At 69.3% G+C, this 54,709-nt stretch carries 64 protein-coding genes and 1 pseudogene (1 of these 65 cut by a window edge); 23 read left to right on the forward strand and 42 right to left on the reverse strand.

What is annotated here, in order from left to right; genetic code table 11:
- A partial coding sequence (locus AB0F91_RS39560; RefSeq protein WP_360606330.1) for a ferritin-like domain-containing protein occupies positions 1–556 on the forward strand: 556 nt, incomplete at its 5' end.
- On the opposite strand, the gene AB0F91_RS39565 is transcribed toward AB0F91_RS39560, so the two are convergent.
- A complete protein-coding gene (locus AB0F91_RS39565) occupies positions 553–993 on the reverse strand; it encodes a helix-turn-helix transcriptional regulator (RefSeq protein WP_360606332.1) in 441 nt (146 codons plus the stop codon). The genes AB0F91_RS39560 and AB0F91_RS39565 overlap by 4 nt on opposite strands.
- A gap of 265 nt (positions 994–1,258) precedes the next feature.
- Between AB0F91_RS39565 and AB0F91_RS39570 the strand changes: the two genes are divergently transcribed.
- A complete protein-coding gene (locus AB0F91_RS39570; RefSeq protein ID WP_360606334.1) occupies positions 1,259–1,951 on the forward strand; it encodes a hypothetical protein in 693 nt (230 codons plus the stop codon).
- The gene (locus tag AB0F91_RS39575; RefSeq protein WP_360606336.1) at positions 1,948–2,133 is read left to right on the forward strand and encodes a hypothetical protein; all 186 of its coding nucleotides are present in this window, start codon (positions 1,948–1,950) and stop codon (positions 2,131–2,133) included. The genes AB0F91_RS39570 and AB0F91_RS39575 overlap by 4 nt, the downstream gene beginning before the upstream one ends.
- Positions 2,134–2,384: 251 nt before the next feature.
- Here the strand turns inward: AB0F91_RS39575 and AB0F91_RS39580 are convergent, their stop codons facing one another.
- The 6 genes and pseudogenes from AB0F91_RS39580 to AB0F91_RS39605 form a co-directional block, all read right to left on the reverse strand.
- Entirely contained in the window at positions 2,385–3,047 is a 663-nt protein-coding gene (locus tag AB0F91_RS39580) for a hypothetical protein (protein ID WP_360606338.1), read from the reverse strand.
- Positions 3,048–3,281: 234 nt separating this feature from the next.
- On the reverse strand, positions 3,282–5,012 hold the full coding sequence (locus AB0F91_RS39585) for a relaxase/mobilization nuclease domain-containing protein (RefSeq protein ID WP_360606340.1): 1,731 nt from the start codon (positions 5,010–5,012) through the stop codon (positions 3,282–3,284).
- Positions 5,009–5,329: a hypothetical protein gene (locus AB0F91_RS39590; protein WP_360606342.1), complete on the reverse strand. Its 321-nt coding sequence runs from the start codon at positions 5,327–5,329 to the stop codon at positions 5,009–5,011. The genes AB0F91_RS39585 and AB0F91_RS39590 overlap by 4 nt, the downstream gene beginning before the upstream one ends.
- Positions 5,330–6,515: 1,186 nt before the next feature.
- A complete protein-coding gene (locus AB0F91_RS39595; protein WP_360606495.1) occupies positions 6,516–7,235 on the reverse strand; it encodes a cold shock domain-containing protein in 720 nt (239 codons plus the stop codon).
- A gap of 30 nt (positions 7,236–7,265) precedes the next feature.
- Positions 7,266–7,463: pseudogene (locus AB0F91_RS39600) on the reverse strand (cold shock domain-containing protein); the annotation flags it as partial.
- A gap of 395 nt (positions 7,464–7,858) precedes the next feature.
- Positions 7,859–8,287, reverse strand: a complete 429-nt coding sequence (locus tag AB0F91_RS39605; protein WP_360606344.1) for a hypothetical protein — start codon at positions 8,285–8,287, stop codon at positions 7,859–7,861.
- On the opposite strand from AB0F91_RS39605, the gene AB0F91_RS39610 reads away from it, so the two are divergent.
- On the forward strand, positions 8,286–8,537 hold the full coding sequence (locus AB0F91_RS39610) for a hypothetical protein (protein WP_360606346.1): 252 nt from the start codon (positions 8,286–8,288) through the stop codon (positions 8,535–8,537). The genes AB0F91_RS39605 and AB0F91_RS39610 overlap by 2 nt on opposite strands.
- A 335-nt stretch (positions 8,538–8,872) precedes the next feature.
- On the forward strand, positions 8,873–9,265 hold the full coding sequence (locus AB0F91_RS39615; RefSeq protein WP_360606348.1) for a hypothetical protein: 393 nt from the start codon (positions 8,873–8,875) through the stop codon (positions 9,263–9,265).
- 175 nt (positions 9,266–9,440) lie between these two features.
- Here the strand turns inward: AB0F91_RS39615 and AB0F91_RS39620 are convergent, their stop codons facing one another.
- The 4 genes from AB0F91_RS39620 to AB0F91_RS39635 all read right to left on the reverse strand — a co-directional run bounded on the left by AB0F91_RS39620 (position 9,441) and on the right by AB0F91_RS39635 (position 16,182).
- A complete protein-coding gene (locus tag AB0F91_RS39620) occupies positions 9,441–9,878 on the reverse strand; it encodes a hypothetical protein (RefSeq protein WP_360606350.1) in 438 nt (145 codons plus the stop codon).
- Positions 9,879–9,925: 47 nt separating this feature from the next.
- A complete protein-coding gene (locus AB0F91_RS39625) occupies positions 9,926–10,852 on the reverse strand; it encodes a hypothetical protein (RefSeq protein WP_360606352.1) in 927 nt (308 codons plus the stop codon).
- A gap of 1,258 nt (positions 10,853–12,110) precedes the next feature.
- Positions 12,111–12,635, reverse strand: a complete 525-nt coding sequence (locus AB0F91_RS39630) for a hypothetical protein (RefSeq protein WP_360606354.1) — start codon at positions 12,633–12,635, stop codon at positions 12,111–12,113.
- Between the two features lie 226 nt (positions 12,636–12,861).
- The gene (locus AB0F91_RS39635) at positions 12,862–16,182 is read right to left on the reverse strand and encodes an error-prone DNA polymerase (RefSeq protein ID WP_360606497.1); all 3,321 of its coding nucleotides are present in this window, start codon (positions 16,180–16,182) and stop codon (positions 12,862–12,864) included.
- A gap of 578 nt (positions 16,183–16,760) precedes the next feature.
- On the opposite strand from AB0F91_RS39635, the gene AB0F91_RS39640 reads away from it, so the two are divergent.
- Genes AB0F91_RS39640 through AB0F91_RS39655 form a run of 4 tightly spaced genes read left to right on the forward strand, consistent with a single transcriptional unit; the run spans position 16,761 to position 19,662 of the window.
- Positions 16,761–17,051, forward strand: a complete 291-nt coding sequence (locus AB0F91_RS39640) for a hypothetical protein (RefSeq protein ID WP_360606356.1) — start codon at positions 16,761–16,763, stop codon at positions 17,049–17,051.
- Positions 17,038–17,673 carry a sigma-70 family RNA polymerase sigma factor gene (locus AB0F91_RS39645; protein WP_360606358.1) on the forward strand — a complete coding sequence of 212 codons (636 nt, stop codon included), beginning with the start codon at positions 17,038–17,040 and terminating at the stop codon, positions 17,671–17,673. The genes AB0F91_RS39640 and AB0F91_RS39645 overlap by 14 nt, the downstream gene beginning before the upstream one ends.
- The gene (locus AB0F91_RS39650) at positions 17,670–18,473 is read left to right on the forward strand and encodes a hypothetical protein (protein ID WP_360606360.1); all 804 of its coding nucleotides are present in this window, start codon (positions 17,670–17,672) and stop codon (positions 18,471–18,473) included. The genes AB0F91_RS39645 and AB0F91_RS39650 overlap by 4 nt, the downstream gene beginning before the upstream one ends.
- Positions 18,474–18,522: 49 nt before the next feature.
- On the forward strand, positions 18,523–19,662 hold the full coding sequence (locus tag AB0F91_RS39655) for a hypothetical protein (RefSeq protein WP_360606362.1): 1,140 nt from the start codon (positions 18,523–18,525) through the stop codon (positions 19,660–19,662).
- On the opposite strand, the gene AB0F91_RS39660 is transcribed toward AB0F91_RS39655, so the two are convergent.
- Positions 19,583–20,569, reverse strand: a complete 987-nt coding sequence (locus AB0F91_RS39660; RefSeq protein WP_360606364.1) for a hypothetical protein — start codon at positions 20,567–20,569, stop codon at positions 19,583–19,585. The genes AB0F91_RS39655 and AB0F91_RS39660 overlap by 80 nt on opposite strands.
- Before the next feature lie 155 nt (positions 20,570–20,724).
- Between AB0F91_RS39660 and AB0F91_RS39665 the strand changes: the two genes are divergently transcribed.
- The 4 genes from AB0F91_RS39665 to AB0F91_RS39680 all read left to right on the forward strand — a co-directional run bounded on the left by AB0F91_RS39665 (position 20,725) and on the right by AB0F91_RS39680 (position 23,725).
- Entirely contained in the window at positions 20,725–20,949 is a 225-nt protein-coding gene (locus tag AB0F91_RS39665; protein ID WP_360606366.1) for a hypothetical protein, read from the forward strand.
- A gap of 91 nt (positions 20,950–21,040) precedes the next feature.
- On the forward strand, positions 21,041–21,421 hold the full coding sequence (locus AB0F91_RS39670) for a hypothetical protein (protein ID WP_360606368.1): 381 nt from the start codon (positions 21,041–21,043) through the stop codon (positions 21,419–21,421).
- Positions 21,418–23,064 (forward strand): hypothetical protein, encoded by a 1,647-nt coding sequence (locus tag AB0F91_RS39675; RefSeq protein WP_360606370.1) that lies wholly within the window; start codon positions 21,418–21,420, stop codon positions 23,062–23,064. Before AB0F91_RS39670 ends, AB0F91_RS39675 begins: the two co-directional genes overlap by 4 nt.
- 88 nt (positions 23,065–23,152) lie before the next feature.
- Positions 23,153–23,725, forward strand: coding sequence for a hypothetical protein (locus tag AB0F91_RS39680; protein WP_360606372.1), 573 nt, complete (start codon positions 23,153–23,155; stop codon positions 23,723–23,725).
- Positions 23,726–23,831: 106 nt separating this feature from the next.
- Here the strand turns inward: AB0F91_RS39680 and AB0F91_RS39685 are convergent, their stop codons facing one another.
- The 5 genes from AB0F91_RS39685 to AB0F91_RS39705 all read right to left on the reverse strand — a co-directional run bounded on the left by AB0F91_RS39685 (position 23,832) and on the right by AB0F91_RS39705 (position 28,782).
- Positions 23,832–25,145, reverse strand: a complete 1,314-nt coding sequence (locus AB0F91_RS39685; RefSeq protein WP_360606374.1) for a hypothetical protein — start codon at positions 25,143–25,145, stop codon at positions 23,832–23,834.
- A gap of 92 nt (positions 25,146–25,237) precedes the next feature.
- Positions 25,238–25,852 (reverse strand): hypothetical protein, encoded by a 615-nt coding sequence (locus tag AB0F91_RS39690; RefSeq protein WP_360606376.1) that lies wholly within the window; start codon positions 25,850–25,852, stop codon positions 25,238–25,240.
- A complete protein-coding gene (locus tag AB0F91_RS39695) occupies positions 25,845–26,534 on the reverse strand; it encodes a hypothetical protein (protein WP_360606378.1) in 690 nt (229 codons plus the stop codon). The genes AB0F91_RS39690 and AB0F91_RS39695 overlap by 8 nt, the downstream gene beginning before the upstream one ends.
- A gap of 305 nt (positions 26,535–26,839) precedes the next feature.
- Positions 26,840–27,742, reverse strand: a complete 903-nt coding sequence (locus AB0F91_RS39700; RefSeq protein WP_360606380.1) for a DUF5677 domain-containing protein — start codon at positions 27,740–27,742, stop codon at positions 26,840–26,842.
- 128 nt (positions 27,743–27,870) lie between these two features.
- On the reverse strand, positions 27,871–28,782 hold the full coding sequence (locus tag AB0F91_RS39705) for a hypothetical protein (RefSeq protein WP_360606382.1): 912 nt from the start codon (positions 28,780–28,782) through the stop codon (positions 27,871–27,873).
- A 187-nt stretch (positions 28,783–28,969) separates the two neighbouring features.
- On the opposite strand from AB0F91_RS39705, the gene AB0F91_RS39710 reads away from it, so the two are divergent.
- Positions 28,970–29,911 carry a recombinase family protein gene (locus AB0F91_RS39710; protein ID WP_360606384.1) on the forward strand — a complete coding sequence of 314 codons (942 nt, stop codon included), beginning with the start codon at positions 28,970–28,972 and terminating at the stop codon, positions 29,909–29,911.
- Positions 29,912–30,062: 151 nt separating this feature from the next.
- On the opposite strand, the gene AB0F91_RS39715 is transcribed toward AB0F91_RS39710, so the two are convergent.
- From AB0F91_RS39715 to AB0F91_RS39730, 4 genes are all read right to left on the reverse strand, one after another.
- Positions 30,063–32,891, reverse strand: coding sequence for a tetratricopeptide repeat protein (locus tag AB0F91_RS39715; protein ID WP_360606386.1), 2,829 nt, complete (start codon positions 32,889–32,891; stop codon positions 30,063–30,065).
- A gap of 112 nt (positions 32,892–33,003) precedes the next feature.
- The gene (locus tag AB0F91_RS39720; protein ID WP_360606388.1) at positions 33,004–33,210 is read right to left on the reverse strand and encodes a hypothetical protein; all 207 of its coding nucleotides are present in this window, start codon (positions 33,208–33,210) and stop codon (positions 33,004–33,006) included.
- 58 nt (positions 33,211–33,268) lie between these two features.
- Positions 33,269–33,544, reverse strand: coding sequence for a hypothetical protein (locus tag AB0F91_RS39725; protein ID WP_360606390.1), 276 nt, complete (start codon positions 33,542–33,544; stop codon positions 33,269–33,271).
- A gap of 271 nt (positions 33,545–33,815) precedes the next feature.
- Entirely contained in the window at positions 33,816–34,736 is a 921-nt protein-coding gene (locus AB0F91_RS39730; protein WP_360606391.1) for a hypothetical protein, read from the reverse strand.
- Between the two features lie 177 nt (positions 34,737–34,913).
- Here AB0F91_RS39730 and AB0F91_RS39735 point away from each other — a divergent pair, with 177 nt between their 5' ends.
- From AB0F91_RS39735 to AB0F91_RS39765, 7 genes are all read left to right on the forward strand, one after another.
- Positions 34,914–35,165, forward strand: coding sequence for a hypothetical protein (locus AB0F91_RS39735; protein WP_360606393.1), 252 nt, complete (start codon positions 34,914–34,916; stop codon positions 35,163–35,165).
- A 525-nt stretch (positions 35,166–35,690) separates the two neighbouring features.
- Positions 35,691–36,395, forward strand: coding sequence for a BTAD domain-containing putative transcriptional regulator (locus AB0F91_RS39740; protein WP_360606395.1), 705 nt, complete (start codon positions 35,691–35,693; stop codon positions 36,393–36,395).
- A 45-nt stretch (positions 36,396–36,440) separates the two neighbouring features.
- Positions 36,441–36,644 (forward strand): hypothetical protein, encoded by a 204-nt coding sequence (locus AB0F91_RS39745; RefSeq protein ID WP_360606397.1) that lies wholly within the window; start codon positions 36,441–36,443, stop codon positions 36,642–36,644.
- 45 nt (positions 36,645–36,689) lie between these two features.
- Positions 36,690–37,361: a hypothetical protein gene (locus AB0F91_RS39750; RefSeq protein WP_360606399.1), complete on the forward strand. Its 672-nt coding sequence runs from the start codon at positions 36,690–36,692 to the stop codon at positions 37,359–37,361.
- The gene (locus AB0F91_RS39755; RefSeq protein ID WP_360606401.1) at positions 37,358–37,726 is read left to right on the forward strand and encodes a hypothetical protein; all 369 of its coding nucleotides are present in this window, start codon (positions 37,358–37,360) and stop codon (positions 37,724–37,726) included. The genes AB0F91_RS39750 and AB0F91_RS39755 overlap by 4 nt, the downstream gene beginning before the upstream one ends.
- Entirely contained in the window at positions 37,723–38,541 is an 819-nt protein-coding gene (locus AB0F91_RS39760) for a hypothetical protein (protein WP_360606403.1), read from the forward strand. The genes AB0F91_RS39755 and AB0F91_RS39760 overlap by 4 nt, the downstream gene beginning before the upstream one ends.
- A gap of 3 nt (positions 38,542–38,544) precedes the next feature.
- On the forward strand, positions 38,545–42,057 hold the full coding sequence (locus tag AB0F91_RS39765) for a S8 family serine peptidase (protein WP_360606405.1): 3,513 nt from the start codon (positions 38,545–38,547) through the stop codon (positions 42,055–42,057).
- Here AB0F91_RS39765 and AB0F91_RS39770 read toward each other — a convergent pair.
- Both AB0F91_RS39770 and AB0F91_RS39775 read right to left on the reverse strand, forming a co-directional pair.
- On the reverse strand, positions 42,047–42,253 hold the full coding sequence (locus AB0F91_RS39770; RefSeq protein WP_360606407.1) for a pentapeptide repeat-containing protein: 207 nt from the start codon (positions 42,251–42,253) through the stop codon (positions 42,047–42,049). The genes AB0F91_RS39765 and AB0F91_RS39770 overlap by 11 nt on opposite strands.
- Positions 42,198–42,404 carry a hypothetical protein gene (locus tag AB0F91_RS39775; protein WP_360606503.1) on the reverse strand — a complete coding sequence of 69 codons (207 nt, stop codon included), beginning with the start codon at positions 42,402–42,404 and terminating at the stop codon, positions 42,198–42,200. Before AB0F91_RS39775 ends, AB0F91_RS39770 begins: the two co-directional genes overlap by 56 nt.
- A 281-nt stretch (positions 42,405–42,685) precedes the next feature.
- On the opposite strand from AB0F91_RS39775, the gene AB0F91_RS39780 reads away from it, so the two are divergent.
- A complete protein-coding gene (locus tag AB0F91_RS39780) occupies positions 42,686–43,132 on the forward strand; it encodes a hypothetical protein (RefSeq protein ID WP_360606409.1) in 447 nt (148 codons plus the stop codon).
- Positions 43,133–43,755: 623 nt separating this feature from the next.
- Here the strand turns inward: AB0F91_RS39780 and AB0F91_RS39785 are convergent.
- The 19 genes from AB0F91_RS39785 to AB0F91_RS39875 form a co-directional block, all read right to left on the reverse strand.
- Positions 43,756–43,950: a hypothetical protein gene (locus tag AB0F91_RS39785; RefSeq protein ID WP_360606411.1), complete on the reverse strand. Its 195-nt coding sequence runs from the start codon at positions 43,948–43,950 to the stop codon at positions 43,756–43,758.
- 44 nt (positions 43,951–43,994) lie between these two features.
- Complete coding sequence (locus tag AB0F91_RS39790; RefSeq protein ID WP_360606413.1) at positions 43,995–44,447, reverse strand: NUDIX domain-containing protein; 453 nt, start codon at positions 44,445–44,447, stop codon at positions 43,995–43,997.
- Positions 44,448–44,700: 253 nt separating this feature from the next.
- Positions 44,701–44,823, reverse strand: coding sequence for a hypothetical protein (locus tag AB0F91_RS39795; RefSeq protein WP_360606415.1), 123 nt, complete (start codon positions 44,821–44,823; stop codon positions 44,701–44,703).
- A gap of 64 nt (positions 44,824–44,887) precedes the next feature.
- On the reverse strand, positions 44,888–45,514 hold the full coding sequence (locus AB0F91_RS39800) for an HNH endonuclease family protein (protein WP_360606499.1): 627 nt from the start codon (positions 45,512–45,514) through the stop codon (positions 44,888–44,890).
- A 135-nt stretch (positions 45,515–45,649) separates the two neighbouring features.
- Positions 45,650–45,832: a hypothetical protein gene (locus AB0F91_RS39805; protein ID WP_360606417.1), complete on the reverse strand. Its 183-nt coding sequence runs from the start codon at positions 45,830–45,832 to the stop codon at positions 45,650–45,652.
- A gap of 5 nt (positions 45,833–45,837) precedes the next feature.
- Positions 45,838–46,758, reverse strand: coding sequence for an RRQRL motif-containing zinc-binding protein (locus AB0F91_RS39810; protein ID WP_360606419.1), 921 nt, complete (start codon positions 46,756–46,758; stop codon positions 45,838–45,840).
- Positions 46,745–47,041, reverse strand: coding sequence for a hypothetical protein (locus AB0F91_RS39815; RefSeq protein ID WP_360606421.1), 297 nt, complete (start codon positions 47,039–47,041; stop codon positions 46,745–46,747). Before AB0F91_RS39815 ends, AB0F91_RS39810 begins: the two co-directional genes overlap by 14 nt.
- Before the next feature lie 251 nt (positions 47,042–47,292).
- Positions 47,293–48,855 carry a hypothetical protein gene (locus AB0F91_RS39820; RefSeq protein ID WP_360606423.1) on the reverse strand — a complete coding sequence of 521 codons (1,563 nt, stop codon included), beginning with the start codon at positions 48,853–48,855 and terminating at the stop codon, positions 47,293–47,295.
- Positions 48,856–49,167: 312 nt separating this feature from the next.
- Positions 49,168–49,437 (reverse strand): hypothetical protein, encoded by a 270-nt coding sequence (locus tag AB0F91_RS39825; RefSeq protein WP_360606425.1) that lies wholly within the window; start codon positions 49,435–49,437, stop codon positions 49,168–49,170.
- Between the two features lie 98 nt (positions 49,438–49,535).
- Positions 49,536–49,769, reverse strand: a complete 234-nt coding sequence (locus AB0F91_RS39830) for a hypothetical protein (protein WP_360606427.1) — start codon at positions 49,767–49,769, stop codon at positions 49,536–49,538.
- Positions 49,770–49,864: 95 nt separating this feature from the next.
- Positions 49,865–50,119: a hypothetical protein gene (locus AB0F91_RS39835; RefSeq protein ID WP_360606429.1), complete on the reverse strand. Its 255-nt coding sequence runs from the start codon at positions 50,117–50,119 to the stop codon at positions 49,865–49,867.
- Positions 50,110–50,502: a hypothetical protein gene (locus AB0F91_RS39840; protein ID WP_360606431.1), complete on the reverse strand. Its 393-nt coding sequence runs from the start codon at positions 50,500–50,502 to the stop codon at positions 50,110–50,112. Before AB0F91_RS39840 ends, AB0F91_RS39835 begins: the two co-directional genes overlap by 10 nt.
- Before the next feature lie 116 nt (positions 50,503–50,618).
- Positions 50,619–51,020, reverse strand: a complete 402-nt coding sequence (locus AB0F91_RS39845) for a hypothetical protein (protein ID WP_360606433.1) — start codon at positions 51,018–51,020, stop codon at positions 50,619–50,621.
- A complete protein-coding gene (locus AB0F91_RS39850) occupies positions 51,017–51,472 on the reverse strand; it encodes an ASCH domain-containing protein (protein ID WP_360606435.1) in 456 nt (151 codons plus the stop codon). The genes AB0F91_RS39845 and AB0F91_RS39850 overlap by 4 nt, the downstream gene beginning before the upstream one ends.
- Before the next feature lie 91 nt (positions 51,473–51,563).
- Positions 51,564–51,794: a hypothetical protein gene (locus tag AB0F91_RS39855; protein ID WP_360606437.1), complete on the reverse strand. Its 231-nt coding sequence runs from the start codon at positions 51,792–51,794 to the stop codon at positions 51,564–51,566.
- Between the two features lie 103 nt (positions 51,795–51,897).
- Positions 51,898–52,197: a WhiB family transcriptional regulator gene (locus AB0F91_RS39860; RefSeq protein ID WP_360606501.1), complete on the reverse strand. Its 300-nt coding sequence runs from the start codon at positions 52,195–52,197 to the stop codon at positions 51,898–51,900.
- 191 nt (positions 52,198–52,388) lie between these two features.
- Positions 52,389–53,117 carry a hypothetical protein gene (locus tag AB0F91_RS39865; protein ID WP_360606439.1) on the reverse strand — a complete coding sequence of 243 codons (729 nt, stop codon included), beginning with the start codon at positions 53,115–53,117 and terminating at the stop codon, positions 52,389–52,391.
- 24 nt (positions 53,118–53,141) lie between these two features.
- Complete coding sequence (locus tag AB0F91_RS39870) at positions 53,142–53,702, reverse strand: hypothetical protein (RefSeq protein WP_360606441.1); 561 nt, start codon at positions 53,700–53,702, stop codon at positions 53,142–53,144.
- A 29-nt stretch (positions 53,703–53,731) separates the two neighbouring features.
- Entirely contained in the window at positions 53,732–54,364 is a 633-nt protein-coding gene (locus AB0F91_RS39875; protein WP_360606443.1) for a hypothetical protein, read from the reverse strand.
- Between the two features lie 135 nt (positions 54,365–54,499).
- Between AB0F91_RS39875 and AB0F91_RS39880 the strand changes: the two genes are divergently transcribed.
- Positions 54,500–54,709, forward strand: the 5' portion of a protein-coding gene (locus tag AB0F91_RS39880) for a hypothetical protein (protein ID WP_360606445.1). The gene runs 108 nt beyond the window's last position; only the first 210 of its 318 coding nucleotides appear in the window; it begins with the start codon at positions 54,500–54,502; the stop codon falls past the right edge of the window.

A 54,709-nucleotide genomic window follows, 5' to 3' on the forward strand; every position in this document is an offset into this window, starting at 1 on the left:
ACTCGGCGACGCGGCCGTCGCGCGCCCGCAGATCTCCCTTGACCACAGCTTTACCGCAGCCGCGACTGCGGCCGGATTGATCAAGCCCGGCGAGAGCTTCGACGCCTATGCCGGCGACCGCAACTTCCTCTTCGCCGCCTTCCTCTTCGAAGACGTAGGAGTCACAGCCTTCAAAGGCGCGGCACCGTTCATCTCCAACAAGACTTACCTGGATGCAGCAGCAGGCCTGCTGGCGACCGAGGCCTACCACGCCGGGATCGTGCGGGCCACGCTCTTCGCTGAAGGGCTCGCGGATGACTCGGTGTTCGATGTCCTGCACAAGATCTCCGCGGTTCGCAACGCGGTCAGCGGCCCCGCCGATGACGATCAGGATCTCGGCAACAAGGACGAGGCCAACCTGGTTCCCACCGATGAGTACGGTCGCGCATTCGGCAGGAGTGCCGCGGAGATCCTCAACATCGTTTACCTTGACCCGCAAGGGGCCTCCTCCGGCGGCTTCTACCCGGATGGACTCAATGGAGACATCGTTCAAGGCGCGGCACCGACCGCCGGCTAGTTTCCGCCTCCGCCATTCACCGCAAGTGCAGGCCCATCGCCGTCCTCGGACGGCAGCATCGACTCGATGAGGTCGAGCAGCGCCCCGCGCTGCCGCTCGTTCAGCCGTGCGAAGTACTCGAGCAGGCGGGCCTGCGACACGGTCGGCCGCTCGGACCCCTTCGGGGCATGCCGCGCCGGATCGATGCCAGCCATCTTCAGCGCTTCGGCAGGATCCAGGCCGACAACCTGCGCCGCCGAGATCACAATCGAGGCGCGAGGGTTGATGGCCGCCTCAAGTCCTCCCCCGAGCTTGCGCACGCCGCTCTCGAGCTGCCCCCAGGTCGTGACGGAGAAGCCGGCCGCCGCCGACGCCTGACGCTGGCTCAGGCCAGCGGCCGTCCGCGCAGCCTCCAGCCGCTTGCCGAGCGGCCAGGGGCGCTTGCTCTCGTCTGCCACAGGAGCATGTTGGGGTATTCCCCTCTGGCGCGCTATCACCTCTTCCGCGACGAAACATTTGCCCGTGTTGAGGCGACTGTCCGATCGGCGCCTGTTCGACCACCGGAGCCGAGGACACGGCTGTGAACGGTCGTGGCGCGAGATTGGGCAAGGAACGTGACGATTCAAGGAGTTCGGTGTGGCCTCTGACGCGCTCGAAGGACCGGTCCCGGAGTCGAGCGGACGGGGCCAGGCGGTTCTCGACCTGCTGGACAAGGCCATCGGCGTGCAGGCACCGCTGGTTCGCAAGAACATCGCCCGGGCGCGCCAGCGCAACCCGGATGCGACACCGGCGGAGGTCGTCCGCACCTTAGCGCGGATGTACGTCAGCGCCTTGGCGGGAACGGGGGCTGCGGTCGGGGCCACCGCGGCCGCGCCCGGTGTCGGCACCGGGGTTGCGCTGGCGCTGTCGGCGGGCGAGTTGTTGTCCTCGTTCGAGTTGAGCACCCTGTTCGTGCTCTCGCTCGCCGAGGTCCACGGGGTCCATCTGCACGAGATCGAACGCCGCCGCACGCTGGTCATGGGGATCCTGCTCGGCGAGTCCGGCTCCAGAGCCATCGACAAGGTCGCCGGGCGCACTGGTCAGCACTGGGCTCGTCAGCTCGTCGGCAAAGTGCCCGTGGCCACGCTGCACCGCATCAACAGAGTCTTGGGCAAGAACTTCGTCACGAAGTACGGCACCAAGCAGGGGATCATCGTGCTCGGTCGGGTGGTCCCGTTTGGCGTCGGCGCGGTGATCGGTGGCGTTGCCAACGGCACCGTTTCCGCTTTTGCCGTCCGGGCCGCCCGACGTGCGTTCGGCCCGGCACCGCAGGCGTGGCCCGAGGCATCGCAGGCGTTCAGCCCGGCACCGCAGGCGTGGCCCGAGACACCGTGGTCCGCAGAGACGGTGCGAGCGATCGAGGAGGCCCAGCCGTGAAGCACTACCAAGTCACCGTGACCCGCAAGGGCAGATGGTGGATGGTGCACATCCCCGAGATCGACGGGCTCACCCAGACACGCCACATCCGCAAAGCACGTCGCGTGGCCCGCGAATCCATCGCCGTCGCCCTCGACCTCAACCCCGACGACATCACCGTCGACGTCCACTTCGAGCCGTAAGCGCACGCCGGCCCGCCGTCGAGTGGTTGGGGGGTGGGGACACGGATTCAATCAAGTCCCCGGCCCCGTTGCGGGGGACCATCACACACCCACCCCCCATGGCCGCGAGTCCCTCACGATCTCCGTCCGGCTGCCAGCGCCGCATCGTAGCCAGAGCCACCGACAACTTCGGCAGCCGGCGCGGCGGGTAACGGGGCGGGGGAACGTGGCGATCTTCCTCGCGGAACGAGGAGATCATGCGCAAAGTCCTTCTAGGCGGTCTTGTCCTGCTGTTGTCCGCCTGCTCCACCGGTGTGCCGCCGGACATGTCCAAGTACGTGCCGACAGAAGACGCCATGAAGCCAGTTGGGCTTGCCTGGGGGAGCGGCGAGCCGGTGCCGTACATGATGAGTGCGAACGCGCCGATGCAGCTGGACTGGGCCTGCGGCTGGTCTACCCGGATCAGCACGCGGTGCACGTTCGACGGCTGGGGGCGGCCGGCCAGCGCGAGCACGCCGGGCGAGGTCCGGACCTCTGCGGCCGCGAGGCTGAGCAGCGTCATCGACTCCGGCGTGAACGGTGTCGTCCTCGCTGAACCACCATTCGGTGTGTCGGCCGAGTGCGACGAGCGAGGGGTCTAGCGCGAATCGGATGTCGAGATGGACCTGGACGTACTGCTCTTCGCGAAGGGCAAGCTGACGCGTCGGGTCCAGGTGAAAGGCCGGCTCACCGGTGAAGTGGTAGACACCGAACTGGTAAAGCAGGCCGTCGGCATCTGGCTCGTTAGGGATGTCGAAACGAAGGGCCGCGAAGTCCAGGAACGCTGCCCAGGCCTGCTGCGCGCTCAGGTCGCTGACGGACCATCGCCGTGCGTTGATCTTGGCGAGCAACGCCTCGGCGGCGCTGTCGATGGGCAGAGGGTGCTCGGCTGTCACAGGAGCATTGTGGCGTCTAGTCACCCAGGTGGGGCGGAAATTCGTGACGACAAGGCCGACCGACCGCGCAGTCGCAGCGGCATACCTCTCGCGGTCTGGTCGCGGGGTTTCGGCCTCGGTCAGGACTCCCCAGCTACGCACGATGGGTCTTCTACCGGCGTCGCACTGTGCGCCGCCGGGTCTGTTGCCGGTCAGTACGACCACCCCACCCGAGCGTCCAGGTGTCCATCATGATCACGACCGTCGCACACAGCCGCGTCGATCATCGTGTGTTTCGTGCGGGTGGTGGACAACTCGCCGCGCTGGCCGCCTCTGCCCTGGCTCGTGATCGATCGCCATACGGTGTCGCCCGTTGCTTACCCGTTCGACTGCAGCGGGCGGGAGGCCCTGGTCGTAGGGTCGCCGCCCCTGCGTTCCGCCCGCCGTCGGCGGCGTGACCGGACGGGCAGCGACGGGAGGTCGGCCGCCTCCGGAAGCCTGCGCCAGACCCGGGAGCGCTCCGGCCGCCCGACGTGCGGCCGCGGCCTGGTGAACCCGCCCGCGCATCTGCTGCAACGCGGCGATCTCCGCGACCAGGCTCGCCAGCGCCAGCAGCAACGCGATCCCGGCGAACTTCTCCTTGCCCCGCCCGGACAGGGCACCGGCGGCCGCGATCCGCCGCGACGCCTGCCGCAGATCACGCGCCACCGGGCCGATCCGCGCGGGCAGAACACGGTGCGGTGTCCGCCCCGCACGGTCATACCGCTCAGAGATCTCCGCCAGCGGCCCCGGCTCCCGCCCTTCCCGGCCGCGAGCCAGCGCCGCGAACACCTCCCCGGCGGCGTGCGCGATCCCGTCCACATCCCCGCCGCCCTCGCGCACCTGCACAGCGGCGCGCCCGACGACAGCAGCGGCATGCTCAAGGGCGTCCTGGCGCTCGGCACGGGAGACGCGGCCGTCCTCGGTTCGCTCGATCGGCGCGGCCGCCGGCGTGCTCGCCCAGCGGGCCATCAGCTTCGGCCACGTCAGATCGGCCGCGAGCTTCGTGCCCGAGTAGGTCACCGGCGTGCCGTCGGCGGTGACGTCGCCCGGGAGCGACACCGCGTAGCCGCGGATCTCGCCGTCCACGCCCACCGTCGTCTTCGGGTTCAACCCCTCCCGACGCAGCTCGCGCAGGAACTCCTCGCCGCTGCTGACGCTGGCCGCGCACTGGGCGACCACCCGGCGCAGCTCTTCGCGCGCGGTCACGACCCAGCCCTTGCGTTCGGCCTTGCCCTTCTCACGGCGGGTCGGCGCCGGCAGCGCGGTCTTGTCCGCCCCGGCGGTGGCCACCAGCCCGAGCTCGCGCTCGATCTTGCGGCACTCCTCGCGCAGCTTCGGGTAATCCCGGTACGGATAGATCCGTTTACCAGTGTGTTCGGAGACCAGCGTCGCCATCAGGTGGATGTGGTCGTCTGCGTGGCGCACGGCAATCCAGCGGGCGCCGGCCTGGTGGATGCCGGTGGCCTTCATCAACCGCTCGGCGATCTGCTCCCACTGCTTGTCGCTCAGGGTGGGGTCGTCACGGTGCAGCCGGACCGGGCAGTGCCAGACGTAGCCCTGCCGCAGCACGACCGCGTTCTTCTGCTCGTCGTACTTGTAGTGCTTGACCCACGACGGCGCGCCCGCCGGCAGCGCGCCCCCGGCGCGCAGGCGCTGCGACCACTGCGGCGTGATGCGCGGCGGGTTGGTCAGCGGAAGCCCCGCCAACTCGGCCAACTCCTGCATCGCCTCGGTCAGCGGGCCGAGGTCCACATCGAACTCGCCGGGCTCGAGTACCTCTCCGTCCAACTCGACCGCGCTCAGAGTGGCCGGGTGGTGCAGCCACGGGGCGCTGTCCCAGGACGCGACCACGCGCGGGTTCACGTGCTCCTCGTGTTTGCCCGGTCCGAACAAGTACCTGATCAGGCCGGCGGGTCGGTAACCGTGCACGACCTTGGCGATCACGCCACCAGCCTCGCTCGAACCTTGGTGATCGTCTCATCGGCCGAGCGCACCACGTTCCGCACCAGACGCAAGACGGTCTCGGCCGCCACCGGGTTCTCGATCTCGCCCGTGGAGTTCGCCGCCTTCGCGACGTCGTTGAGATTGCCGCCGATGTTGGTCATCACCCGGCGGGCCTCGCGCAGCTCCTTGATCAGTTCGGACACCACGCCCGAGTCGAACCGCTCGCCACGATGCTGACGCACCGCGGCCTCATACCCGGCCCGCTGAACGTATGCCCCCGGCTTCAGCCCTTCCAGCGCGGCGACCATCACGATCACGGCCCACTCCTCGTCGGTGTACCTCATCAGCCCACGAGGAGAACGTACGTTTCCCCTTCATCGACTGCTCGCGATAGCCCCTCTGTAGTGAGAGCTCGTCCCCCATTGCCCCCGCCCCCTCGTGCATTCCCGGCCCCCCGGCCCGAGGCGTGCCCCTTTCAGGCTGCCCGCCAAGGGCCAGACTGCCAGGCCGCGCCGCGGCCTGGGGTCAAAGAGTTACTCCTTGACCTATCTTGCTCTGCGCGTGGCGTATTTCATCCGATGCGATTACAGGGTGGTTTGCACCTTCCAACGACCGTGTGTTGCTTGACCTGCGCACGCTGCGGATACGCGTTGTAGCGAACCACGCTGTGGCGCCGACGCGCCACAGATGCCGCGTCCTGAGCCGTCACCACTTCGAGTGGATGAGCTGCGGAGATGCGGCCGAACTCGCAATGGATGCGAGATTCTCGCATCTGTTGGGGCCTCGAAGAGGAGGGTTTTGGGTGGACCAGACGCGAGTTGCGGCGGGGTCGGCGCGGCTTCATGTGGTCGACGGCGTCGCGCTGTTGATGCCGGACCGGCAAGTGTTCGAAGCGATGCTCGACGGCTGGGCGAACCAACAGGCCGCGCGAAATCTCGGGTTCGTGACCATCCAGGGGCGGGCGAATGTCGTGAGTGCGTTCGCTGCTTTCACCAACGCCTTCCCGTGGCAGTGGAGCGCTCAGCTGGTCGACGAGTGGCTTGCTGACCTTCGCTCGGTGAAGCACCTACGGAAGTCGACGCTGCGGAACTACCAGACCGCCGTCCGGCTTTTCTGCGACTTCGTGACCGACCCGAACTACGGCTGGGCCACCGAATGTGAGCGACGGTTCGGCACACACCCTGTGCAGGTCGTACACGAAGCTACTCACGCTGGCCTGCACCGTGATCAACGTCCGCCGGCTCATAAAGATCGAGCTCTGCGACCAGGTCTAACGCATCCATTCACTCGTTTGGGACACGTCGGTAGCTCTGTGTCGTTGGGTGGGGGTGACTGGCGAGCTTCTGAGCGCGGAGCAGGTCCTCGGGTCGGCACGGGGCCCCGTCACCACGAGGGAGATCGATCTCCTGGAGGAGGCTGCAGCCGCGTTGCTGACGGCACCATCGACGGGGATGAACGAGCGCTCTCGTCGGGAAGTGATCAGCCATCGGTGGGGCCGCCTCTTCAGAGGCGTTCGATGCGGTCGGCCTGCGGGCCCCGGTCGCTCTGACGCACCGCGTACCGGACCCGGTCACCCTTCCGCAGCGGCTCCGACCCCACGATCACGGACACGTGGGCGAAGAGATCGTCGCCGCCTGCGTCCGGGGTGATGAAGCCGAAGCCGCGGTCGCCGTCGTAGCGCGCGACGACGCCCTCGCCGCCTCGTACGGGCACGTCCCGCACCGCCGGCCCTGCGGCCGCGGCAGGTGCCGACCGCTGCGGCGCCGTCTGGGGCTCGGCGCCCCGGACCAGGTGCACGTCGCGGGCCTGCGGGCCCTTGTCTCCACTAGCCACCTCGTAGGCGACGCGGTCGCCCTCCGCGAGCCACGTCAGCCCCTCGGCCAGGGCCCGGGCGTGAACGAAGACGTCCCCGGCGCCGGAGTCGGGGTTGATGAAGCCGAAGCCCTTGTCCTCGTCGTACCAGGCCACCGTGCCGTCGGCACCGTCCGCGATACCAGCCGCAGCGGGTGAGCCGGCCCCTGCTCCCAGCGGGATCACGTGCCCGGCCTGCGGGCCGCGCTCGCCTTCGACGATCAGGAAGGCCACCCGCTGCCCCTCGGTGACCACGCCGCCGGTCACGATGGCGGAACTGTGCACGAAGATGTCGGCGCCGCCGCCGTCCGGCGACGCGAAGCCGTACCCCTTGCCCGGCTCGTACCAGTTGACGGTGCCGAGCAGGCCCACGGCGCTGCCGGTGGCCGCATCGGCGGTGACGCGAACGCGCAGCGCCTGGGGCCCGCGGTCGTTCTCGCCGACCTCGAACACGACGGCCTGACCCTCGCGGAGCACTTTCGCGCCGCCGTCCCCGACGATCTCGGAGGCGTGCACGAACACGTCCGGCGAGCCGTCCTCGGGCGCGAGGAAGCCGAAACCCCGTTCGGCGTCGAACCAACGGACGGTCCCTTGCGGCATCAAAGGCTCCAGGTCGAGAGGGCGGGCAATGGCCCCCAGTCTCTCTGACAGACCTCCGGTCCGTCGGGCCGGGCCCACAGGCGGGCGGTGCGGAGCCAGGGGCGGGCCGTTGGTTCACCTAGCGACACGCCGAGTTTTGAGACCAGGTCCTAGCTCCGCAGCAACGGCCCCGGGCCGCGCAGCGGTCGTCTCCGCGGTACGTCGCGGCTAGGCAGGTGCACTGCCGCCCGTCGCCAGTGCTGAGCAGGTGCTATTCGCGGGATTCGGATATGGGAGCCTGCCAGTAGCGGATCGCCTATTGCAGCGGATGCGAACTCGGGGAGGTGTGCACCTTCCAAACCGGCACGAACGGCCGGCGGCTTGCGTCCAGCAGGAACCGGCTGTGCACCGAAGTCCTACGTGCCGGATTGTGCGACCACGGTGATGAAGGACGTGGTGGCGAAGAACGTGTCGGTGGTCAGGTGTTCAAGCCACGTCTGGGCGTCCTGTGCGGTGAGGTAGCCGGCGGCGACGGCGCGTTCGGTGTTGCGGCGTAGCCCGAGGATCGCCTCGGCCGTTTCGAAGTCGGTGAACACGGCTGCGGCGTTGAGTACGGTGCGCAGGGTGAAGCCCGCATGGTTCGCCAGGCGCGGCAGTTGGCGTCCGATGGCGGGATTGCGGTTGACACGTTCGGCGATGTAACGGGTGAATGCGCGGCTGATCTTTAGGTCGGGGTGGTCGATCGCGAGGGTGTCCCAGTCGGGCTCGGCGAGGGCGAGCAGGCCGCTAGGGCGCAGGACACGATGGAGCTCAGCCAGCACGGCCGCTGGGTGGGCGACGTGCATGAGTACGCGGTCGGTGCGGGCGCGGTCGATGCTGAGCGTCTACCGCGGCGGCGAGGGCGGCAAGGTCGGTGCCGGGGCCGCACCCGACGTCGAGGACCCGGTGACCGGGCTCGATCTCGAGTGCAGCCAGCAGGTCGCGCTTGTAGGAGCGGGCGGCGTCGGTCGCGGCGACGCGGTCGAGATACCGCGTCGGTGCGGAGCCGGTGACTGCAGTGTCGGTCATGTGCACGATCGCAGCACGGTGCTGTGAAGATGTGGTGGAGGAGCTGAGCCGGTTGTGTGCAGGTGCACGCCGTGACCGGGCTTCCACAGGCCTTGCCCTGCATGCCTGGCCGGCATCTGACGGCCGATCCTGCCACCTGCTGAGCGCCAGTCGCCGTCCGACGTTGCCTCGTGACGGCCGGGCCGAGCCTGCCAGCGGACTGCTTGCTCCGCCTGCACACAGCACCTCTTGCATTCGGCATGCGCGCCGGTTCTGTCGTTGACGAAACTGGTGTCGTGAACGGCGAGTTCGAGGACGGGCGGCTGGTCAGTGTCGAGTGCGGCAACTGCGGTCGCGAGGTGCCTCACGCAGAGGGTTGACGTATGGCTGATTCCATTCGACTCATCGAGGGCCGGCTCCTGCCCGCGGGGGCCGACGTGGAGCGGATCGTGCGGTCCGGGGACGAGCGGGAGCTGTTCGCTGTGCGCGAGACCTACCGCCATCGGCGGCGGTGGCAGCAGATGGCGGATCAGGCTGTCGACGAGGACGATCGAAGACTGTGGGAGCCGGTCTTGGCGGCCACGGCGGAGGTCACGCCGCTGCAGGAGCTGGCGGCGGCGCACCGGCTGGCCCGGATACTGACCAGTAGCCGCTGGTACGTGATGCGTGATGCCCGCGAGGCCGGGGCCAGCTGGCCGGAGATCGGTGTGGCTCTGGAGATGAGCAAGCAGGCCGCTCAGGAGTGGTACCAGCGCAAGATCGCCGACCAGGAGTAGCACGTGCCGGACTTTCAGGATGCGGCCCGGGCCCAGGCCGTGCTGGACGAGGAAGGCTGAGGGGCATGGTCGATTACGACGACAAGATCCTGCTCGATGCGGTGTGGCTGCCTCCGGCGCGCTGCGAGGAGAGACCAGGACGGGTGGTAAGGAAGGGCCCGTCACCCGAGCTCGGCTAGTCACCCATGGCGCGAGCGGCGTCGGCTCGATGCTGCGCCAGGTTCCGCAGCCGGGCGAGCACGAAGTTTTTGCCGGTGCCGTCCCAGGCCGCGTGCGGGTCCCCCTCGGTAGCCCATGGCACGTGCTCGACCAGGGTGAGGTCGGCGTCGGCGATGGGGAACGAGATCTGCCCCTCTCCCGGGTCGGCGTCGGGGTCGGTGAGGTACAGCACCGTTTTGTAGCCGGGCAGCCCTGTGGGGTCGGTTTTCAACCGCGGGTTCAGGACCGGGTCGGCCGCGAGCGCCGCGAGTAGGTGCATCCGATCGACGTAGACGGAGCGGAGCTGGGCCTCCAGCTCGGCCACCCGGCCACGCAGCCGCTCCAGCTCTCCGCCGGCGGCGCCGCCGACGTCGGCAGGTCGGACGCTCGCACGCTGCTCGTCGTGGAAGCTCATGGTGCAGCCCTTTCACGGGGATGAGGTAGCGACCGCCGGGCGGGCCTTCATGACCTGGTGGTGAAGGGTTTCGCTCTCACCACGGTGAGCCGGTGTCGGTACCGGCCGAGTTCGTATGCCGAGTCCGCGCGGGCCTCGACCACGACGCCGGGTTCGACCGGCCAGTAGGTGAAGTCCTCGTTGCCGGGCAGGCCGGCCACGACCCCCGAGGCTCGCACGGGGCCACCGGGCGCGAGCCGGAGCCGCCCCGCGAGCGACGCGAGCGCCGGGCGCGACAGCGTCGTGGAGAGCCCGACCGCCCGCACTCGCCCGCGCCGGTCGGCCTGGCCAAGCACCAGCGCTGTCGGTCGGGTCGGGGAGCCGGTCACGCCGAGGACCAGGGCGTCGACGTCGTCGACGTGGCGCACCTTCACCCAGCCCGCGCGTCCACCGCGCAGCGGATACCGGCTGCCCAGCGGCTTCGCGAGGGCTCCTTCGACGCCGACGGCGGCCTGCTCGGCGCTGATCCACCCCCGCGCCTGCTCGACGTCGAGCGTCGAGCGCATCAGCTGTATGCCGGCGGTCCCCGCGCCGATCACCGCTTCCAGTCGTTCCCGCCGGCTCGCGTACGGCAATGGCCGGAGGTCGCGACGGCGGGCGCCGAGCAGGTCGAACGCCACGAACACCACCGTGATGCCCTCGGTGCGTCGCCGTGCCGGGCCGTAGCCGAGCGCCGCGAAGTCCAGCCGCCCTTGCGGCCGGTATGCGACGAGCTCGCCGTCGAGCACCACCTCACCGAGAGCGGCCGCCGATTCGAAGATCCCGGGGAACCGGTCGGTCAAGTCGCTGGCGGTGCGGGACTGGACCGCCCCGGCGGGTACGTGGATCAGGCATCTCCAACCGTCGAGCTTGGGTTCGTACCCGTGGCCGGCCTCGGGCAGCACGGCGGCCGGCTCGGCGACAGCGAGCCGCAGCGGCAGGTCCGGCACGGTCACGTGTCCATGGTGAGCCTCGCTGACCAGCAGCGCAGCCACAAACCCCAGCGTTAGAAGACTCGCACGCTTGTTCGAGATCAGCGCCCGCAGGGCGAGTTCGGCCGCCGGGACCTCCTGGTGCGCCCGGCGCTGCGCTACGAGCTGAACCGTGATGGGCCGCTGACCATCCACCCGCCGAGGCACTGCCCGCGGCGGCGCGTCACCAGTGGATCTTGGAAGTGGGGCAACTGGCGCGCTGGCCGTCTAGCGCGCACGTCGTGTGGTTCGGCAACGCCGCCCCTCGCCCGCACTGCCGTGACCAGCGAGAACGCGCAGGTCCGCAGGCCGTGACCGGTAAGAAGTTAGCGCGCGACGGTGACACTAATCTCTCGCCAGTTTTCTTTTAGGCATGACTTTTCCCCGACGGTCACTGATCCGCCGGGGAAAAGTTTATTTGACACGGCCCCTTTCTTTGGCTAAATTAATTACCGATGCGAGAGCGGCTAAGGAACTTCCACGGGGACCCAAGCCAACACTTGCAGACACGGACAAGGTCAGAGCGGCCAGTTGTTGAAGCACTGTAGAAGTCTTGCTACAGCGCCGATAAGCTGGATCGCAACCTTGGTCCAACGGTAGTAGATACGGTGGTTGAGCATAGTTTCCTCCACTAATTCCAGTATTAAAAAGCAGGACTATAGAAGCCCCCGACTCCGGTTGTACGGAGCCAGGGGCTTCTCGTCATCCTGATGGAGAAATCGTAGCCCACTCACCCTGAGGGCGCCAGGGTTTCACGCGGGAAGTTCACCATTCCCTCGCGATCGGAAAGCAATTTTGGAATTGAATTCCCGGCACTTTCTCGATTAGCAAATGCTGCGTTTTCGCAGGTGGCGGCTCCGCCGGTCGACACCGCTGGGTTCCCGTGGCGCTTCGGCGGTGGTGTTTACGCAGGTCAGATCGGGTATCGCTCGGCCGCTGCCGCCCGGGACCCGGCGGGAGGGTGGTTCGTTGGTGTTTGCGCTGGTCAGGTGGTGAGCCGCAGCCGGAGGAGTATGGCCTCGCGCTGCCATCGCTGGGTTCGCAGCCCAGCCATGCATCCGACGAGGCTGTGCGCGTACTCGACGGCTCTTGCACGCGACGTAGTGGGGCCGGTGCACTGCGTTGCCCCTGCAAGCACAACGCCGTCCGCGGTGAGGTGCCGAAGGGGGCTGCTGCACGCCGGGTGTCCCAAGCCCGGCGGGCAGCAGCGGCTCACAGTTACGCGACTCAGGGGTGGTGGGGCTCAGCCGATGCCGGTGACCTGCAGGGCGGTGGTCCAGTTGTTCTTGATTGCGGAGCGGGCGGCGGAGAGGGTCACGGTGCCGGCGCAGACGGCGTTCTTGAGCTTGGTTTCGGTGCCGTCTTTGGTGTGCGCGGTCTGGGTGCCGGAGTAGGGCTCGGGCCACAGGTTGCCGGGGTCGCGGGGGGAGCCGCCGAGCTCGAGGGGGACGAGGTGGTCTTCCTCGTAGTCGGCGAGGTTGGTGTCGCTGTAGCCGTAATCGGCGATGCCCTGGACCTTGAGCGGGTTGGTGTAGGACGTGGGCGGGCGGACGGTGTCGGTCCAGCCGGACACGCAGATGGTGCTGTGGATGTTGGACTGGGTGACAGCCGAGTAGTAGACACCCGGCGTGCAGCTCGAATCGGGCAGCGGCAGGCGGACGGTGGAACAGGTCGCGGCCAGGGCGACACCACCGGTGATGACGACACCGCCCCCGGCGAGGGCGACAGCAGCGAAGATCGCGGTGACCGACCGCACGACGACACGCATGGGAACCTCCGGAAACCATCCCCGGACCGGGTCGCCGAGGGCTGTGAACATCGCACCCCACCGGGCGCGACCAGGAAAAGAACCACCGGTGTGAACGCCGTGTGTCGGCGTCGGCTCACGAATACGAACTTTCCCGACGTCAACAGCCGGATGGCCTACAACCGCCGGGGTGAACTACCCAGCACGATCCATAGCGGGCACGCCCGTGCCCACCCGGCTGGTGACCTCACCTGAAGTCCCGAGAGGTCGTCGCCAGCGATTTCAGGTCCAGCGGCGTGACCTTGTCGGCCACGATCGAGACGGTGCCTTGCCCGACTTGAGCGATGCCGCGCACGAGCAGCGCTGGGCTGGACAGCCATATTTGGCGGTGCCGGCGCCACATCCCGATCGACACGATCACGTTGCACATGCCGGTTTCGTCCTCGAGGTTGAGGAAGGTGATCCCGCCGGCGGTGGCGGGGCGTTGTTTGTGGGTGACCGCGCCGCCGACCTTGATCCGGGTGCCATCGGCGACGTCGAGGAGCCGGCCGGCGGGGATGGCGCCGAGCTGGTCGAGGTGGTCGCGCAGGAATTCGATGGGGTGGCGGTCGGGGGTGATGCCGGTGGCCCACAGGTCCGCCGACGCGAGCTCGAAGGTGGTCATGCCGGGCAGGGCGGGGGCGTCGTGGCCGATGGCCAGGCCCGGGATGTGCTCGGCGCGGGTCGCGGCCGCGGCGCCGGCGGCCCAGAGCGCGGCGCGGCGGTCGGGCCCGAGGCCGGTGAACACGCCGGCGGTGGCGAGGGCTTCGACGACGGGCCGATCGAGCTGCACCCGCTCGGTCAGCTGCCCGATCGACGTGTACGGGCCGGCGGTGTCGCGTTCGGCGACGATCCGTTCGGCGACGTCTTGGCCCACCGAGCGGATACCGGCCAGGCCGAGCCGGAGCGCGACCCCGCCTGCGGAGTCCGGGTCGGGTTCGAGGGTGGCGTGCGGCAGCGACAGGTTCAGGTCCGGCTCGCGGGTCCTCACGCCGTGGCGGCGGGCGTCGGCGACCAGCGACTGGGGTGAGTAGAAACCCATCGGTTGGGCGCGCAGCAGGCCGGCGCAGAACGCGGCCGGGTAGTAGCGCTTGAACCACGCGGAGGCGTAGACCAGCAGCGCGAAGCTCATAGAGTGGGCTTCGGGAAAACCGTAGCCGGAGAAGGCGTGGATCTGCTCGAAGACCCGTTTGGCGAGGTCATCGGACAGGCCATTGGCTTTGGCGCCGGCGAAGAACCGGCCGGCCAGGCGCCGCATCTTTGTGCTGGAGCGTTTCGAGCCCATTGCGCGGCGCAGCTGGTCGGCTTCGGTGGGGGTGAAGGAGGCGACGTCGCGGGCCATCTGCATCACCTGCTCCTGAAACAACGGCACCCCCAACGTGCGCTCGAGCGCGGGCGCGAGCAGCTCGTGCTCGTGTTCCCACGTTTCTTCGCCGCGGCGGCGGCGGATGTAGGGGTGCACGGAGCCGCCCTGGATCGGGCCGGGCCGGATCAGCGCGACCTCGACGACCAGGTCGTAGAACTTCCGCGGCCGCAGACGCGGCAGCGTGGCGAGCTGGGCGCGGGATTCGACCTGGAACACGCCGATCGCGTCGGCCTCGCACAACATGTCGTACACGGCGGGGTCGGCGAGGTCGAGGTCGTGCAGGCCGATGCGGCGGTCGTGGTGCTCGGCGAGCAGGTCGATCGTGTAGTGCAGCGCCGAGAGCATGCCGAGGCCGAGCAGGTCGAACTTCGTCAGCCCGATCGCGGCGCAGTCGTCCTTGTCCCACTGCAACACCGACCGGTCTTTGGCCGTGGCCCACTCGACCGGCACGATCTCGCTGACCGGGGTGTGGGCGATGACCATGCCCCCGGAGTGCACACCCAGGTGCCGCGGCGAATCCTCCAGCCAGCCCGCGAACTCGATGAGGTCGTCAGGCAGCCCGGCCTCAGCAGCCGCGGGGTCGGACACGCTGGCCCAGCGATCGACCTTCTTCCCGAACGCGTCCTGCTGCCCGGGGGAGTAGCCCAGCGCTTTGGCCGCGTCGCGCACGGCGGAGCGGGCGCGGTAGGCGATCACGTTCGCGACCTGCGCGGCGTGGAAACGCCCATGGGTGGCGTAGACGTACTGGATGACCTCCTCGCGGCGGTCGGACTCGATGTCCACGTCGATGTCCGGCGGCCCATCCCGCTCGGCCGACAGGAACCGTTCGAAGAGCAGGTTCCACTTGACCGGGTCGGCGTGGCAGATCTGCAAGGCGAAACACACCGCGGAGTTCGCGGCTGAGCCGCGGCCCTGGGCGAGGATGTTGGAATCGCGGCAGAACCGCACGATGTCCCACACCACCAGGAAGTAGCCCGGGAACCCGAGCCGCTCGATGACATCGAGCTCCCGCTCCAGCTGCGCGTAGGCCTTCGGGTTCTCGTCCCGGGTGCCGTAACGCATCCGCGCGCCCTCCATGGCCAGGTGACGCAGGTACTCGTCCTCGCCGGCGAAGCCTTCCGGCACGGGGAACGGCGGCAGCTTCGGCGCGACCAGGGCGAGGTCGAACGCGAGCTCCACGCCGAGCAGCGCCGCGCGCTGCACCGCGCCCGGGTACCGGGCGAACCGTTGGCGTTGTTCGGCGCCGTCGCGCAGGAACGCCATCCCGTCGGCCGGCAACCAGCCCTCCAGCTCGTCGATCGAGCGGTTGGCCCGCACCGCCGCCACCGCGGCGGCATGGCGGGCCTGCTCGGGCCGGGCGTAGTGCACGTTGTTCGACGCCACGGTCGGCAGCCGCAGGTCCGTAGCCATGTCGGCGAGCAGGTCGTTGTGGACCGCGTCCAGCGGCTGGCCGTGATCGATCAGCTCGACCGCCACGTTCTCGCGTCCGAACCAGTGGGTCAGCCGGCGTAGCGCGGTGGCCGCCGCGGCCGGGCCGTCGCCCACGAGGGCCTGGCGCACGGTGCCCTTGCGGCAGCCGGTCAGCACCAGCACGTGCCCGCGCAGCTCCTCCACGACCTGGTCGAGGTCGTAGACCGGCCGGCCTTTCCGGCCGCCCTGGGCCAGCTGGGCATGCGAGATCACCCGGCACAGCCGCCGATAGCCCTCCACCCCGCGCGCCAGGGCCAGCAGGTGGGAGCCCTCCGGATCCGGCACGCCGCCCTGCGGCGCCGACAACCCGAGCGACAGTTCCGCGCCGTGGCCGGTGCGGATGCCGAGCTCGCGGCCGGCCTCGGCGAAGCGGACCGCGCCGTACATGCCGTCGTGGTCGGCCAGCAGGAGGGCGTCCAGTCCGAGCCGAGCCGCCTCTTCGACGAGCTGTTCGGGGTGGCTGGCGCCGTCGAGGAAGCTGAAGTTGGAGTGACAGTGCAGCTCCGCGTAGGGCACCCGCCCGCCCTCGGCCTCGACATCCGCCCGCGGCCGCAACCCCGCGGGCGGCTGGTAGCCCTCCCGCTTGTGCGACCGCGGCGCCTCCTCGGCACCCGGCGGCGCGGTCGGCGCGCCACGGCCGGAGGCGATCCGCTCCAGCTCCGACCACGGCATGGGCGGGTTGTTGAACGCCACGACGAACTCCCACAACAACGTCTTCGCCGTGGGAAGGCCGGCAACCAGCAACTATCGAACCTATGTTCGCATACTCTGCCTGACGTGCGCTGATCGCAACATGCCCATCGCCACACTGCTCTGAACGGGTGATGGACGCGGTGGGCATCGTCGGCACGCGGGCATGCTGCGAACGCCACACCGCGGGAGGGCATGTCGAGCACCGGCAGCTGACGCGGCCCGGCCTACGGTCAGCGCAACCAAGGGTGGACGAGAGCAGGGGTATGACCGTGGCCGAAGAAGTGCAGCCGACGAAGAAGTGCTTCCAGTGCCGGAAAGCCGAACCAGGCCCCGGCGGCGTGCTGTGCGCCGGCTGCCTGCACGACATCGCCACCGCTGGCCTACGACGTGGCTCTCGCCAACGCCAAGAAGCTGTCCAGCCAGTACCGCTGACTCAGCTCCTCAGGGGATCTCAACTCGGGTAGCACCGACCGCCCGGCGTGCCGGATTGACCGGCCGCCGGGCGTTGTCATTCATCGCCTTGTTCAGACCTCTGACCTGCACATAGTCTCCTCGACTCGCCTTCGCGGCTCTCACCTATGTCCGGACGGCACAAGGCCGAGACCGGAAAGGACGGCCCGAGCCGGAAGGAAGTGGTGGAGATGATGTTGTTGACAGTGGCGGTGCTGCTCGTGGTGATCATGCTGGTGCTCGCGACCCACGTCGCGACGAGGGCCAGGCGGTACGCGGCATGGGAAAAGATGGTCACCGGTCTGCCACCAGGTAGTCGACTGACCGGCCTTGAGCGCGACGGCCGCACGATGGTCGAGATCGGTTACGCCAGCCGCCCTCAGGGCAAGAACGCGCGGGTGAGCCGTGGTCGGCGATGACACCGCGGACAGCGACAGATCCCCGACGCCGCTTCCCGAATCGATCGGGATCTCCGACGCCGAGATCGAGGCGATCCTCGACGCAGACCACGATGCTCGACAAGGTCTCGCCCGCGCGGAGGCGGACGGTTTCGCCGCCTTCTACCGCGAGGACATCAAGGCTTTGGTGGGTTTCGTGATCAAGCTCGGCGCGACGTTGCCGCAGGCTGAGGATGTCGCCCAGCGCACGATGACCACACTCTACGAGCGCTGGGCGACCGTCCGGCATCCCAAGGCCTGGACCAGGAAAGTGGCCTTCACCGCGTTCCTGCGTTCCGTCCCCGCCTCGCAAGAGCAGCTCACCGATGTGTTCGAGGGCGAGGACGAACCCGCGTCGCCGCTGCTGTCGCCGGAGGCACGATCGGAGCTGCGGGAGGAGATACAGGAGATCACCGCGCTGCTCGATGCGCTCCCTGCGCAGCAGCGAATGGTGATGGCTTACCGGATGGAGGAGGCCTACGACGACGCGGAGATCGCCAAGGCGCTCGGCACGACCCCCAAGGCGGTACGGGCTTCCGTGCGACGAGCGAGGGCCGCGCTGACGAAACAGGTCCGACAACTGCGGCACGGGGGTGCGCAATGAGTAAGGCCACGATCAACGACGACGAGCTGGACGCCATCCTCAGCAAGGCGAACCAGCGGCTGTACCGCGCGCTCGACCGCACGGTGGACGTCGAGGCCGGCCTCCGCGCAGTGGTTGCACCACGAAACCAGGCCGAGGTGCGATCCGAGACCGTCACGAAACAGGTGCCCCCGCAGCACACCGCTCCGCATCCGGCGCTGAGGCCATCGGCCGGGGCTCTCACGCGGGCAGGGTGGGCGATCATCGGTGTCTCCGCGCTGGTGGTCGCGACCTTCTGTGGCGCCCTCGCGGAGCTGAACAATCCGGCGGCCGAAACGAGTAGCGCCACCGCCTCCGGTCAGCACCCCTCGATAGTCACCCCCGGATCCGGGGGCGCGTCGCCGACCGCGCAGCCGGTCCCCGGCAGCCAGAAGTCGCTCACCAAGGCCGAGTGGAAAGGCGCCGTGATCACTCGGACACCGATGCAGCTGTCCGATGAGCCCTATCCCGACGGGTTCACCATCGCGGTCGGCTGCCCCGCCAGCAGCATCACGACCACCTTCGAAGCGAAGTACAACCAGCTGGAGCTCACCGTCGGCGTCCCGCGCACCGGCGCAGACGCACTGCACTACGAGATCGACTTGGACAACGGCGTGCACCTCGACGGAGAACTCACGCCTGGCGCGGGAGCGCTGCACCTCAATGTGCCGGCGAACGGTGCGCAGCAGATCTCGATCAGCGCGCGAGCGATCTCGGCGACGTCCGGCGCGTGCGCGGGCACGGTGCTAGGCGTCGGCGACGCGACCTTGTTCGCGCGCTGATCGCACCGACCCGAGAAACCTCTATATAGGGCGGCTGCAGGGGGAGGAAATGCAAAATCCAGCGCACGGGCGCGGCCGGAGCCTCGACAAGGCCGGCTGGGTCGCGCTCGCGCGCGCGGCGATGGAGAACACGTTCGAAGAACGCCTGGTCATGCCACACGCAGAGATGGAGGCCAGGCTCTGGGAGCACGGCTGGGTTCCGCCGGCCGACGTCCGGCCGCTCCGGTTCTTCCCTCACATCCTGACCGAGGCTCAGCAGGAAATGGAACGCGAGAACCGGATCTCGCGCACGGTCCACACGACGAAAGGCGAAACCTCCGTCGACCTGCTGGTCACCGCCAACACGCGGCTGCGGAAGACCGCGATCGCCGCAGCCTCACGTCGCAAAGGCATGCTCTACGGCCGCTACGACCGGTGGAGCTCAACCTTCGGCGACGCCGGCGAAGCTGTCCTCTCTCACTCGCTCACCATGGCGATGGGGCGCGGGGACGGCTTCACCCCGGTCAACAGCGACGGCAAGTTCGGGGAACTCATCCGCATCGCAGGCCTGAGGTTCCCCGGGGCGGTGGACAACGCAGCCTGGCTGACCGTCTTCGATCCGGCCACCCGGATCCCACTGCCGCACCACCTCGTGCTGATCGAAATGAAAAACCGGCGACTCACCCTCTACCCACGGCACCCGGAGGTGTACCAGCTCCTGCACAAGGCCGCCCTGGCGTCGGAACACCTGCCCGACGTCCCGATCGTCCCCACGCTCATCTGCCGGCGCGGGCACCCGTGGCTGTTCTGGATGGCCAAGGACCTCGGATTTCGTGTCCAGGAGACCCGCCGCCAGTTCTTCACCTTGCCGGACAAGACCGAGAAGCGTTACCTGGCCGAGGTGCAAGACGAGCTCGCGCTCGACCTCACCCCCATCAACGGCGACATGCCGAACATCATCGAGTTCTTCAAGGGCGTGCTGCCCAAGCAAGCCGCCGCGGCCGCCGCGCGGTGGAAGATCATGGCCCCCACCGTCTTGGACTACGCCGCTCAGCTGCGCAAGAACACGCTCGACGACCCAACACGGACCCAGCTCGTCGCCGAGCTCCACATCGAGGTCGACGCCATCCTCACCACGCACCGCCTCGGCGAACCCGCGACCTGGGCACTGCCGCCCATCGAGACGGTCGAAGACCCGACGTACATCTAGGCCCAGGGCCACATACCGTCGCCGACGATCGCCCGCGGTCGTTCGCAGGGAGAGCTACGCGCGACGTCTCGAGCTCAATGAGCAGGTCGGGCAGCGGCTGCTCGTCGACGTCGGTGACTCCGGGCTGGGTGATCAGCAGCCACGTCGCGCGCACGGCCTGGCCCCAGGCCACCGTGGTGTTCTTGATCTGTTCCCACCCGACGTCGGTCGTGGCGAAGTCCTCGCTGTGCAGCACGGGGCCGTCGGTGGTGGTTTCCTTGATCACGATTCCGTCGGCGCCGAACTTGGTGACCATCTCGTTGTCCCAGGTGAACTCGAGCAGTGCCTGCCGGTAGGTGGCTTCGGCCTTCTCGCGTTTCACGCCGTAGCGCTGCATGATCCGCGGGATCTCGATAGCCGGGTCGCTGGGCGACCAGAAGGTGATCCACACACCGGCCTGCCCGGCCAGGACGCCGTCGAGCGGCCCCCACGAGGCGGCCACGATCATCACCACGTCGTCGCCGGTGTCGGCCGGCCGCACACCCGGGCCCCGCGGCAACGGATCGGGCCGGTAGGCGCCGATGGGCTCGGCGAACACGACGAAGCCGGACGCGGCGGGCACGTCCTCGGGATGCAGGGTATGCACCGGCAGCGTCTCGGCTGCGGCCAAGGCCAGGCGGGTCATGTCGGCGGTGACGAAGTACAGCTCGGCTGCGGCCAGCCGCGCCCGTTCCTGCTCGAGCAGCCGTGCGGCTTCGGCGCCCAGGTCGCTGCTGAGGGCGGGCATCGCGCCGCGCTCGGTGGCCAGGTTGTAGACCAGCGCCGAGGTCTGGAATGGGTTGCGCAGCGAATCGATCAGCGCTTCCCGCTTCGCCGGCAGCGCGCTCGGCTCCGGCGGATCCCACCGGCCCGGCGCGGGAAACTCCACTGTAGGAGCCACAGCGTGCCGCGGAGCCGGATTGGTGTGGACGTTGCCACCAACGGAGCAACCTCCGCACGCACCGTGGCCGGGAGAGCCCCCGGATGCGCGGTGCGTCGCTGCCGCGGACCCACGGCCAGCTGCGCGACGATCAAGGAATGAGCATGGAGGAGCCCGACATCACCGACCCCGTCGACGTGGCCCGGCTGGCGTTCAGCGCCGACGACGGCGTGATCCAGGGCGATCTGACCTGGCAGTCCTACGTGGACACCGACGACGACGGCGCGATCATCGTCGACGTCTACCCCGACCGCATTCCCATGGCAGAGAGCGACACTCCCACCTTCCGCTACCGCGTCGAATACGTCGGCCCCGCCCCGACGCCGTAGGCGTTCGAGGCTTGCGCTGATCGAATGAAGCTGGCCGCGTGACCGGCGCGGTTCATGATCCACGCACGTGAGGCTCTGGCACGGTGGTTCGGTGACGATGGGGGAATTCGCCGAGCGGGACGCACTGCGGCGCACGCTGCAGACGCTGCGCCAGCAGCGGGAAACCGACGAGCGGGAAGCGGCCCAGCTGGATCGGCTGCAGGCCGAGATCGCCCGCACCCGCCGCGATCGGGACGCGGAGATGTCGGCGGAGATCGACCAGGCACGCCGGGAGATCGAGCGCACGTGCGTCGACGCCGAAGACCTCATGGTGGCCGCGTCGCGGCTGCTGGTGCGGGTCCAGATCGCCGGGCTGGGGGAGGGCGATCCTGTGCTGCACGCGGCCCAGCGCGTGTTCTATGAGGACGTCCGCGCGGCGATGGAGGCCTTCGCGAATGCGGTGAACAGCGAGGACGAGGACGTGCTGTCGTGACCCGGGGAAAGAAGGCCCGCTCGCGGCAAGCCCAGGCACAACGATCGCTGGCCGAGGAACTCGAGCAGCTGCGCAGCGAGGTCGAGCAGGAGACCGTGCGCGCGGCCGAGGCGCGGGCCGGAGCCGAGCGTGCCGCGCGGGCCCGCCGGCAACTGGCCGAGGAGCGGCGCATCACCGAACGCCGCCTCGCTGCCTACGTCGCTGAGGCCACCCGGCGCGCCGGGGGCGCGATCCGCACCCGCGAGCAGCTGAAAGCCGCGCTGCGCAAGGTCCGCGCGGTCGATCACGACCTCACCGGCGGTTCCGCCAGCCCCGACGCGTTGGAGCAGCTGCGCCAGGCCGGCGTGCAGGTGGCGCTGCCCGCAGTGCACGCCTCGGCCAGCGCCGAGTTCAAGCAGGCCTGGTACCGCAAGCAGGCCGGCGCCTCCCTGCAGCCGACCCGCGAGGTGTCCCTCGCCGGCTGGCTGCCGCCTGGCGCCGAGGACGACATCGGCGCCTACGCCCGCTACGCCACCTCCACACCGCTCGACACCCACCCCGAAGCGTGCTGGACGTGGGCGATCCCGCCGTGGATGCGGATCCCCGCCGACACCACCGACGCCCCCGCTCTGCGCGCCCAGCTCGGAGCCACCACCACCGGCGCCCCGAGCCTGCCCGCCATCGACTATCCCGGACCCGAGCTGCGACGCGACGCGGTGTTCGCCGCCCCCTGGCGGCAGCCGCCCCTGGTCCCGCATCCGGCCGACGCGCTGGACCTCCTGTACTGGTATCGGCGCAGCACCTGGCCCCAGGGCTGGCATCCCGACCGCCGGCCGGTGCCGATGTGGCTGCCCGGCGAACACTCCAGCGCCTTCCCCGCCGCACGGGCGCTGCTCGACGAGGTCGAGCTCCGGCTGCCGTTCCCGACCGTGTTCGCCGTGCTATCCACGCCGTGGCGCATCGAGCCCAGTTACGAGAACAAGCACCCCATGCTCGACGGGCACCCGCTGTTCACCTACGCCCGCGGCCGCCTCGGCACGGACCTGGCCCCTCCCGAGCTGGGCGACGTGCTCACCCGGCTGCAGGCCACCGGTCTGGCCGAACGCGACGATCTACCCTCGCCGCTGGAGTTCCTCGACGGCTACGGCGGCTACGTCGAAGGCATCCTGCTCACCGCCGACGACCACGGCGTCCCCGGCGACGACATCGCCTGGTGCGTGGCGATCTACCACCCGACGGGCCTGCCCCTCGCGCGCGTCGCCATCCCCGCCTCGCGGACCCGGGCACAGTGGCGCCGGCCGCTGGACAACCTGATCGCCGGCATCGCGCTGAGCTGCTGGCACGAAGCCCAGGACCTGCCCGCACGCCTGTCCGACCACCCGGCGCCGGGGATCGGCGCCCCGCTCGCCGACACCGGCGAGCTGCACGTGCTCGACATCGACGCCACCTCACCCCGCCGCACCCCCGACCCGGCCGAGACCACCGGACCGGGAGTGCGGCCCCACCTGCGCCGTGGACACTGGCGCGACCAGCCCGTCGGCACCGGCCGGCGCCAACGACGCTGGACATGGGTTCGCTCCACCACGGTGCACGGCTCCCTCACCGGCGGCGGCCAGGTCTACGTCCTGCGCGACCGCAGCCCCGTGATGAACCAAAGGCGCTAACGACTTGACCGTGATGCTGAAGCCCAGCGATGAACCGCTCGGCCTCGCGCGTGAAACGAATCTCCCGGCGTCGACGACGTTCACGCTTATGAATCCGGAATTCTGGGGCATCAGCGCTCTCGCCTGGCAGGCGTTGAGCACCGTGGTCGCGGGCGGCGCGTTCCTCGTCGCGCTCGTGGTGGGCTACTTCCAACTGCGCTCGGCCCGCAAGACTCGGATCGAGCAGAGTAGGCCGTACGTGGTCGTAGACCTGGCCCCCGGCCTCGCCGCGGCAAAGCTGGCAGATCTCGTGATCACCAACATCGGCACCACCCCCGCCTACGACCTCACAATCACGTTCGACCCACCGCCCGAGCGCGCACGCGAAGACGCACCGCAGTTCAAGCTCAAAGACGTGCGGATGTTCAACGAGCCGACGCCGATGGTCGCGCCCGGCCGCGAGTTCCGGATGTTCTTCGACAGCGCTCCCGAGCGGTACGAAAGCACGTTGCCGATGTCGTTCGCCGTCACCACGCGATACCGCGACAGCCAGCGACGCTGGTACGACGAGACCGTTCAGCTCGACTTCGACGTTCGACGCGGCGCGATGTTCACCGACGTCAAAACCATCCACGACGGAGTGAAGATCCTCGAAAAGATCGCCAAGAACCTCCAGCACTGAAGCGCCACTATGGCCGGAGATGCTGTGTCATCGAGCGAGGTGCGGCCGAGCTTTTCCTGATCCAGTCGGGCGAATGGTTCGTCAGTGAAGTCGTCCCGGAGGGGGATCAAGTGGGTTCCTCGTCAGCCGCGGCGCGCGGATCGTGTGTCCAGCGGCCGGTCGCCGACCGCAGCGCCACGCGGACTTCGTCGCGATCTGCGGCGCCGGCGGCGACGTCGCGCTGAGCCTTGAACAGATCTCTGGTGTCGATCAGGACGCCGCCTTCGGCGACGAGGTTCTCCAGGTCTTCATCGCTAGGTATCGGCACCGGCCGCGTCACCGGGTCGTTCTGACGGAACGCGTTCACGACGTGCCAGAGCGCGTCGGGATCGCGGCGGGTTTCTTTGACGTAGTGGGCTTTCCATCGCAGAAGTTTGCCCAGGTCGTTGACCTTCGCCCCGGCGGTGTAACCCTTGACTTCGACAAGGGCTTCCCACCCGGGATGAGCGTGCGGATCACGCACCCGCAGATCTTCGAGGCGCTGACCGGGTGAGTTGACCTGGTCCATGTCCTCGACGGTGAAGCCCAGGTCCTCAAGCGCGGTCTGGACCGCGTGAGCGAGCTCGTCGCCGTCGGCGGTGAGGAGACGGGCTGAGCCGACGGCCGCGGCGGCGTCTGCCTGGCCGACCCCCTCGCGAGCGACCGCCAACTCGGTGTCTAGGTCCCGCAGCAGTTTTTCGCGTTGGGTCTCCAGACTTGCCACCGTGGCCCGAGCGCGCTGCTGCTCGATCGTCGCCCACTCCGGTTGCTCCCACCAGTCCGGCTGCCCCGGAACTGCTTCGGGGTCGAGCTCGTGGAACTCCTTCAACGCGGCCGCCACCCACAACTCCGGCGCCGGACAGTTCTTGGGCAGAACCCAGCACCGCCCGCCTTTGTAGCGGGTGAACGCACCTGCCAGCACGCTGCCATCGCTTGCGAGCAAAAAGGGAGTGCACCACTGGCCGGCCGGCAGCTTCCCGCCCACATTGCCGAGCTGCCTCTGGACGAAGCTGAGCCTGGGTTTGGCCGTCAGTGCGCTGAAGTAGGGCACGAGGTACCGATGGACGAGCTCCCCGAGCCGGCCTTTCACCGATTCCGGCACGGTGAGCGTGTTGGCCAAGGTTGTCTCAGTGCCGAAAGTGACATTCGGGTTGAGGTCCTCTCCGCCGTCAGCCCAGCCGAGTTCTTCGGGTCCGAATGCCACGACGTGCAGTCGGCCATCGCGGTGCACCGCGCTGCTAGTGATCAAGACGTCGTACTCGGGCTCGTGCACCTGCTCGCCGTACACGACCCGGCGCGGCTTCGGGAACAAACGCTCCACCTCAGCCGCGGTGTCGTCGGGCAGGTCTTGCAGCAGGGCACGGGGGCGTGCCTCGTCGTTGTAGATCCGGCTGGTGCTCATTGACTGCTTTCGGTGGCTCGAATACGGCTGAGTGGCGACAGGAAGAACGTCGATCAGGTAGTCCCCGCGCGTTACGCGAGGCCTATTGGCGGTCAGGCTTGAAGTGGCGTCCAGGTTCCCCAAGCAGCTGGCGTTTCAGGGCGCTGGTCGATGGTGCAGGCGTAGTGGCGCTGCCAGGTTCGTTCGCCGTCGCGTTCGTGGCAGGTCACAGTCAGGTTGATGGTGGTGCCGACGTAACCGTCTTTGGTGCTGGCGTAGAAGAGGAGCTCACGTCCACGCCGGACGTCGTCGAAAGTGAGAACGATGCCGGCGGCGACGCCGCCGACGGTGAACCGGTGCAGACCGCTGGTTTCGACGAAGTCACCCGAGGCGGTCACGGTCAGCGAACGCAGCGCCTGGCCCCGTTCCACGCGCAGCACGATCTTGGCCGCGAAGTAGTCCGTGTCGACGGTGAAGGCGTCGACCGCCGACACGGAGAACTCCGGCGCGTCGCGCTCGTCGCGTTCCTCACGCATCAGAGCCACCTGGTCTTCGGCGGCGCGGGCTTGAATTTCGGCAGCCGCGCGGGATTTGGCTGCCTCGGTTGCCTGATCCTGCGCGGCGATCCGAGCTTTGCGGGCTTCGCGGGTCTGCCGCCCGGTGAACCCCGCCGCCACCACGGCGATGCCCGCGGCAACCCAGGTGGCGATGTCGCCGGCGTCAGCCACGACGGTTCTCCGTGCCGGACTCGGGAAGGGTGGCACGCAGCTCGGTGATTTGCCGCTGCATCCGCTCGACCTGCTCGGCCACCTCGTGGCCGGCTTCGCCCATCTGCTTCCACAGCACCAGTTCGCGCTCGGCGATCGGCAGGACCTCCTCGGCCGGGGGCACGAGGTGCTCGTGGGTCAGTTCCCGGCGCCGAGCCTGCAGGCGCATCAGCTCCAGCTGCGGGTGCAGGCGCGCCAGCCCGTCGGACACCGGACGAGCAGCGATGCGGAACTCGTGCGGTTCGTGATGCCGTTCCACCCACGCGTCGAGCCGGCTGGCCCAGACCTCCGGGTCGTGCGCGGCGTCCGCCAGGCGCAGGTATGAGGTGCCGTCGGGCTTGAGGGCCATCGGCTGCGCGAGCGCCTCACGGAAGCGTGCGACCGCCTCCTTGTACTTCTTGTTCGCGTTCTGCCTCGCGGTGCCGAGCCCATCGCCGACCACATCCCAGGTGGCCCCCGAGATCACCGCGAACACCACCATGCACTCGAGGACCTCCTCGGCACGTGCGAGCAGCCGGACCGCATCCTCGATCTCCACCGCGTCGACGTCACTGCCGCCCGAGGAGCGCAGGCTGCCTGGGGGGATCGGGACAAAGGCCCTGGCCGAGTCGGCCAGCTCCTGCGCGGCGGCCGCGAGCGCCATCCGCGCTCGGGTCGCGTCGGTGTAGGGAGCCGCGTCGTCCGGCTCCGGTTCCGTCAACGTCATGATGTCAACTAAACCATGACGAGCAATCAGATGTCATGAATTTGATGACAACCACTCGTATGGCGGCGCGTAAGAGCGCCAACACTACCGATAACCTGTGATATCGGTAGCGAGGGGGAACAGGGGAGCTCACTCGGCGAGGTCGAGGTGAAGTGGGCGAGCGGGCAACGGTCACGTCGTTCAGCGACGGCGCGTTCGCCCCACCTGCTGCTACTCGTACCGCACAGCGCTCTCAGCACTCATCACGACTCTGCGAGCGAGTCCGGCGGGTTGGCCGGATACCGCAGTGGCCCGTTCGGCGTCAGGTTCCATTCGTGGGCATGGACGAGGGGTACACGCCCGAACTCGCCAAGAGCCTTGGCTGCAGCAGTCAGCTGTTCAGCCAGGGCCTCGTCCTCCGGCCCAGTGATCCCCGCGCTGTCGAGGAAGTCGCTGCAGGCAATCGCGGTTTGCAGGAAGAGCATGGGTAGATGGTGTAGCGCGAAGTCGGTCCGGTAGTTGCGGAACTCTGGCTTCAGTGTCACCAACTTCCCGCCGGGCTCACCCCAGCCGTTACGCATCACTTCACCCATGGAGAAGTGAAGGGCACGGCTCGTGGCGGCGTGAAGGTAGTCGTATAGGTCCTTGTGGCCGCTCTGCTCCGCAACCCAACTTGCGCTTGGCAGCTGGCCTCCTGACCAGTTGAACTTCCCACGCAGCCTCTTCAGCTCATCCTTTACGGGGGTTAGCTGCTGCTCCTGGGCATCGAGGAACCTCACCGGGTACCACAGCTCCTGCATCACTGCATCGCCGACATAGGCACGCTGGGCCAGCAGAGAGCGGATGGCGTCGGAACGCCCCATAGCCATGAGGAGGTCCTGTGCATCCCGATGCGGTAGGTCTTTGATCCACAGCATCCAGAGCAGCTCGTCGAGCGCTGGCCGAACAAATCCGACAGCCAGATGGCCGAGGCCCGCCTTAGTCAGCACCACGGTGGCGTCGAGGGCTTCGAGCTGACGCCGCAGGACGTAGTTGGCTGCGATCCGGCGAAGGTCGGACCAGGCCGTGTCCCAGCTCAAATCGCCAATAATGAAGGTTTGCTTTTCTGCAGCGATCCACGTCTCTACGGCTGCCAACCGCGCTGCGGCGTCGGGGGTTTCATTCACAGGCACTGGGGCATGCCACAGCCCACTCACGGCGGCGGCAAGTAGTTGTCGGGCTATTGGCCGGAAGGTTCGCCCGTTCGGCGGCGCGCGCGAACGGGGCGAGGTTCGCCGCGCAGGTCGGTATGGCCTTACGCCGTCTCCCTGAGCCGACGTAGAAACCGCCTCAGCACGGCGTTCAGCTCAGCCGAGTTCTCGACAGCTTCAGCCATGATCCGGTCGACGAAGGCGATACCGGCGTCGCGCAGCAGATGCTCACGCGTCGTGTCCAGCGCGCGACGAGCATTGTGGTGAGGGCCGTCGACTTCCAACACGCCGGCACGCCCCCTGTACGTCACGAGGAAGTCCGGCTCCCACGTTTTTCCCGGGACACGCCCGCCGGCGAGGGGGTAAATGCCGATGGTCTCGTCGCTCGGGAGGTCCTGCTCCTGGATCTGACGAAGGGCGCGATAGACGGTCTGCTCACCCTGGTTCGTGAACGCCAGATAGTCCTGCGAGAACCGCGGTGGCTCCGCGCGTGCTCGGCGGGCCTGGTTAGTGGGTCGACGCGTAGACGTCAACTGGTCCTGCAGCTGATCCCGCCAGCTCGGACCCACCTCAGGCAGCGTTTCCCGCACCGCGAGGTAGAACTCGTAGTACCCCATCCTCCTGGAGATCTCCTTGCACACGTCGCTGAACGTCTCTGTCCACTCTCGCGTGAAGCGGGGATAGTGCTCGGGGGCCACCTCCAGCCAGATCTCCCACTCTTCGTTTTGGTCGTCGTATTCAACCTTGATGGCCTCGACATCCAACACCAGTGCGGCGGTATCACGATCGCCACGCTGCAGCAAGAGAGTCACGGCGTGCGCGACCGTCGACTCAGCCATCGTCCTGGTTTTTTCCTGTCCATCAAGGAAGGGGTCCTCAAGGATCTCTCTGTAAGTGCGGGCTTCCTTGGCGTCGCTCTGCGACGAGCCCCACGGTTCGCTCATGTGTCGACCCCATCTGCTGTGCTCGAGAGCGCGAGCATAGATCGGGACACCGACAATCTCGTCGGCCGGCATCCGGCTACTCCGCTTCAAGCTCCGATCACGGAGTCAGGCCGGCAATCACAGCCAATGGGTACCTAAAACGATCGTTTTCGGCACCCATTGCCGCGGCGTCGAGGTATCCAGGTAGAATGGGTTCCGATTTAGTGTATCGAAATCAACGTTCGCCTAAGGGCTACCGGAGAGTTTGGAGACTCATCGCATGCGGTTCGGGTATGCCCGGGTGTCTACCCGCGACCAGAGCACCGATCACCAGATCGACGCGCTCGCCGCGGCGGGGGTGGCCGCAGAGAACATGTTCATCGAGAAGGTGTCCGGGAAGCTGTCTTCGCGCCCGAAGCTGGATCTGATGCTGGATAAGCTCCGCGCCGGCGACGAGGTCGTGGTGACCCGGCTCAAGCGCATCGGCCGGTCCCAGCAGCACCTGCTTGAGCTGGTCCGCTGGTTCGGTGAGCATGAGGTCGACTTCATCGTGCTGGAACAGGGCATCGACACCTCCACCCCGGGCGGACGGCTGGTGTTCCACTTCCTGGCCGCGCTCGCCGAGTACGACCGGGAGATGATCGTCGAAGGCACGATGGACGGCTTGGCCGCCGCCCGGGCCCGCGGCCGCGTCGGCGGCCGGCCCCTGGCGCTGACGCAGCGGCAGCTGGATCAGGCGCAGCGGATGTATGACGCGGGGGAGCACACCGTCGCCGAGATCGCCGAAACCTTCCGCGTCGGGCGCACCACCCTCTACCGGCAGCTGCACGCCTACAACGACGGCGGCGACTGCGCCCTGGTCGTCTACCGCAACACCCGCACCCGCAAGATCGACGCCGACACCAGCCGCCGCTACGGCGAAACCGGCGCCAGCGAGAAGGTGCAGCTGGAGGCCGACCGCAAGTGGTTCCCGATCGCCCCGGCCCGCTGGCCACGGCTCAAGGCGATCGTCTACGTCGTCGACGGCGTCGTCACCCGCATCCGCGGCGTCGAGGCGGACGTGTCGAAGTGGGACACCGACGACCGCGGCTACGCCGACGTGCCGGTCACCAAGCCGCTCACCGAGCTGCAGATCGCCAAGCGCCTCCCGACACTAGGCATCGCGCTCGGCGACCACCGCCCCCACGCCCGCGGCAAGATCCGCGAATACGTCTCCCTGTAGCCGTGGATCGGTGGCTGGCCGACCTGGGTCTGGCCGAGCGGGCCCGGCGCTAGTGGGTGCTGCAACCAGCGCTTCAAGAAGGTGGCGGTTGGCGTTCGGTCCTTGCGGCGGCGGCTGTCAGTACGTGCCTACGAAGTAGGCATCTGTGTGATCAGCTCCGTCGTTGTCGAGGACGTAGGTGACTCGGCATTGCAGGCGGGTGACCGGCGTCGGCGGCCTTGCGCCACCAGGTCTCCGCCCCGTCGGCGTCACCACGCCTTTCCAGCAGCACGCCGAGGTTGTTCATCGCATTGGTGTTGCCGGCGTCGGCGGCCTTGCGGTACCAGGTCTCCGCCCCGTCGGCGTCACCACGCCTTTCCAGCAGCACGCCGAAGTTGTTAATCGCATCGGTGTTGCCGGCGTCGGCGGCCTTGCGCCACCAGGCCTCCACCCCGTCGGCGTCACCACGCTCGCCCAGCAGCACGCCGAGGTTGTTCATCGCCTTGGTGTTGCCGGCGTCGGCGGCCTTGCGGTACCAGGTCTCCGCCCCGTCGGCGTCACCACGCCTTTCCAGCAGCACGCCGAGGTTGACCATCGCATCGACGTGGTCGGCGTCGGCGGCCTTGCGGTACCAGGTCTCCACCCCATCGGCGTCACCACGCTCGCCCAGCAGCAGGCCGAGGTTGACCATCGCATTGGTGTTGCCGGCGTCGGCGGCCTTGCGCCACCAGGCCTCCGCCCCGTCGGCGTCACCACGCCTTTCCAGCAGCACGCCGAGGTTGTTCATTGCAGCGATGTCGCCGGCGTCGGCGGCCTTGCGCCACCAGGCCTCCGCCCCGTCGGCGTCACCACGCCTTTCCAGCAGCGCGCCGAGGTTGTGCATCGCCTTGGTGTGGTCGGCGTCGGCGGCCTTGCGGTACCAGGTCTCCGCCCCGTCGGCGTCACCACGCTCGCCCAGCAGCACGCCGAGGTTGACCATCGCATTGGTGATGCCGGCGTCGGCGGCCTTGCGGTACCAGGTCTCCGCCCCGTCGGCGTCACCACGCTCGTCCAGCAGCACGGCGAGGTTGACCATCGCATCGACGTGGTCGGCGTCGGCGGCCTTGCGGTACCAGGTCTCCGCCCCGTCGGCGTCACCACGCCTTTCCAGCAGCACGCCGAGGTTGTTCATCGCATTGGTGATGCCGGCGTCGGCGGCCTTGCGGTACCAGGTCTCCGCCCCGTCGGCGTCACCACGCCTTTCCAGCAGCACGCCGAGGTTGACCATCGCCAGGGTGTGGCCGGCGTCGGCGGCCTTGCGCCACCAGGTCTCCGCCCCGTCGGCGTCACCACGCTCGCCCAGCAGCACGCCGAAGTTGACCATCGCATCGGTGTTGCCGGCGTCGGCGGCCTTGCGCCACCAGGCCTCCACCCCGTCGGCGTCACCACGCTCGCCCAGCAGCACGCCGAGGTTGACCATCGCATCGATGTGGTCGGCGTCGGCGGCCTTGCGGTACCAGGTCTCCGCCCCGTCGGCGTCACCACGCCTTTCCAGCAGCGCGCCGAGGTTGTTCATCGCATTGGTGTTGCCGGCGTCGGCGGCCTTGCGGTACCAGGTCTCCGCCCCGTCGGCGTCACCACGCCTTTCCAGCAGCGCGCCGAGGTTGTTCATCGCATTGGTGTTGCCGGCGTCGGCGGCCTTGCGGTACCAGGTCTCCGCCCCGTCGGCGTCACCACGCCTTTCCAGCAGCGCGCCGAGGTTGTTCATCGCATTGGTGTTGCCGGCGTCGGCGGCCTTGCGCCACCAGGTCTCCGCCCCGTCGGCGTCACCACGCCTTTCCAGCAGCACGCCGAGGTTGTACATCGCCATGGTGTTGCCGGCGTCGGCGGCCTTGCGAAAAACTTGTTCAGCAACGCTGGGAACATTGTGGTTCACCACCGCCTGGTAGCCGACCGACAGAAGTTCCTCAATATCCACCTCATCAACGATTAGTTGCCATGTTTCGAGGGGAATGGCCCGTTGTGTGGTCGCCAGCTGGTCCAGGGCGTAGTCGTACAGTTGGTATCCCGCATCGGTGGGCTCCAGCAGCGACACGGTCGGGTTGATTTCACATGTTGCCCAATCCAGGGCGTCACGGTACTTGTCCCGGTCCTCGAGTTCGCTGCGCCGTCGTGTGGTGAGGTGCGGTTGAGCAAGTCGCGGCAGAACCGTCGCCGGAACGGGCCGCGTGAGGCCTGCTCGTGACCAGTCGGAAGCTCCCAGCACGAGGGCATGGCCGCACGGGTTGTCGTGTTCTCCCATCGTGAGCCGGTCCTGCACATATTGGGCGGCGCCGACGTACTCGCCAATGCCGGTGCGATTGATCCGGTCTCGGATGTCCTGGTCGGGGATCGCGCGGCGCAGGTCGTCCCCATCGGGGCGATCACGGTCGCGATCGAGTAACACTCGCTTGAACGCGCTCAGCACGTCCCACTCTCGTGGGCGGAGCTGGTCGGTGGGCTGGAATCGGGCCCATTCGTGTGCCCGCAGCGTCGCGACGAGCCAGTTCGACTGGCGCAGCAGGCGAACCATCTCCGCGGTCACCCCACCGCGGGCAAGGAACCGGTCCAAATCGTCCAGCCAAATCACATGGTCACGGGGGAGGACGCCTGCCTTGTCGAGGTCGACGAGCGCGGTCGGGCCCTCAGGCAGCAACAGCGGCGCGTCCGGAAGTTCCTGGGCGACCACCGCGGCGGCCAGGCGCGTCTTACCCACCATCGACGGCCCCACGATCAGCACCGGCAGTCGAGCCTGAAGATGCTCGGCGACCTCGCGTTCTTTCGCCGCACGCGGTAAATAGGGAACCTCCACCACGGCAGTGTGGACGCGCAGGTCGGACAATTCCGCCTTGGCGACGGTCGTGCCGGCTCGTCGAACATTGCGCCGAATCGCGCCTCGCGCGGCTTCCCGCTGCTCGCGTCCCTTCGACCACAGCGAACCCACACCACCCACCACCACGGCAAGCGCCGCAGCCGCGGCCACCCACCACCCCGCTCCTGGCCAATTCTGGACCAGAGCCAGTCCCGCAGCTACCACCAGCAGCACCGCCGGCACCGCAATCGCCGTGAGCCGCCCCTTCGGGCGTAGCCCGTGCCTACCCACCGCCGCCCTCCCGGTGCTCCCTGCCGTTGTAGTTGCAGGACAACGGGCAAACGACGAAAACCTTGCCGGAGGCGGCCACCAGGCTGGCGACGTCCGACGCGCGCGCACGGACACTTTCCGCCGCAGGTCGATCGGATTCGGCCGACGCCACGGCAGCGCGCAGCCGCGCATCCAGATGGGTGTCACGCCGAGCTTCCATGAGATCACCTCGCCATCGGGCGTTGTCCGGAACGGTTCCGGGACGAGAGGTGCGACAGCTAGCGGTCCGCGAGCTGCCGGAGGCCCTGCGGCTTCTCGACGGCGAGCACCCCGGACTCCTGCCCGATCCGGCGTAACACACCGGGTGAAACCTGGCCGATCACCGAGCCCGAACCGCTGCTGGCGACGGCCATACCGATCGCCGCCAGACGACTCGCCACCCGCTCGAGATCGGTGCCGACGCAGACCCGGACGACGGCTGTCCGCCGATCATCCCGGTCCGCATGACGGCCCCACCTGTCCAGCTCCGGTGTCACGACCCGCCCCTGGTCCATGCAGGCAACCCTACGCGCGGCCCCTCATTGATCGCGTCCTGGAGAATGTCCGACCGGCACACACCTCACCCCCTTAGTCGGGGCGCCGCCGGGATACGGGAGAAACCTGCCAAGTGGGCGGGTAGCGCCTGGCCAGGTGTTGTTTGTCGGAGAGCGGCTCGATGTGGGAGTCACGTCGCAGCCCCGCGCTGGCTCATCGCGGTAGCCCCGGCATCCGCACGCACCACGCCCGGCGGATGGGCCGGACAACGCGACCCAAGGGGCTAAACGCCTACGACGCGCCAGGGCCCAGCCAGTGCTCCATCCCCGCCTTCACCGCGATGGTCACGGCCTGCTCCACTCCCTTACCGACGATTTCGCCGACCTTCTTCATGACCGCCTGAGTCTTGCCCGCCTTCTTCGCGGGTGCGTCGGACTCGATCTCCTGGGCCGCGCTGATCAGCTCGCGCCGTTGCTCATCGGTGAGACCTCGCACGCCGTCGAGATAACGCCTCAGGCTGGTGATATCGCCCGGCGTCACCTCGGCGGACACCTGCAGCACCTCGCTGTTGCCGACAATCGCCTGGCCGCCTTGATGGACGACGACGTTGTACACCGCGCTCACGGTCTCCCGCTGGGCAGGCAAATCGTGGGTGGGGATGTCGTCGAGATCAGGAAGCACCTGCTCCAGCTCCAACGCGAGCCCCAAAACGCGATTGCGCACCGCCTCCACCGCTCCGACCACCAAACCACGAGGGATGACCTGACGCGCCTTCACGAGGCCGTAGCCGTCAAGCAGGTGCAGGTCACCGGACTGGATCAGCCTGTTCGCACGCATCACGGCATCGGTCGACCACATCATGGCGCCGTCCTTCGCGCCGAGCTGCAGCAAGGAATCCTCCATGCTGGCGATCGGTTCAAGCAGGCGAATCTCAAAGAGAGGTTGGAACTCCTCCGGGAAGGCCGCGCGCGGGATCGGAAAGTCCGTTACACCCGAACTAAAAGGGCCTGTGAACTGCGCAAGAACATGAGCGGGACGCGGACCACGGTACGCTGGCAGCGGGTCATTCTCCCCGTATCCGTCGCGTTCCCGCGCGATCCACGACGCCAGCTCCCGTGCCCCTGTCCGCGTTGCCAGGACCTGAACCGACCGCAGCAGCGCTGCCACAGACGCATCCCCGCTCGTCGCGGAGCTAATGATGTCATCCAACATGTGCACGGGGCATCCTCCGCTGATGGGGTCTCGGGCTGTCTTCACTGGTCACGGGGCGCCTCCATCGGCTCGCTTGCCCTGCTTGCCCCGCGTATTGATCCGCGCCGCGAACGACCGGGCGGAGACTGATCCGCCGAACCAAACACGAGAACCGGCTGGCTGCGGGACACTCGGCCGATGACCTCCGGCTCCGACGATGATCAGTTGCCTACGTGGAACGAACTCCTCCTTGCGGCGATCAGCGATCTGGCCGCCGCAGAGGCACGGCTGAGCGATGCCGGTGATCGGCTGAACTCCGATCGGCGGCCGGTCGACGACGAGCTGTCCAACCGCGAGGAGATCGCCCAAGCCGAGGTGTGGCTCCTGATCCGCAGCGCCAAGGCCGCGATCGATGACGCGAAGAACAGGCTGTGGGGCGCCCAGCGATAACCTCATGCCTAGATCTCCTTCGTCAGCTCACCGTCCTCGTCGGGACCGTCGGTGGAGGTGTTACGACGGAGGCGGTGGCATGTCCTGCCACCGCTGCCGAAAGAGTGCGACGGGCAGCGGCTGGCGGCTGGCCCAGCAGCGCCCGACCTGACAGACCGGCCGGGTGCCGTGCGGGGCTGAGAAGCGGACCATCCTTACTCAAGTACTTGGCAGGTTTCTCCCGTATCCCGGCGCGCTAGTCGGACGGCCAAGGTGTCCCGTGAACGCGGATTCACTCGTCTGCTCGTGTTCATCATTCTCTTGCAAAGAAAAGTAACCAACCGGAGCCCGAGCGGGAAAGTGGAAAACTAGTTTCAGTAGCGCCGCGCGGTGAGCGCGGAGAAGTTGTCGGGCGTGGCCGGGGGCCGCGCTCTTTTGTTGTGTCAGTAGTGACGCCTCGTTGGTGACACGCGATGCCAGCGGCAAGGAGACGGATCGGTGACGGCGCGGTGACTGCGCGCCGATTCCCGGGGCTACCCTCGAGGCGTGCTGCACGAAGTCTCGCTGCACTTGACCGGCGCCTTCGAGCTGTGCCTGTACGGCCGGGCGGTGGCGGTGCCGCACGCGGTCGAGCGGCTGCTGGCCTACCTGGCCTTGACCGGGCGGCCCATCGCCCGCTCCCGCGTCGCCGGCACGCTGTGGCGCGACAGCGAGGAGATCCGGGCAGCAAAATGCCTGCGTACGGCCCTGTGGCGGCTGCAACGAGTGGACGCCGGCATTGTCACGACCGCCGACGACCGGGTCGGGCTGGGCGCGGACGTGCCGGTCGACGTCAGCGAGTTGCTGGGCCTCGCGCAGTCGCTGGTCCGCGACCCGGTCGACCCGGACGCGTTCGCCGGTTTGCCCCGCCTGCTCGACCGGCGCGACCTGCTGCCCGACTGGGACGAGGACTGGGTCGTGCTCGACCGGGAACGCTACCGCCTGCTGCGCCTGGAAGCCCTGGAGAGCGCGGCCACCGAGATGCTCGCCCAGCACCGGCTGCCGGACGCGTTACTGGTGGCGAGCGCGGCGGTCCAGTCCGAGCCGCTGCGCGACTCGGCCCGCCGGCTGATCGTCCGGATCCAGCTGGAGCAGGGCAACCTGGTCGAGGCCCTGCGCTCGTACCAGCAGTACCGCGCGCTCCTCGGCTCGGAGTTCGGCCTAGAGCCCTCCGCCGCGATGCAAAACCTGGTAGCGGTACTGCGGGCGTGACAGCGTTGTGACTGCTCGATGACCGTCCGGGTGGAGGGTTCGTCCATGGACGACGATCAGACACGCGAGCAGCGCTGGGTCGCCGTGCTCCGGGTCGACGTCCGCGGCTCGCCGCCCCGGGATCTCATCGTCCTGGTGGTCGAGGTCGGCCGGCGGCCCGGGGACGACCGGGTGCTCGGGGCCGCGTCCACGCCGGAGCGGGCCGCCGAGATCCTTCGGGACTGGCTCGAGGCGTTGATGGCGGGGTGACGCTGGTGTGACGGCCAGGAGCCGGGCGTCGGGCAGCCTGATTCCATGGTGGACGAACCAGAGCTGGCCTGGGAGGCGTCGCTACTGGCGGCGATGCGCGACGACCTGGCCGCGCGCGCGACCTCCGAGATGCTCGACGAGACCCTGCTCGACCTGCTGGATCCGCTGGACCCGGCCGAGGCGATCAACGTGGGCAAGGCGCTCAGCCAGATCGAGAAGGGCGCCTCGGCCGTCCTCACCGACCCGACCGTACGGCAGGTCGCCCAGGTTGCGCTGCCGCTCGCCGGCGGCGCGATCGGGACCGCTGCGGGCGGCCCGGTTGGCGCCGCGGCCGGCGCCAAGATCGGCACGATCCTCGGCGGCGCGGTCGCCCCCGCGCCGCCCGCCCAGCCGAACGCGGGGGCGAAGGCGGCGGGGGTGCAGGCGCTGGCCGCGGCGAACACGCAGAACGTGCAGCTGGCGCTGGTCGCGGCGGCCCTTGGGCCGAAGGGCGTCCAGATGATCAACGGAATCCCGGTCGCCGCCCTGCTCGCCGCGATGAGCACGCTCTTCGCGCGTGCGGCGGCCGAGGTGGACCAGCGGGCGCGGCAGATCGGCACGGCGGCCCCGGCGGCCGTGCCGGCCGAGAGCGTGACCGCGTGGGACCCGCCCGAGCGGCACATCTACGAGTCCCTGCTGGCGGCCGAGAGCCTCGACCTCGCGGCGGAGCTGTCATGACGACCGAGGACGTGCTGGACCCGCCGCTCGACGATCCCGCCCGCGCCGTCTCCGGGCTGCTCCAGCGACTGCTCGGCGGGGTGCTGAGCGACGAGCTGGCGATGATGCTGGCGCAACGGCTGCTGGGCGCGTTCACCGGCGGACCGGCGCAACCGGCGGCGGACAAAGATCTCGCCGAGCGCAATATCGTGCTCGCCTCCGCGCTGGGCGCCTGCGACTGCTGGGGCGAGCGGCCGGACTGCGAGGTGTGCGGCGGCGCCGGCGCGGCCGGCTGGACCTCTCCCGACCGGGCGGCGTTCGACCTCTACGTCGCCCCAGCACTACGAACCTTCGACCGGAGCACCGCGGAAGGAGCGGGGTCATGACAATCAGCCTGGACGACGACGACTTCACCGGCGAGGACTACGACCTCGACGGCGACGACCTGACCGAGGAGATCGACGAGGACGAGGCGGTGGCAGTGCGCGACCACCGCAACACCGCCCGCCGCACGCCCGCGCAGCAGGCGCTGATGCGCCGGGTGGCTCGCCAGCAGCTCGCGTCGCTCCGCCAGCGGCAGCGGGCGGTGACGGTCCGTGACCAGCGGCCGGTGACCACGGCGGTGCGGCGCACCCAGGCCGCCGTCCGCGCGGTCGATCTGCGCCAGCGGGTGCAGACCGACGAGGTCGACGCCCAGGTCCGGGCTCATGGCCGCCGCGCCGAGGGCCTCGAGCGCGCCCTGGCCGCCGGGATCGTGGCGACTCAGTTGCAGGCCACCTTCGGCAACACCGCGGCGCTGAACAACACCCTGACCCGTACGGTGTTGCCGCTGTCCCCACTGCTCTTCCTCCGGCCGGCCCAGGTGCCGGCCTGGCAGAACCCGAAGATCGTCGCACCGGCCCTGGTCGCCGCCATGGTCCTCGGCAAGAACCTGCTGGGACACGACTCCAAGGTCGCCTCCGTCCGCATCGCCGCCACCAACGCCACCAAGTCCGGCGAGACGGTCTTCGTGAAGGCAGAAGCACTCGACGCCCAGGGACGAGTGATCCCGGGCGTCACCCCCAAGATCGTCCCCAAGGGCGGCGCGACGGAGGACAAAACCCGTCCCGGTTTCTTCACGCTCGGGGCGCCCAACAGCCTCGCGGAGTTCGAGGCGACCGAGGGCACCGCGTCCGACACCCTCGTCATCAACGTGAAGTGACCCGTGGATCCCGCCCTGCGGGAGCTGTTGCGGCGGACGGGCAGGCGCGGCGAGATCGAGGCGGTCATGCGCCTCGCCGCGCCGGGGCTGACCATTCCGGGCGTACGCGTGGTGGCCGCTTTCGGCGACGTCGTCACCTGCCGGATGTCCGCCGGCGCGGCCGCCCGGGTGCACGCCGATCCCCGCTGCGTCAGTCTCAAGGCGCCCCGGCCGCTGGGCCCGGAGCCTTCCGCCGGGGATGCCGGGACGGTGCCGCCGCAGCCGCTGCCCACCGACCTTCGTCGACCGGCGGGCCTGCCGTTCACCGGCGCCGGGGTGGTCGTGGGCGTGGTGGACTTTGATTTTGCCTTCGCTCACCACGCCTTCACCCACCCCGCGTTCCGCCGGCCCGGCCCGGCGCCGGCCACACGGTTGCTGGCACTGTGGGACCAGCGTGGTGGGCGCTCCCGGCTCTCGCCTGAGCCGTTCGGCTACGGCCGCCGCTTCGACGCGGCCCGGCTCGACGCCGCGCTGCGCCAGCCGGACCCGTACGAGAATCTCCCCTACTCGCTCAAACCGGGCGGGCACGGGACCCACGTGCTCGACATCCTGGCCGGGTCGGCCGCGGACGGCCCGAGCGGGATCGCGGTGGGCAGTGACCTCGTCTGCGTGCACCTGGCCGACCGCAACACCGGCGGGCTCAACACGCTCGGCGACTCGGTCCGGATCTTGGAAGGGATCGCGTTCGTGCTTGGCGTGGCGACCGGCGCGTGTGTGATCAACCTGAGCGCCGGCTCCCACGGCGGTCCGCACAACGGCGGCACTCTGCTCGAGCGGGCCCTCGACAACCTGCTTCGCGAGCGGCCCGGCACCTGCGTGGTCCAGTCCGGCGGGAACTACGGCGGCCGCCCCCCGGTGCACGTGCAGGGCCGGGTCGGTGCGGGCCGGACGGTCGCGGTCACCCTGCACACCCATCCGGACGACGCCACGATGAACGAGGTCGAGCTCTGGTACGCCGGGGCCGACACCTTCGCGATCCGGGTCGTCTCCCCGGCCGGCGGCCGGTCGCCGTGGACGCTGCCCGGCCGGCGACAGGTCATCGGCGACCCGGACCACCCGGCCGGCCTGCTCTACCACCGGGCCGACGAGCCGAACACCGGCGACAACCACGTCGACCTTTTCCTGGAGCCGTGGGCGCCGGCCGGCGAGTGGACGATCGAGGCGTACGGCGTCCGGGTCCGCGACGGCACCTTCCACGGCTGGGTCGAGCGGGACGAGGCCTGCCCGCACTGCCAGGCCAGCTTCACCGGCGACCTGGTCTCCTCGCGGGTCACGATCGGCACGCTGGCGACCAGCCACCTGCCGGTGATCGTGGGTGCCTGCAACGGCCACCGCCCCGAGCACCCGGTCGCGCCGTTCAGCAGCCGCGGCCCGACCCGCGACGACCGGGTCAAGCCGGACGTGGTCGCCCCCGGCCAGGACGTCCTCGCCGCCAACGCGCCCGAGGGTTGGACCCGCAAGTCCGGCACCAGCATGGCCAGCCCGTACGTCGCCGGGGCGGCCGCGCTCTGCCTCGAAGCACTGCCCGGCGCCCCAGCGACCCAGATCCGCGACCTGCTGCGGGCGGCGGCCGTGCCGGTCACCGCCGGCCCCAGCGATCCGTGCAGCCAGGGCGCCGGATTTCTGGACCTCACCAAGCTGACCGCGTTGCTGCGCCGGAGACAGGAGCCGAAAATGACCACCGAATCACCGGACGAACTGTACGAACGACTCCTCGCGGCGGCCGGCAGCCCGGCCGGGTACACCGTGGTCGCGCTGCCCGGCCAACCGGCGGCAGTCTGGCCGGCCGAGGGCGACCGGCTGATCCGGGTGCTGTTCGGCTGGCCCGGCCGCGGTCGCTCGACGGTGCTGACCGCGGCCCCGACCTTCGACCGCGCCGGCCCACCCGGCGAACCGCACGGCCCCGGCTACTACGCCCCGGTTACCGGCGACGGACCACCCCGCCGCATCCTCGACGGCCACGGCCGGATGCCCCCCGGCCAGCTCCTCCTACGCCCGGACCCGGCCGCCGAGGAGACCGGGCCGAGCGATACAAAGCATGTCAATAAGGCTCGCGACGCCTGGGCCAGGTCTTTCCGGCCGAAGCTCCCGGATGGTGTCGTCATCAGGGACATCTCCAAGACGCCGTCCAGGCTGCTCCACAAGTCCAGGCTCTGGGCGTGGACGAACAGCGCCAACGACGTCTACGTCGCGAAAATAGCCAACACAACTGAAGCAGGTCTTTTTACCACGCTCTACCACGAGGCCCAGCACATCCGTCAGTTCCGCGAGCACCGCATTGCGCGGCCCCTGTCGTACGTGCAAATGATGCTTTTTGAAATCGACGCCTATCTCCGCACGGCATGGTGGTGCCAGCGGAACCCGGACCCGAATATCCGGGAGTTCGCGGAACAAGTGTTCAAGTCGGCCATGGAGATCAGCTCGGAGTATCTGGCCGGGTGGCAGGACCCGGACGCCGACAAACGGTTCCGCGACTTCCTGATCGCCAGGGAGTACCTGCCGAAGCACACGGATCTGCGCGATCTCTACGAACCCCCGACCGCGGCGAGCGCCGAATCGGCGGAGGTCACGCCCGCCGGCGTGATCACCGCCGCCGAGTTCGGCATCGCCACGTTCGAGAAACTGAAGGAGCACGTCTTCAACGGCGACTTCAAGGTCGTCTCGACCTCGGCGCGCTACATGCACGAGAGCGGACCGACCGGCCTCACCGTGCAGCAGAAGACGTTCCTGCTGCCGATCTACGCCGTCCACAATGTGCTGTCCCAGCAGGAGTTCTGGCTCAAGATCACCCTGGACTACGACGGGATGAACATCCGGCACGTGGCGATCCACGAGCAGCGCGACCGGTCCAGCAGCCTGTACGCCGCCAACTTCACCGTCGAACTGGTGCCGGGGGAGGCCACGCCGCGGAACGAGCCCGTCGCCGCGATCGCCTACGAGATCGACGGCGTCTGGGACCCGTTTGGCCCGGGCGAATGGCACTTCAGCGGCACGCTGGTGGTGGACGCGGCCGGGAACCTGCAAATCCGGCGCTTCCAGGCCGACGACGAGAAGGTCCGCCTGGGCGCGCCGATCGCGAGCGGCGGCGGCCCGGTGCCGATCCACCGCAAGGGCGGCGGCACACGCACCGTCTTCTTCGCTCCGGACAGCGCCACGATGACCGAGGACGCGGCCCGCGCGCTCTGGGCCTGGCGCAACGACTTCGCCTCCGACGCCCTCAAGGTGATCGCCGCCGGTCGGGCTCCGTTCCACCTGGCCGGCTACGCCTCGACCACCGGCACCGTTGAGCACAACCGCCGCCTGGCCAAGCAGCGGGTCGCCACCGTCGTCTCCCTGCTGAGGGCAATCTTCGGCGACGGCACCCAGGTGACCACCGTCGAGCCTGGCGAGCTGGGCGCCGCCACCGCCGACGGCCAGGAGGCCCGCGGCGAGCGGCGGGTCGAGATCGAGGTCGAGGTCGAGTACTTCAAGCTGTGACCTCGTAGTTCGCGGGCGAGGCGCTGCGCGAGCCAGCTTGGGACATCCGGGCGCCGGTGAAGTCCGTTCCTTCCAGGTGGGCATTCGTGAAGTCCGCCCTCTCAAGGCCGGCGTCGGTGAAGTCGTTGCGAACGCCGCCGTCAGTCACGATCTTCGTCGCGCGGCTTGGTGCGGTCGAACCAGGCCGGGGCAACACCGGCCACAACGGACCCGACGAGGCTGGCGACCGCGGTCGCCCGGTCCACCGGGAGCCACACCACGAGGCCAAGCACACCGGCTGCTGCAGCCGTGCACAGCACTCGGGGAACCACTCCGCCGTCGTGTTGGACGGGGCGCTTCTTGCGCATCGTTTCTCCTTTACCGCTGACGTCGCCGAGACACCAGCCAAGCCACCCTTGCCACCCCGGCTTGCGGAGTGGGCGGCGCCTCGTTCAGCGCCACACGACCATCCTGACCTGGGTTTTTAGGTGCTATTCGTCGCAAGTCGAACTCGAAAAATCAGCCCGAATATGCGTTGCTGAAGCCAGTCGTTGCGGGTCACAGCCAGTCAACAGAGGGAGTTCCCTAGGATTCAGGGGCCTGGGGAGGGGAACTGCCGATGCCACCGCGCTTACACAAGCCGACGGAATTGCCGGAAGAACGCCAGAATCTGGTCGACTTCTTGTGGCGCTTCTACGTCAAGGCCAAGCGCCCGTCGATGAGGCGGATCGCGGCAACGATCGAGACCCTGGACGAGGACGTGCGGAACGGCACGGCCAACCACGAGACGATTCGCCGGGCTCTCAAAGGCGAGGCCATCGGGGAATGGGGCACGGTCGAGGTGATCTTCCTGGCCTTGTGCGAGATCGCCGACGTGGACCCTGACGACCACGATGACTTCGACGGCTACGGAGATCCCTCGTCTCACCGCGGCAACCTTGAGTGGCGTTGGAACGCGGCACGAGACGGCGGGGCTTCACCCGCCGACCTGCCGAAGACACGGAGCGAGCGGGCAGCCGAGCAGGCTGAAGCTGCTGCGAGGCAGGCCGCGTACAGGACCACCGATTCCGACGACCCGTGGGGCCCCCCGTTTTGACCGGCACGCCCGCCGTGGTCAGAGAGCAGGCTGGGCTCAGAGCGATTCCCCGCCGGGATTCCCGGCTTAAACCGGGGGCGTGGTCTTGACCTCCCTGCGCAGTGCCGGTGGCCAGCGACGTCGCGTACAGAGCGATGGCTGATCGCCCGCGAGGTTTCCGGTCTGAAAACGAAAAAAGGGCCGGTGGGGCACGCCGTGATGGCGTGTCCCACCGGCCCTTGGCGGTGGTTCACTCGTGCAGTCCCGCACCGGACGGGTGGGTGGAGCGTCTGGGGGAGCGGTTCAGCCGCGTGTGCGGGCGGCCTGGCTGCGTTCGTCGGCGCGCTGCTGGGCCTGGTCGGGCGTCATGCCCTTTTCGACGAACTGGTGCTCGGAGAGGCGTAGACCTCGTACTCATCGGTTTCGACGTTGACGGGGTTGGCGACGTAGCGGGATTCCATGAGCAAGCCCTTTCGGGGTCATGCGCTCGCGCGCGAGCTTGGTGGCCTTTTCAGAACGTGGCATGTGACGACGTGTTCGACCAGTGCATGCGACCGAAGTCGGGTCGCGGTTGCCCGAGCTGGCTCTGGTCACGATCGTCTCGGTGGCTACCGGGCTGAGGCGACCCGGCGAGCTGGCGGGGGTCAGCGCCGGAGGTAGGAGCGGATGCGGTCGAGGTCGGCGGTGGCGAGAAGGTTGGCGAGCTGGTTCAGCCGGTGTGCCCGGAACTTCGGCGCGAGGTCGCGGACGGCCTGTTCGTCGCGGTCGGCGAGGGCGTTGCCCAGCTCGATGTCGAGGTCGGGCAGGTCGGTCGGGTCGGGGAGGGTGGCGTAGGCCATGGCGGGTGATGTCCTTCCTGGTCGAAGCGGTGGGTGGTGCGGGGTCAGCGGCGGTTGGCGGCGGCGGCGATGTCGTTGTGGTCGAAGGCGAGCAGTTCCTTGAGGGCCTCGTCGAACGGGACCCACTCGGCGACGGAGGCGTCGTCGCCGGCCATGGGGCGGGGCATGCTGGTGAGCTCGGCGACGTAGGCGTCGGTGGAGTACGGGCCGCGCGGGTCGCGGCCGGGGGCGTCCCAGGTGCCGAGGAATCGCAGCGTGTCGGGCGGCACGGCGACGCCGGCCTCTTCGCTGGTCTCGCGGGCGGCGGCGTTGCGGCTGGCGACCCGCGGGTCGCGGGTGCCGGCGAAGTCCTGATCGTCGACGTGCCCGCCGGGCAGGGCGCGGCGGCCCTTGAACGGCGCGTAGGCGCGGGTCACGAGCAGCACGTGCGGGACGCCGGCCTCATCGGGGGCGATCAGGACGGTGTCGGCGGTGTAGCGAACATCGTTGTCAGACAACTGGTTGTCCTTTCACGGGGGCGAGTTGGCCGATGGGGTCAGCAGTCGAAGGTGACGTTGCGGGGGCGGACGCCGATCAGGGAGAACGGGTATTCGCCCTCGTGCCGCAGGTCCATGAGCCCGTCCGGGTAGATGCCTCGGACGCGCAAGATCACGACTGGCACTTTGGCGGCCTTACTGCCGTGGTAGCGCATGAAATCGCCGAGGACGATGGGGTGCCCGTTGGTGTCGGTGGTCTGCAGAGTTCCTCCATTCAGGAGCGGGTGAAGGCGCCCGGCGCATAGCCGTCGGCCAGGGTGGGGTCGGTGGTGGCGAGCTCGGCGGCCGCGGCGGCTTCGTTGGCGCAGCCGTCGACGCTGTAGAGGTGGGTGAGCACGGGCCACCGGCGTTGTGCTGGCGGCAGCGGCAGTCGCCGCGCAGCCGGATGTCGGCCGCAGTGCTCATCGGGTGCCGGCCTTCGGGCAGTGGCCGAGCATGTCGGTGAGCGCTGTCTTCTCGGCGGTGGTGATCGTGAGGCTGTAGAAGTGCTTCACGGTGATCCAGTCGGTGGCGTAGGTGCACCAATACGAGACGAGCGGCGGCTTCCACTGGTCGGGCGCCAGGTCGCGTTTCTGCTGGTTGAGGTTGTCGGTGACGGCCAGCAGCTCAGGGCGGGTGAGGTCATTGGCGAAGTCGGTGCGCCGCTGCAGCATCCAGGCCGCGGCGCCGGAGACCCAGGCCTGGGCGCGGGGCACGACGTGGTCGATGTCCACGTCGGAGGAGTTGGTCCAGGTCTCGCCGTCGTAGGGGCTGGTCCAGGTGCCGGCGACGGGGTGGCAGTTCTTGTCGACGCGCACGTCGCGCCCGTCGCGCTGGAGCACGACTTCACGGGTGTCGCAGTTGTGGCCCTGGCTGATCCAGTGCGGGAACTGCTTGTCGGTGTAGCCGGTCATGGCGCCGCGCGGGGCGACGCGCAGCTCGGCGAGCTGCTGTACGGCCGGCCCGTTGACGGGCGCGGCCGAGGCGGCGGTGCGGGGCAGGTCGGCGCCGGCGGCCGTGGCGGCACAGCCAGCGGTGGCGGTGGCCAGCACGGCGGCCGCGACGACGCGGACGAGTGTGTTCAGCACGAAGTTCCCCTTCAGGTGGATGCGGGCGCGGGTGTGGCGGCACCGGGACGGGGTGCGGGCAGCCGTGCTGCCGGCACCTCGCCGCCGGGCTGTTGCTCAGATGTCCTCGAGGCGTTTGCCGAAGCAGCGGTCGCAGTACCAGTCCATGGCCACCTCCTCGTGTAGCTCGAGGAGGAACGGGTCGGCCACGAATCGCACGTCCGCGGTCGTCTTCTTGCACGTACCGCACGGCTGGGGTGTGCCCAGCAGTCCGGCGATCTCGCGGTCCAGGTCGTCCACAGTGCTCACTCCGTCCCGGCGGCCGCGGTGTAGAGCGCGATCAGCGTGGGGAAGGTGTGCTCGCTGACGGGCCGGTGCTCAAGGTCGCCCAGCAGCGGCAGTGGGTCGGGCAGCTCGCGCCTGTGTCGTGCCGCGTGCTCGCGCAGCTGCTCAAGTTCGACCCCGGCTGCGGCCACGGCGGCGGAGCGGCGGTTCGCAGCCATCGGCGCCTGCTTGGTGCGGGTCCGGCCGGGCATGCGCTCCCACACGAGCGCCTCGCGCTGCAGGTTGGTGATGGCGCGGCGGAGGATCTCGGCGCGGGCGGCCGGGTCGGTCGTCTGCTGCAGCTGGGTACGCAGCTGCTCGCGTTCGTGATCGAGCGCGGCGCCGACGTCGGCGTTCTCGCGGGTGATCTCGCTGCTGGTGTCGATGCTGGTCACGGGTGTGCGGTCCTTTCCGGAACGAGGGTGCGGCGGGGTTCGTGATCTGGTTGCGTGGCGCCGGGTTGCAGTCGGTGCCGCTGGGTGGGGATCGGGGCGGCGGCTGGCGCCGCGTTCGCCGTAGTTGCCGGTGGCCGCGGCGCAGGGGCTGCAGGTCCAGGTGCTGGTGGGCAGGTAGCGCTCGGCGACGTGCCCGCAGCGGCACGTGCGGTGGGCCAGGTGCATGCGGGCGATGTTGTCGGCCCAGCGCGGACTCATCCGCCGGGAGGGCAGGGCCTGGTCGATGCGGAAGAGCTCGCCGACTTGCTCGCCGGCCCCGCGGCGGTGGAACACGAGCAACCCGACCGGGTCCTGGCCGCGGCGGCGGCGCAGTTTCTGCTCCCACAGCTGGCTTTTGGTCACCAGCCCGGTCGGGGCGTGGTTGTAGCCCCAGTAGGGGAGTCCGTCGCGGAAGCCGTCGCAGACGACGATGCGGCCGTCCCAGAGCTGGGTTTCATGCAGCGGCACGGGCGGCCGCCTCGGCGCGGGTGCGGTAGCCGGCCGCGGTCGCGCGGAGGCTGGCGGCGGCGCGCGCCCAGGTCCTTGTGGTGACCGGGCTGGCGTGCTCGGTGGTGGCGAGGGTGGCGAACTGCTCGGCGGTCTGCGCGGCCAGGGCCGCGCCGGTGTGCCAGTCGCTCACCGGCAGCGGTTCGCCGGCGGCGACGCGGGCAGCGAACGTGGTGAGGGCGGCGAAGCCGTTCTCGGCGGCGCCGAGCAGCGCGTTCTGGGCAGGGCTGAGCTGGTGGGACACTGTGGTTCCTCCATCGTGAGGTGGTGGAAACCCGGGCGGGACGCGGGGATGCTTTCCAGGGCTCTCATCCGCGTCCCGCCCGGGGCTTTCGGAGTGTTCACGGCCGCGCGCTCGTCGACGAGCCGCCGCCGGTGTGGTCCCGGCGTCAGTGCCGGGACCTGATGCCGAGCCGGTACTCGCCACGCGGGCGAGCATCGGTTTCACCCCACGAACCCCGGCCGTATAGGGCGTTATACGAACGGGGTGCGGGGTCAGGGGCGCCGGCGGTTGCGCCAGCTGTGCCGCCCAGCGGCCGCGTTGCGCTCGAGCGCGCGTTGGTGCAGGACCCGGCTGCGTTCGGCCGGGTCCAGTCCGTCGAGCTCACCCGCACCGCCGGCCGCAGGAGCCGTGGTGGCGGGCGAGGTGGCGTCGGCCTTGGCCTGCAGCGCCGCGCGCGCGGCGGCGATGGAGCGCTTCTGCGCGTCGGTGAGCTGCACCGCGCCGCGGGCCACCGGGCTGGTGGCGCGGGGCGTGCCGCCCAGGAGCTGCCGGATGTGGGCCATGGCCCCGGCGCGGCTGGCGTCGGCGCGCTGCTCGCGGGCGAGCTGGGCGGCGGCGTTGCGGCCGCGGGCGGCCACGGCCTGGACCAGCTGGCCGAGCACGTGCGGGTTACTCGCGCCGTCGCGTTCGCGGAAGTAGCCCTCGCCCTGGGCGTGCACCGTGCGCAGCAGCTCGGCGCCGGCCCGGCCGAACATCGCGGTGTCCTGCTCGCGCTGGCCCTCGAGCCCCTCGGCCACCAGCGGGCGCAGGACCCGCGTCCGGCTGGGATCGGGCAGGGGTTTACCCAGGTCGCTACGCCAGATCGACAGGCGGGCCTTGGCCCAGCCCATCGGGTGTATAACGGCGTATCCGGGGTGGGAGTGGGCGGCGGAAGTGCCGCTCCAGCCGACCGGCTGGTAGCGCAGGGCGTGCAGGATCCCCTCGTTGCACCAGCCTGCCCGCCACCAGGACCGGCACACGTGCCGGATGCCCAGATCAGTCATCCGACCGAACACCGGGTGCTGACGACGCAGCTCAGCCGCCGCCGCGAGCATCTCAGCCCCCGTGGTCGGGACCATGGCATCCCAGGCCCGGCCACGCTTGTTCTCAAAGCGGCCGCGAAGCGGCTCAATCTTGGTGTTCGTCCCCACCTCGGCGGCGGAGCCGAGGTTGTGGAAAATTTCGCTCGCGCGCGTACGTAGGTAACCAACCTCTACAACTAGAGAATCAAGATCAAAAGACACAGAGGGGGTCCAGTTTTTCCCCTCAGCCCGCTTGAGCAGGGCGATCTTGGTGGTCAGCTCGGCCAGCACGAGGGTGTACTCGCGGCGGGCCGCAGCGGGCTCCTGGCGCTCGGCGTAGGCCGGGACGCGCAGGGCGTAGACCGCGGCGCGGTTGCCCTCCACGGGCGAGCCCATGGGCCGGAACTCGGGCGTGGAGCCGGGTTCGATGCGGTCGATCCAGCCGAGGATCCACAGCTGCCGCAGCCAGCCGGCCAGAGTGGAGCGGCCCCACCCGGTCGCGGCCTGCAGCCGGGCCCAGGTGGGCCAGCACTCGGCGGTGGTCCAGTCCGACCAGTTCCGCAGCGTCTGGAACAGCAAACCCACGCGCTCGCGGGCGTCGCGGCGCAGCAGCCCGACCCATTCCTGGGACTGGAACAGCTTGCCCCACTCGGTCGGCTGGGCCGAGCGGACTTCGAGGGCGGCGCGCGGCGCGGCGCCGGCCTCCGACGGGGCGGCCTTGCCGCCGAACTGCAGCCAGCACCGGCCGCACAACGTCGCCATCTCCGGGCACACGAACCGCAACGGCAGGTCGCGACGGAGCTCACCATCGGGGTTTTTGCAGGTAAAGCAGGGTGTGACGGCGCGCCTATGGCACGCGATCACCCCAGGAGTTATCCTGGGCATGCAGAAGGGACCTCCTTTCTGAGGGCATGAAAAAGGGCCCTGTGTCCTGAGGCGGACAAAAACCCGGCGCAGCCGGGCGTTGGACAGCCAGTCGAGTTGGCAGCTCGACAGCGGTTGACCAGCAAATAGGCGATCTGTACGGCAGATCGCCCTAAACGTTCGACGAAGCGGTTCCGTTGGCAGCGGAGCCGCTTCGTTGCGTTAGATGGCCATCAAGGCCTCCTGGGTCGGGTAGTCGCGAGCGACAGTGGCTTGCGCGGGCGCGTCGTTGCTCGGGACGGCAGCGAGACGCCCTTCCCGGGCACGCAAGGCCTGGAGTCCGAGCTCGATGACTTCATCCGCCACCGAGCGGAGGGCCACGCCCCGCGCCTCGGCTTCGGCATCGATCTCGGCAACGAGAGCCGTCGCCGCACGCATGAGCGTGGACGGGTTTCCGGCGGACGCGTGACGGCGTCCTACTCGTGCAGCCATGCCGCGCAGTTTGTTACAAGCGGGGCTGGTGTGGCGGGAGGCACGCCGTAACTCGCCGACTTCTTTCGGAGAATCGACGAGCGGTGCGACGAGCGGTGCTACCAGCTGCGCAGGCCCCTGAACTTCTTCCGCGCGCTGATCGTCTGATTGATGATCTTCTCCTTCAGAGTCTTCGTGCTCACGCGCTCGACGCGCGTGAGGCCAGCCGCGGCGGCGACGGCGAGCAGGCCGTCGTGGTCAAGGCTGCTGAGGTACGCGGCGCCGTCGGCTTCGGCCTCGGTCTCGCGCAGGTGCGCGACGATGGCGGCCGGGTCGAACTCGGTGCTGGACACGGTGGATCTCCTCGCGTGCGGTGGCTACGGGCGCGGGCAGCGTCCGCAATGCTGGCGGGTTTCGTGCCCTCGGGTCAGGGCTGGGCGGGTGTATCTCACGGACGCCGGGGTGGCGCGTGTTTCGCCGCGGCGCGGTACGCCTCCGCGCTGGTTCGGACCAACGCCGCGAACTCCTGCAGCTCCGAGATCGCGAGGAGCGCCTGGCTGTTGTAGGTCGCAAACAGCTCCGACGCGCGGGCGTTGGCGGCCGCGGCGATCCGGCCGTCCTCGTAGGCGAGGTACTCGCAGGAGACCTCGTCAAGCCGATCCACCGGCGGGTCGGCCAGGCGCTCGTAGGAGTTCACTGGCACGGCTGATCCGATGCTTGAAGCCGCACGTCGTCGATCCAGCCGGCGGCGATGTCGAACCAGCTTCCCGACTTCTGCCACTCGCCGGCGTGGCGCAATGCCTCGATCAGGGCGTCGACGGCCTGGGTGCCAGCGACGCGCATCGCGCTGAGCTGTTTGGGGGTCGCGCCGTCCATCCGGGCTCGGTACTCCTGCGACAGCCGGGCGACGGCCTTCGCGGCGCGGCGCCAGTCGTCGGCGACCTTGAGGTTCGACTCGATGCGGGCCTGGTGTGTCGCGACGTCGATGAGGATGTGGTGGAGCTGGATGAGCTCGAACGGGATGTTGAGGTTGTCGACCGAGGGCGGGTCGGGACGTTCAGCGGCGGCAGCGGTCGTAGTGATCACGCGGGGCTCCTGTTCGTCGACGAGGCTGAGCCGGACGGCTCCCCCAGCGTCCGGGCCGCGCGGGCCCGGGCGCTGGAAGGTCGGCCGGATCGGGTGGTGCCGGATGGGTTCGCCGGCTAGGGCAGAGCCCAGTGCCAGGTGGGAGTGCCGAGGTCGTGTGCGTAGACGATTTCGGCGAGGGTGGAGGCGCCGACATAGCCGGTGGGGTCCGTGACGATCACGACGTGGTCGGCACGGTCGATCTTGTGGCGGTGCAGCCGGTCGAGGCGGTGCTTGAGCCGCGCGGCGTCGGCCGGGTCGCTCCACAGTGGATGGGGGCGTTTCATGTCGACGCCGGGGGCGAGCACGAGGCAACCGGCCGCGGTGAAGCGCAGGTTGGTCTCAGCCAGCTGCGCCCAGAAGCGGGTGGAGCCGCACAGGCACACCGTCGGTGGGTTGATGCGCTCGTCCGCGCCGGCGGTGAGCTCGGCGAGCAACTCAGTGGCCGGGCGGAGCGCGGCGGGCGCACTGGCGGTCATCGGCCCGCCGCCGGGGCGCCGGTGAGCTGATTGACGGTCGCGGCGACGTCGTCCGGCACATTGAACAGGCCCTGGGCGCCGATGCCGGGAGCCGGCGCGGCGAAACGCTGCGGGCCCGTGAGGGTCCAGTGCTTGACCGCGGGCTCGCCCCAGGGGGCGCAGCAGCCGTCGCGTTCGTCGTGGATGCCTTCCAGGGTCACGACGCCGAGGAACACGCGGGTCGGCAGCTCGTCAGGCAGCACGGTGCCGGCCTCGCGCAGCGCGGCGAGGGCGCGCTTGTCGATCGCCGCGGGGGCATGGATGACGAGCAGGCCGCTGTAGCGGGTGCGCCAGGTGCGGTTCTCGACGAGCTTGTGGCCGGCGACGATGAGCTCGGCCCAGGGCTGGCGGATCGACAGGGCCTGGATACGCGGCGCGTCGACGGCGCGGTGCTGGTGGGCAGGTCCGGACATGGACGGGGTTCCTTCCTGGTTGAGCGGTGATCCCGGTCGGCAGCCGGCGCGTAGTGCACCGGTTGTCCGGGGCCGGGGTGGTACGCGGTGATCAGGAACGGCCGAGCAGGCGGGAGATGAGGCGGAGCTTCTTGCCGGAGCCGCCGCAGCGGCCGCAGTTGCGCCAGTTTTTCCCGGTAGGGGAGGCGTGTTTGCCTCCGGTGCAGGCCGAGCAGGCGGTGTAGGGCCAGATCAGCCCGGACACGACGTAGATGCCGGCGGCGAGCGCGAGCACGACGACGAGCCGGACGGTGGGGTCCAGGCTGGTGAAGCCGGCGAGCATGAGGTCCTCCGAAACAGGGGTGTGAGGACGGTCGGGCCGCGTCCCTTGGCGGCCCGACCGTCGCGAGCGAGAGGTGTGGTGGCCGAGCGGGCCGCCTGGTCGTTCAGCCCTGTTCGGGCTCTCGCGCGGCCGCCGCCGCGGCCTGGGCCTTCGCGCGGTTCTTGAGCTTTCGGCGCTCGCGTTCGGACAGGCCGCCCCAGATGCCGAAGCGCTCGTCGTGCGCGAGGGCGGCTTCGAGGCACTCGTCCTTGACCTCGCAGCCGAGGCAGATCCGCTTGGCTTCGCGGGTCGAGCCGCCCTTCTCGGGGAAGAACGCCTCGGGGTCCGTCTGCGCGCACAAGGCGCGCTCCTGCCAGTCCTCGGCTTCGTCGGCAACCGCGCATCCCGCAGCCAGCTCAGCCAGGACGTCCTCGAGGCTGGGGTCGTCCAGAAACTCGTTGATGGCGGCGCGCTGTTGCGCCCAAGGATCGGTGCCGTGTGTGGTAGACACGGTGGGTCTCCGGTTCTGTTGCAGGGCTGGAAAGTTCGCACCCGCCCGCGGCGGGGAGCCTCATGGATTCGCGGTCCGGCTCTCCTGCTGCGGGCGTTCGCGTTTCACCAGGCGCTGTCGTCGGTGTGGGCGGTCACGCAGGCCGGGCAGAGCCAGTGGTGCGCGTCGCGGCGGCCCCAGCCGATCGCTTCGGCCGCCGCAGTGAGCTCGGCGCGCTCGGGCGAGCGCATCGGCAGCGGGTCACCGTCCTCGTTGTGGCCGCTGAGCACCGCCGGCGTCAGGAGCTCGCCGGCCGGATCGCCGCACAGGGGGGCGGCGCAGCACAGCGACCACACCGGCCGCGGGTCGTAGTGCACGGCCGGCGCGGCCAGCACGTCGGTCAGCCACCACACGTCCGCGAAGGTGACCGGCTTGTACTCCTCGGGCGGCATGGCGGCGATGTTCAGCACGCTCCACATCGGAGCGTGGGTGCTCCAGCTGCCGCAGGCCCACCACAGCGGACGGCCCGCCCACATCGCCTGCTCGAGCGTCGTGCGGGCGAGCTCCATCTGCGCACGGGCGTCCGGGTCGACCGCGAGGTCGTGGGGGTCGCGGGTCCAGTCGATGCCGGTCCTGGCGAGCACGGTGGCGTACTCGCGGGCGTAGGCCAGGGGCATCGGGTTCACGACGCTGCGGCGGGTGCGGGCCTGGATGAGCTGCCACAGCGCGGTGTAGCGGCCGCGGTGGGCGGCGGGGACGATCACCAGCCCGAAGGCGTCGGTGATCTCGCCGTTGGGGTCGTCGTGGACGGTTGCCGCGGTGCGCGGCACGGGGATGTCGAGCGTGGCAGTCACGTGGTGTCCTTCCGCTGGTTGGGGTCAGGCGGCCAGGTGCAGGGGATGGTCGTGCTGGGGGCGGTCGGCGAGCTCGTGGTCGAGGGCGTTCTCGCCGTCCGGGCGGTGCGACACGGCGTGGGCCAGGCGCTGCAGCAGCCCGGTGTGCCGGCCGGTGTCCTCCAGGGCGTCGACGAGGATGTTGAGCCGGTGCGCGTAGAGCCAGCCGGGCTGCTCGGCGACGGCGGTGGCCATCTGGGTCAGCACAGCCTGCTCGTACGGGCGGGCTTCGATCGCCCCGATCAGGCCTGGGCTGCGGGGCCGGTCGCGGTGGCGGGCGATCGCGAGGTCGGCCACCAGCCGCGCGGCGGCGGCGTTGTCGATGTCCTCGCCGATCGCCGCGTGCTCGCCCGGGTCCCAGCCGCGGTGCACGATGTGGGACACACTGACGAGCTCGACGGCCGCGGCGGCGAGGCTGGTGAGCAGGGCCGCGATCTCGTCGTCGTCCAGTGCCCGCTCCATCGCGGCGACGACGCCGTCGATCTGGTCGGCGAGTTCGAGGTAGCGGGTGTCCGGGTCAGTATCCGGGTTCGTTGTGCGGGGCATCGGACCTCCTTGCAGCAGGGCGGGCAGGGTCAGCGGTGATCGGCCGGCGCGCGGGGCGTCGGCGGGCACCACGGGCAGGCGCAGGTTTCGACGACGACCACGGAGTCGGAGCCGGTGGGCAGCAGCAGCGTCAGCGCGGCCCAGAGCGCGCCGACGAGGCCGGCGGCGATCGGCCGGTGCGTCAGCTCGGTGGTGCCGAACCAAGCCATCGCCGCGGTGGCGGCGCCGAACAGCGGCCACAGCAGCTGGCCTCCGCGGTGCTGTGCGCGGGCGGCGAGGAACACGCCGGCGCCGATCACGGCCCAGATCGCGGCCGCGAAGTTCACCGCGAGCGGCAGCCCGGCGGTGTGCACGGCCAGCCAGTGCCCGATCGGGTCGGTCATGATCCGCAAGGCGGGGACCCAGTGGACGAGGTCGTGCAGCATCTGCCCGCTGCCGGCCCACACCGCCACCTTCGCCACGCCGTACAGCGCGACGCCGGCGAGGAACAGGACCAGCAGACCGGACAGGAGCGCGGCGGCGAACCCGAGGGGGCTGGCGATGGCGAAGCCGCGGATCTCACCGGCGGCGTCGCGGATCCGGGCGCGCACACGGGCGGTGCGTGCGGTGTAGGGCGAGGCCTCGCTTGTGGCGGGCCCGGTGGTCTGGTCAATCGAGGGCATTGGCGGCTTCTTTCTGCGTGGGATGGAGGAACGAGGCCAGGCTGGGCTGGCCGGGGCGTCCGCGTGGGTTGTTCCAGTGGCGTGAAAGTGCTGTGGTTGCGGGGTTTTCGTGGTGTCCGCGGGTAATCTCCGGGCATGAGCAAGGAGGAGGTTTTCTCGTACGTGGCGGGGATCAAGGCCGCGGACGAGTGGGACATCGACAAGTACGTCGCGGTGAAGGCCGTGATGAACGTGCTGGGGATGCCGTTGATGAGCGCCAAGGACGAGTTCAAGCGGGGCCACCGGCAGTGCCTGGAGTTTTTGCGGCAGAACGTGCCCGACTCCAACCACGAGGCGAAGGAACGG

Origin of the sequence: Amycolatopsis sp. NPDC023774, from assembly GCF_040639695.1 — a bacterium.
GTDB lineage: Bacteria > Actinomycetota > Actinomycetes > Mycobacteriales > Pseudonocardiaceae > Amycolatopsis.

What these genes read in the sequence shown, in the direction of transcription:
- AB0F91_RS39875 (WP_360606443.1), bottom strand. Translation starts at nt 54,364, where the DNA reads ATGCCCTCGATTGACCAGACCACCGGGCCCGCCACAAGCGAGGCCTCG.
- AB0F91_RS39760 (WP_360606403.1), top strand. Translation starts at nt 37,723, where the DNA reads ATGACAATCAGCCTGGACGACGACGACTTCACCGGCGAGGACTACGAC.
- AB0F91_RS39615 (WP_360606348.1), top strand. Translation starts at nt 8,873, where the DNA reads ATGGCTGATTCCATTCGACTCATCGAGGGCCGGCTCCTGCCCGCGGGG.
- AB0F91_RS39745 (WP_360606397.1), top strand. Translation starts at nt 36,441, where the DNA reads ATGGACGACGATCAGACACGCGAGCAGCGCTGGGTCGCCGTGCTCCGG.
- AB0F91_RS39655 (WP_360606362.1), top strand. Translation starts at nt 18,523, where the DNA reads ATGCAAAATCCAGCGCACGGGCGCGGCCGGAGCCTCGACAAGGCCGGC.
- AB0F91_RS39630 (WP_360606354.1), bottom strand. Translation starts at nt 12,635, where the DNA reads ATGCGTGTCGTCGTGCGGTCGGTCACCGCGATCTTCGCTGCTGTCGCC.
- AB0F91_RS39605 (WP_360606344.1), bottom strand. Translation starts at nt 8,287, where the DNA reads ATGCACGTCGCCCACCCAGCGGCCGTGCTGGCTGAGCTCCATCGTGTC.
- AB0F91_RS39850 (WP_360606435.1), bottom strand. Translation starts at nt 51,472, where the DNA reads ATGTCCGGACCTGCCCACCAGCACCGCGCCGTCGACGCGCCGCGTATC.
- AB0F91_RS39620 (WP_360606350.1), bottom strand. Translation starts at nt 9,878, where the DNA reads ATGAGCTTCCACGACGAGCAGCGTGCGAGCGTCCGACCTGCCGACGTC.
- AB0F91_RS39735 (WP_360606393.1), top strand. Translation starts at nt 34,914, where the DNA reads ATGACCTCCGGCTCCGACGATGATCAGTTGCCTACGTGGAACGAACTC.
- AB0F91_RS39720 (WP_360606388.1), bottom strand. Translation starts at nt 33,210, where the DNA reads ATGGAAGCTCGGCGTGACACCCATCTGGATGCGCGGCTGCGCGCTGCC.
- AB0F91_RS39750 (WP_360606399.1), top strand. Translation starts at nt 36,690, where the DNA reads ATGGTGGACGAACCAGAGCTGGCCTGGGAGGCGTCGCTACTGGCGGCG.
- AB0F91_RS39775 (WP_360606503.1), bottom strand. Translation starts at nt 42,404, where the DNA reads ATGCGCAAGAAGCGCCCCGTCCAACACGACGGCGGAGTGGTTCCCCGA.
- AB0F91_RS39825 (WP_360606425.1), bottom strand. Translation starts at nt 49,437, where the DNA reads ATGGCTGCACGAGTAGGACGCCGTCACGCGTCCGCCGGAAACCCGTCC.
- AB0F91_RS39680 (WP_360606372.1), top strand. Translation starts at nt 23,153, where the DNA reads ATGAATCCGGAATTCTGGGGCATCAGCGCTCTCGCCTGGCAGGCGTTG.
- AB0F91_RS39650 (WP_360606360.1), top strand. Translation starts at nt 17,670, where the DNA reads ATGAGTAAGGCCACGATCAACGACGACGAGCTGGACGCCATCCTCAGC.
- AB0F91_RS39870 (WP_360606441.1), bottom strand. Translation starts at nt 53,702, where the DNA reads ATGCCCCGCACAACGAACCCGGATACTGACCCGGACACCCGCTACCTC.
- AB0F91_RS39730 (WP_360606391.1), bottom strand. Translation starts at nt 34,736, where the DNA reads ATGTTGGATGACATCATTAGCTCCGCGACGAGCGGGGATGCGTCTGTG.
- AB0F91_RS39755 (WP_360606401.1), top strand. Translation starts at nt 37,358, where the DNA reads ATGACGACCGAGGACGTGCTGGACCCGCCGCTCGACGATCCCGCCCGC.
- AB0F91_RS39710 (WP_360606384.1), top strand. Translation starts at nt 28,970, where the DNA reads ATGCGGTTCGGGTATGCCCGGGTGTCTACCCGCGACCAGAGCACCGAT.
- AB0F91_RS39610 (WP_360606346.1), top strand. Translation starts at nt 8,286, where the DNA reads ATGAGTACGCGGTCGGTGCGGGCGCGGTCGATGCTGAGCGTCTACCGC.
- AB0F91_RS39695 (WP_360606378.1), bottom strand. Translation starts at nt 26,534, where the DNA reads ATGGCGCTCGCGGCCGCCGCGCAGGAGCTGGCCGACTCGGCCAGGGCC.
- AB0F91_RS39855 (WP_360606437.1), bottom strand. Translation starts at nt 51,794, where the DNA reads ATGCTCGCCGGCTTCACCAGCCTGGACCCCACCGTCCGGCTCGTCGTC.
- AB0F91_RS39785 (WP_360606411.1), bottom strand. Translation starts at nt 43,950, where the DNA reads ATGGCCTACGCCACCCTCCCCGACCCGACCGACCTGCCCGACCTCGAC.
- AB0F91_RS39705 (WP_360606382.1), bottom strand. Translation starts at nt 28,782, where the DNA reads ATGCCGGCCGACGAGATTGTCGGTGTCCCGATCTATGCTCGCGCTCTC.
- AB0F91_RS39845 (WP_360606433.1), bottom strand. Translation starts at nt 51,020, where the DNA reads ATGACCGCCAGTGCGCCCGCCGCGCTCCGCCCGGCCACTGAGTTGCTC.
- AB0F91_RS39725 (WP_360606390.1), bottom strand. Translation starts at nt 33,544, where the DNA reads ATGGACCAGGGGCGGGTCGTGACACCGGAGCTGGACAGGTGGGGCCGT.
- AB0F91_RS39640 (WP_360606356.1), top strand. Translation starts at nt 16,761, where the DNA reads ATGTCCGGACGGCACAAGGCCGAGACCGGAAAGGACGGCCCGAGCCGG.
- AB0F91_RS39665 (WP_360606366.1), top strand. Translation starts at nt 20,725, where the DNA reads ATGGAGGAGCCCGACATCACCGACCCCGTCGACGTGGCCCGGCTGGCG.
- AB0F91_RS39685 (WP_360606374.1), bottom strand. Translation starts at nt 25,145, where the DNA reads ATGAGCACCAGCCGGATCTACAACGACGAGGCACGCCCCCGTGCCCTG.